Raw genomic sequence first — 57,671 nt, forward strand, 5'->3', positions numbered from 1 at the left:
TCCCCGCGGAAAGCAAGTGCCTGAAGCGGAAAGGAACGGTCATTGATAAGAACACACAGATAGCTTTGAAAAAATGAATTATTTTAATCCACAAAAATATACATTCAATAAGTCGATTTGTCAGAATAATAAAACATTAAAAATCCGCAAAATACTTATTAACTAATTCTCTAAATATGTTATACTATTTTTAGCAAATAAACATATAAGTATAACATTAATATAGAGGGGAGCCGGATTTATGAAGGCGAAAATTGCAATCAATGGTTTTGGACGTATTGGAAGAATGGTTTTCAGAAAAGCAATATTAGAGGAAAACTTAGAGGTTGTAGCCATTAACGCAAGCTACCCGGCTGAAACGCTAGCCCATTTAATAAAGTATGACACAAATCATGGAACATTCCAGGCAGAAGTACAGACTGAAGATGACGCACTGATCGTCAACGGGAAACGTGTCCTACTATTAAGCAATCGTGATCCCAAAGCATTGCCTTGGAACGAATTAGAGATTGATATCGTCATTGAAGCAACAGGAAAATTCAATTCAAAAGACAAAGCGAGCCTGCATTTAGAAGCGGGAGCCAAAAAAGTCATCCTGACGGCCCCGGGTAAAAATGAAGACGTTACGATTGTTATGGGTGTAAATGAAAGCGCATTAAATATTGAAGAACACAGCGTGATTTCAAATGCATCTTGTACAACGAACTGCTTAGCGCCGGTTGCGAAAGTATTAGATGAGCAATTTGGTATTGAAAACGGACTAATGACGACAGTCCACGCTTACACAAATGACCAAAAAAATATTGATAATCCACATAAAGATTTGAGAAGAGCGAGAGCGTGCGGCCAGTCGATCATACCGACGACGACTGGTGCAGCAAAAGCATTATCATTGGTTCTGCCTCAATTAAACGGCAAGCTTCACGGAATGGCATTACGCGTGCCTACACCAAATGTTTCACTAGTGGACCTGGTTGTAGATGTGAAAAGAGACGTAACAGTAGAAGAAATCAACGAAGCATTTATTACAGCATCTCTTGGTTCTTTACATGGAGTGCTGCAATACACAACAGAACCTTTGGTTTCGATCGACTTTAATACAAATCCCCATTCAGCGATCATCGACGGATTATCCACGATGGTAATGGGAGATCGAAAAGTGAAGGTACTGGCCTGGTACGATAACGAGTGGGGCTATTCATGCCGCGTCGTCGATCTGGCCAAATTCGTCGCATCAAAAATGAACGCCAAACAAGAAGTCAACGTTTGAAAGAACCAACATAAACAATAAGCTGCATCCTTAGAACGTACCTTTCCGGGTGCGTTCTTTTTCTTTTATTTCCGCTTTTTATAAATAAGTGGGGCGGACAGCTCTGTTTTGAGGGGGGAGGAGGTCAATGGAAGAAGTCGGTGAAAGGCTATCTTGTCCTTTTCTATTAAATTGTTATAGCTAATAAAAGTGTATTATCACAGAGTGGATTGCAGCGGAAGGCACTTGACTCCTGCGGGAATAGCGGGACAGGTGAGACCCCGCAGGCGAAGCCGAGGAGGCTCACCGCACGCCCCGCGGAAAGCAAGTGCCTGTAGCGGAAAGGAACGGTCAACGTTTAGAATATGGACAAATCAATCGATCATCTGCATATATAAAAAAGTTTATAAAAATTTATTGCAAAACAGTTTTAAACAAAGTATACTATTTTTCGTGAACTTCTTATTAGCAAATGAATACTGATTTAACTACTTAAAGGGTTAGGACCTCTTCGGACTAACTTTCCCCCGTGGTAGTTAAGATTTTGCCAAAGGATTCGTTCATTTTGACGAAAAAAATTATGTCAAAGGGGGAAACACTCAATGGAAACAATGGGTCGTCATGTAATCTCAGAATTATGGGGTTGCGATTTTGAAAAATTAAACGATGTAGTAGGAATTGAAAAAACATTCGTAGATGCTGCACTTAAATCAGGTGCAGAAGTTCGTGAGGTAGCTTTCCATAAATTTGCTCCTCAAGGTGTTAGTGGAGTTGTGATCATTTCAGAATCACATCTGACTATCCACAGCTTTCCTGAACATGGTTATGCCAGTATTGATGTATATACTTGCGGTGATTTAGATCCTAACATCGCTGCTGAATATATTGCAGATGCTCTGGGTGCTGACACACGTGAAACAATCGAATTGCCACGTGGTATGGGTCCGGTACAAGTGAAAAAGTCTCAGGCTCAAGCCCTTTAATCGAAAATAACTCAGAAGAGATGCATGGTTAGATGCATCTCTTTTTTATGCTTTTGTATATGATTAGATTTTGAATTTTCATTCGTATGGTTTTCGTGTAAAATAAGGGTAAATAAAGGGAGGAACTTTATATGAGCGGAATACGTACCCTGTTTAAACGATTTCAATCAGAATGTGAGACATCTGATCAGCACGAAGATAAAGACCTGCAGTCAAGATATTATAAATCCATGCATCAAGGTGCATTTAATGCAGTATTAGAGTTATTCTCATCCTCTGAGTATGATGTGATTTCCCAGTCAAAGGACAGAGGGGAAATTACTGTCCGTAAAAATGGGACTCCCCAACTGTTCATCGTCGCAACCGTCATCACGGTAAGACCTTTTGAAACGGCGGTCGATTTCAAGGTGAGTGCAGAAAAAGGGAAGATCTTTGGTACATATACGGTGTTAAAAGCGCAGATCAGCCATTATTATCAGAAGCTTGATAGCGAATTGACAAAAGTGAAATAACGGTAAATCCCATAGAAGCTTGTGTATGTCGCAGCTTTTTTATATGATGAAAGTAATAGTATGTATAACGGAGCTGATATTATGAAATGCCCGTCTTGCCAGCATAATGGTACCCGAGTGGTCGACTCCCGGCCTGCTGATGAAGGACGTTCGATCAGGAGAAGAAGAGAATGTGAAGAATGCACGTTTCGCTTCACGACCTTCGAGAAGGTTGAAGAGCTTCCTTTAATTGTGGTGAAAAAAGAAGGGGTAAGAGAAGAGTTTAGTCGAGAGAAGATTTTGAGAGGGCTGATCAAGGCCTGTGAGAAGCGCCCGGTGCCTCTTGAAAGATTAGAAAAGATCTCTACGGATATTGAAAAGGAACTCCGGAATCAAGGTGCTTCCGAAGTGGAATCCGTAAAGATCGGGGAGATGGTCATGGACCAACTTGCCAAGGTAGATGAAGTTGCATACGTACGCTTTGCATCTGTATATCGACAATTTAAGGATATTAATGTATTTATAGACGAACTGAAAGAATTAATAAAAAAAGAGTAGAAGAATGAGCTGAAGATGTAATTCTTTAGCTCTTTTCTCTTTATTTCTTTGAAAGGTAGAATCCAACTATGATGAAGAAGCATTGGAATGAAATACAGCCAATCGATCCCTACACGGTAGGGACAAATGGGATGCTTCAGGAATATGATCGGAAAATCATTACATTTCTGTACCAGCCTTTAATTGGTCCGGTTTGCTACAGTCTTTATATGAGTTTATGGGGAGAAGTGGAAGAAAATCGGCTCTGGTCGACTGATTCCACCCATTATCACCTTATGAACGTACTGTCCGTGAATCTTCAGGACGTCTACGAAGCGCGGATGAAGCTTGAGGGGATCGGCTTGTTAAAGGCATATGAAAAAAGGGACAACGGGGATCGCAGCTTTCTTTATGAACTGCAGCCTCCCCTTTCTCCTCAGGAATTCTTTCATGATGGTATGTTGAATGTGTATCTTTACCGGAAAATCGGCAGAACTCATTACTTGCGTTTGAAGAAGTTTTTTACTGACGAAACGGTTGATAAACAGCAGTACTCTAATATCACTCGATCCTTTCAAGATGTTTTTACATCGGAGCAAATTAATTTTCTTCACCATGATGCAAATGTGGATTCCGAAACCAAGTCTGGTGAACAATATATGAAATATGGAAAGAATGAAGGGATTCCATTAGACGAAATCGATTTTGATTTTCAGTTATTGCTGGCAGGGCTATCCGAATCCATGGTTCCGAGAAAAGCCTTTACAGCGACCGTGAAGGAAACGGTCCTAAAGCTGAGTTATTTATATGGGATTGATCCCCTTCAAATGAAAAATATCGTCTTAAGTTCCCTGGATGCAGATGATACCATCGATATAGAATTATTGCGTAAAACCGCACGGGATTGGTATGGGCTTCAAACAGGTGATCAATTGCCCGATTTGACTACCAGAATCGGGGTCAAGAAACCTGCACCAGCGAATAAACCCCTCTCCAAAGAAGAAGAGCTGATTGATTACCTGGAAAACACGTCTCCAAAAGACGTACTATCTGATATTTCGAATGGCGGTTCACCTTCCAAGTCTGACCTGCAGGCCGTGGAAGAAGTGCTCATGTCACAGAAGCTCCCGCTAGGTGTCATGAACGTCCTTATACAGTATGTTCTATTAAAGACAGACATGAAGCTGACAAAGGGATATATGGAAAAAATCGCTTCTCACTGGTCGAGGAAAAAGGTTACGACTGCAAGTGAAGCAATGGATTTAGCCAAGAAAGAACACAAGCAGTACCTTGAGTGGGCTGAAGGGAAAAAGGAAACGAAAACGAATAGACGAAGAAAGCCGATCCGGACAGAAAAACTGCCGGAATGGTTCAAGGAAGAGGAAACGGAGAAAGAAAACGAATCCTCTCAGGAAGGATACGATTTCGAGGCAGAGAAGAAAAAACTCGAAGAAGAGCTTAAAAATTTTCGGAAGTAGGTGAACGTAGCGGTGGAAAGAATAAATAACACCCTGAAAAGGTTGGCGGCTTCTGGTTCGTTTCAACAAAGATATGAACAAATGAAAAAAGAGATTCTAGAAAACAATGATGTGAAAGATTTTATTCGAAGAAATGAAGGCCTCGTAACAGGTGAAATGGTCAATGAAAGTCTGATGAAGTTATATGAATACATTTCTCAAAGTAAGGAGTGCCGTTACTGCCCTTCTTTACAGGAATGTAAGAATATGATGGAGGGGTATGATCCCCACTTAGTGATCAGGGGCAACACCATCGACATCGATTACCATCGCTGCCCTCGAAAAGTCATTCACGATGAAAGAACGAGCGCCCAGCGTCTTATCAAGAGCCTGTATGTGCCGAAGGATATTTTACAGGCCTCCTTCTCAACCTTGGACCTCGATTCGAAAAGCCGATTGGAAGCTGTGCGATTGGCGAAGAATTTTGTAGAGAATTATTCTGAAGGAGAAAAAATGAAAGGACTCTATTTTTACGGGAAGTTCGGAGTTGGTAAGTCCTATTTGTTAGGGGCGATGGCCAACGAACTTGCCCAGAAAAAAATAGCGTCCCTGATTGTTTATGTTCCCGAGTTCTTCAGAGAAATCAAGCAATCGCTGGGAGATAACTCGGTAAATGAAAAGCTGGAAATGGTGAAATCTGCACCGATCCTCATGCTGGATGACATCGGCGCAGAAACCATGTCCAGCTGGGGAAGGGATGAAATCCTGGGGACGATTCTCCAGTACAGAATGCTTGAGAACCTGCCGACATTCTTCACATCCAACTTCAACTTCAACGAGCTGACCCATCACTTGACCTACAGCCAACGAGGAGAAGAAGAAAAACTCAAGGCTGCACGTATCATGGAACGGATCAAATACCTGTCCAAGCCTGTGTTGATCGATGGACGGAATAGAAGAGAATAGCTTTAAAGAGAGGAGAGTCGCATGCGATGCTCCTTTCTTTTTTTTAATTGGAGTTGATTCAGTTATGTGTGAATTAACAATTATTGTAAGATGGCCGGATTTTTAATGGAAACGGCTGGATTATTACTAATTTCGGCTGGATTTTAAAGAGGAACGGCTGGATTTTCGAAAGAAACGGCCGGATTTTCGAAAGAAACGGCCGGATTATCAGAGAAATCGGCCGGATTCAGTCAGCGAGTACGGAAGCGTAAGCATAAGCATCTTCATGGAATCCATCACAAAAGAAAAGAGTCAATTAAATTCACTCATCAACTTCTAATTTATACAAGCCTCCCATATATATAAATCAGGGAATTGGGTTTAAGGAGGCGAGAAAGTTTGATTGAATTTATTTTTAAGCAAAAAAATGATGCGGTAAAGCTTCAAGAATACCTCAATAAAGAGTTCATCCAATCATGGTTTCATGAAACACTATTTCAACATACAACTCACTATAATCTGACGATAGAGGTTTCCCCCTTCTTCAAGGAAAGAGAAAAACTGTTCAATGGGGTTTCCCACTTTGTCTTAAATGATAAATGCATGGACTGGTCCGAATCAGCCCTCAGGGGAAATTACTTCTATGAAGATGTTGATGAAATCAATCAAATATTAGAAATTGTATCAGAAATGAGGATGGGGGAGCGGCCGGAATTGATGGAGCTGATCGGGGAATGGGACGAGTCCAAATACGTCCATGACAGCCTGGAGCTTTTATTGGAAGGGAAGGCACCGATATCATTCGACTCCTTTAGCAAGTTCAGGCTGAAAAAGCTTCAGGAGAGACTGCTTCTCATGGTGGATCTTGCCATCGACGAATATAAGATGGAGCAGGAATATCAAATGTTTGTTCACATGCTGCGGGAGTATCTGGCATCAAGGGAGCAGAAAATGCGCACGATCCATCTGTACTCGACGGGCTACGGCTTTCGTTTCTTTGATGAAGATATGAAAGAGGTGACGAGGCAGGAACTGACAAAGGCGATCGATAAACGCCTTCTGACCAATCACCCGTTATACGTTGATTCGCACACCATTGCCCCGTTACTATCACTTGCCCCGGAAAAGATACTTGTGTATGGAAACGGCGACCATCAATTGATCAGGACGCTTCAGAATATCTTTGAAGAACGGATCGATCTGCTGCCATTGAGTTATTTTCCCGATACGCTCCTTTATCCTTCCTGGGATATCGCGAATGAATAGGTACTTGCTTTTCACAACATAACCAATTATAATACCTACATAATAAGTCAATAAATAAAGGTTATGATGAGGACAACAATATTCCTATTCCATTCACAGAGAGGGAAGTCATTCGGCTGCAAGCTTCCTAATTCGGTAGTGATATTTACCACCTCGGAACTTCAATCATGAACGGAATCCGCTTGGATCCAAAGTATTGGTTGACGGCTAAATGTCGTTATTCGTTTTCAATGAAGTCATTGTCTGTACTTTTGTACACAATGAGAAGTTGGGTGGAACCACGAGTTTACTTATTAACCTTGTCCCTTCAAACGTGAAGGGGCGGGGTTTTTTATGTTTTATAGAGATTATTTAAGGAGTGAAATCACATGTCAGAAGTAGTGAAAATTCAGTTCCCCGATGGAAATGTCAAGGAGTTTCCCAAAGGGACCACAACAGAAGAAATTGCTGCGTCCATCAGTCCCGGACTGAAGAAGAAGGCGCTTGCTGGTAAGATAGATGGAGTATTGATCGACTTGCGTACGGGGATCCAGGAAGATGGAGCGATTGAAATCGTTACACCTCCAGGAGAAGATGCACTGGAAATTCTTCGTCACAGTACAGCCCATTTAATGGCACAGGCGATTAAACGTTTATACCCTGAAACAAAGCTTGGGATCGGGCCGGTCATCGAAGGCGGGTTTTATTATGATATTGATTCCGAGCACACGTTTACACCTGAGGACCTGCCGCTGATCGAGAAAGAAATGAAGAAGATCACTGGTGAAAACCTAGAGGTGGTCCGTAGTGAAGTCAGCCGTGACGAAGCGCAGAAAATGTATGAAGAAATCGGTGACGAGTATAAGCTCGAATTGCTTGAGGCGATTCCTGAGGGCGAGCAAGTCTCTATTTATGAGCAAGGTGAATTCTTCGATTTATGTCGTGGGATCCACATTCCGTCCACTAATAAAATTAAAGAATTCAAACTGTTAAGTATCGCCGGTGCATATTGGCGCGGAAACAGCGATAACAAAATGCTTCAACGGATCTACGGTACAGCTTTCTTCAAGAAAGAAGACCTGGAAGAGCATCTTCGTCTTTTAGAAGAAGCGAAAGAGCGTGATCACCGTAAAATCGGAAAAGAATTAAACCTGTTCATGAACTCACAAAAAGTGGGACAAGGTCTGCCGATGTGGCTTCCTAAAGGTGCGACGATCCGTCGCATCATCGAGCGCTATATCGTGGATAAAGAAGAGCGCCTAGGCTATGATCACGTGTACACTCCTGTAATGGGAAGCGTTGAGCTTTATAAAACAAGCGGTCACTGGGATCACTATCAGGAAAACATGTTCCCTGTCATGGAGATGGATAACGAAGACCTTGTTCTTCGCCCGATGAACTGCCCTCATCATATGATGATTTACAAAAACGGCATTCACAGCTATCGTGAGCTTCCGATCCGTATCGCCGAGCTTGGCACGATGCATCGTTACGAGTTATCAGGTGCCCTGTCAGGACTGCAGCGTGTGCGTGGGATGACGTTGAATGATGCCCATATCTTTGTCCGTCCGGATCAAATCAAGGAAGAATTCAAGCGTGTCGTGCGCCTCGTTCAGGAAGTATACAAAGACTTTGATCTGAATGACTATTCCTTCCGTCTTTCTTATCGTGACCCCGAGGATACTGAGAAGTACTTTGATGACGATGAGATGTGGAACCGTGCACAGGGAATGATCAAGGAAGCCATGGATGAACTGGATGTTGAGTACTTTGAAGCAGAAGGGGAAGCGGCATTCTACGGCCCTAAACTGGACGTTCAAGTGAAAACGGCTCTTGGTAAAGAAGAAACGTTATCGACGGTTCAACTTGACTTCTTACTTCCAGAGCGCTTCGACTTAACGTATGTAGGGGAAGATGGAAAGCAGCATCGCCCGGTTGTCATTCACCGTGGAGTCGTATCCACGATGGAACGCTTCGTGGCATTCCTGATCGAAGAGTACAAAGGGGCATTCCCGACTTGGCTCGCTCCAACACAGGTTCAGGTGATCCCGGTTTCTCCGGATGTTCACTTTGACTATGCGAAAGAAGTGAAGGAAAAGCTGCAAGCTGAAGGATTACGCGTTGAGATCGATGACCGTAATGAAAAGATCGGCTACAAAATCCGCGAAGCACAGATGAGCAAAGTCCCTTACATGCTTGTGGTGGGTGATAATGAAATCAAGGAAACGGCTGTCAACGTCCGTAAATACGGAGAGCAGAAATCAGAAACGATCTCCCTTGAAGAGTTCATTGGCCACATCACAAAAGAAGCAAAACGATAAAACGAGGAAGAGGGACGGACCTTGCATCAAGGTCCGTCCCTCCCATATAAAATTCAAAAAAACTGTTGCACTCTCCTTAGATGTCTGATATTATGAAATACGTTGTGATATTAAATGATTATTTGACAGCGGTTTTGTCATGTGATATAGTATCTAAGGTGAATTGAATACAGTTTGGTACAAGTAGAAGCTACCCGCTTCTCACCTGAATAACGCTTTAAAGCTGTTTACAGGTATGTGATTGACTATTAAAGCCATTTATATATGCTTAATAATCAGGTGCGGGTGTTTCGACACTCGCATCTTTTTTTGTGTGTTGCATGCAAAAGAAGGAAGCGAGTGCGTCGACCAAAGCCGTGTATTCTTTTAATAAACCTTGGAGGTGGCTAATTATTAGCAAAGACATGATCTTAAACGAAACGATTCGTGCCCGTGAAGTACGTCTTATCGATCAAAATGGTGAGCAACTTGGGATTAAAACCAAGAATGAAGCTCTTGAAATTGCTGAACGTGTAAATCTTGATCTTGTTCTTGTTGCTCCAAATGCAAAACCACCCGTTGCTCGTATCATGGACTACGGTAAGTTTAAGTTTGAACAACAGAAGAAAGAAAAAGAAGCGCGTAAGAATCAGAAGATCATCAATCTTAAAGAGGTGCGTTTAAGCCCGACGATTGATGAGCATGATTTCAACACTAAGCTTCGTAACGCTCGTAAGTTCCTTGAAAAAGGAGACAAAGTTAAAGCGTCAATCCGATTTAAAGGTCGTGCGATCACGCACAAAGAAATTGGTCAACGCGTTCTGGATCGCTTCTCAGATGAGTGTAAAGATGTAGCAACCGTTGAATCAAAACCGAAAATGGATGGTCGCAGTATGTTCTTGGTGCTTGCACCAGTTAACGAAAAATAAGAGGACCCGAGGAGGAAAAGCACATGCCAAAAATGAAAACTCACCGCGGCTCAGCTAAGCGTTTCAAGAAAACAGGTTCTGGTAAACTTAAACGTTCACACGCTTACACAAGCCACTTATTCGCAAACAAATCTACTAAAGCAAAGCGTAAGCTACGTAAAGCGGCTGTTGTCTCTAAAGGAGATTTCAAACGCATTCGTCATATGCTTGACAACCTAAAATAAGAAGTAATAGAAACAGGAGGGAATTATTATGCCACGCGTAAAAGGCGGAACAGTAACACGCAGACGTCGTAAAAAAGTTCTTAAATTAGCCAAAGGTTATTTCGGTTCAAAACATACTTTATATAAAGTAGCAAATCAACAAGTCATGAAATCATACATGTATGCTTATCGTGACCGTCGCCAAAAGAAACGTGATTTCCGTAAATTATGGATCACACGTATCAATGCGGCTGCACGTATGAACGGTCTTTCTTACAGCCGTTTAATGCACGGATTGAAGCTTGCTGGTATCGAAGTAAACCGCAAAATGCTTGCTGAGCTTGCGATTTCTGACGAAAAAGCATTCAACCAATTAGCTGACGCTGCTAAAGCTCAACTAAACAAATAATAACCTGCTAAGCTAGCAGACAAAAAAAGGACTGGCCTCTGGCCGGTCCTTTCTTATATAAAAACTCATTGGAAAGCAGGTAAAAATCATGGAGACACTTACAGGTATCTTATATCTATATGCCATTGTCATCAATATCATCGGCTTTATCATCATGGGCAGGGATAAAAGAAAAGCGCAGCGGAATGAATATCGCATCAAGGAGAGTACTTTGTGGCAGGTCGCGATTCTGGGTGGCAGCATCGGCGCCTATATGGGAATGAAGGTATACAGACATAAAACGAAACATAAAGTATTTGCTTTCGGGTTCCCGCTTCTCGTCATGCTTCATAGTGTACTGTTTATTTGGCTGAATACTAAATTGTAGAAATCAAAGTTTTCATTCTTTAACCCGTCTCCTTTACATACTATATAGAGAGTACGTATAAACAACTTAGAAAAGCAGAAGGAGGTCACCTTAGCCATGGACGAACGGTTGGTTGCTGCATTCGCCCTCATGGAAGCTAGCGGGTATTTGGCTCCTGTTCTGTTTATCTTGTTTCATATCCTAAGGCAATTTTTGTTTATTCCGGTAGCCCTTGTATGTATGGCGGGAGGAGTGCTTTTCGGAAGTATATTCGGCACTCTGTACTCATTGATTGGATTAACGCTCTTATCTGTTACTTTTTATTTTGTTATCAAGAGCTTTACATCTTTCTATGAAAAGCTCCTGAGACTGAAGGAGAAATGGTTTGGAAGAAATGCTACTCTCACAACCGGTCAAATCGCCATACTGCGGTTAATTCCTTTTGTCCATTATCAGCTGTTGAACCTATGTTTACTTGAACGGAAGAAAAAGCTTAAGCCTTTCATCCGAGCCTCTGTCATTTCAAATATTCCCCTGGCGTTTTTTTACACGGTTTTCGGTCAATACATCAAACAATTTTCCCCTCCTATACTCGTCATGATTTTCCTGGCACTCATCGTTCTATTTTACCTTCTAAGAGAAAAAGTAAGAGTGATCGAATGGAGAGAGTTCTTTCCGGGTAAATAAAAAACGGCTGGCCAGCCGTTTTTTTACTGCTTTTTTTGAAGGAATTCACGAATGGGACTTTTCCAATCCAGCTTTGCATTCGGGTATCTTTCTCTGATTTCATTTTGTAGGTATTGAAAATCTTCTTGGGTAAAACCCTTTAATGAAGAGATATTCGTTGACCAAACAAAGATGGAAACCACCTCGAAGGATTCTTCTGTTGCCCCTAAATATTTTTCTCCTTCAAAAAGAACTCCTTTATACGTTACGTGAAAATTCTTACGTACATTTTCCTGATCATCGAGAAAGTAAAAGCGTTTCTGCTCCTGGGCAAGTTCCAGTTTTCGCTTTGGGTCCATAATGTATTTCACACTGCGGTATAATAGATAAACAATAAGGGAAAAAATCACTAACCGAATAAGCCAAAGCATTACCATTACCTCCCTAGGCATAAGTATTCTCCTATTATTTACGATAAAAACAGAAAAAGGTTTCATTTTATTTAAAATTTGTTTGAAAATTTGTCATACTAAGAGAGAACATAAAAATATAGACATCATGAGAGGAGAAAACGTCATGAATATTGAAAAGTTATTGGACATGCAGGAGAAGCTGGATCAGCATATCGAAGAAGAACACGGGTTGCAGAATGCAGATTTAATTGAAAAGAAGATCCTTGCCCTGCTTGTCGAAGTTGGGGAACTGGCCAATGAAACGAGAAGCTTTAAGTTTTGGAGTAAGAAATCATCTTCATCAAAGGAAGTGATCCTTGAAGAATTTGTAGACGGAATTCATTTTATTCTCTCCCTGGGGCTTGAAATCGGTATCCAGCAGTTTGATTTAGGGGAAACCAATTTCGGAAATGAAGATGTCACGAAACAATTCCTGGAAGTATTCAAATCGGCGAATCACTTTGCTGAAGAACGTTCGGTCGGGCATTTCCAACAATTGTTCAGGCATTATGTGTATTTGGGTGAGCTGTTAGGGTTCTCCCATGAAGAGGTATTCGAAGCGTATGTAAAGAAGAATGAAGTGAATTATACTCGTCAAAAAGAAGGATATTAATCGGTGACATCCGCTTCCGGACAGTAAAGAAGATTCAGGAAATTTTGATGAATCCGACAGGTTTTAGTATAATGGTAGGGTATCAACATTTAGGGGGTCGAAATAGTGACAAAATTAGATGAAACATTGACAATGCTCAAGGATTTAACCGATGCAAAAGGTGTACCGGGTAATGAACGAGAAGTACGAAACGTAATGAAGAGATACATAGAGCCATTTGCAGATGAAATCACAACAGATAATCTTGGAAGCTTGATCGCTAAAAAAGTTGGCGACGAGAACGGACCTAAGATCATGGTGGCCGGGCATCTTGATGAAGTCGGCTTCATGATCACTCAAATCGACAGCAAAGGGTTCCTGCGTTTTCAAACAGTAGGCGGCTGGTGGTCGCAAGTCATGCTTGCACAGCGTGTGACGATCGTGACGGGTAAAGGGGAAGTAACGGGTATTATCGGTTCGAAACCACCACATATCCTGCCTCCGGAAGCCCGTAAAAAGCCGGTTGATATTAAAGATATGTTTATTGATATCGGTGCTTCAAGCCGTGAGGAAGTACAGGAGTGGGGTGTGAAGCCGGGGGATATGGTTGTCCCTCATTTCGAATTCACAGTGATGAACAACGAAAAAATGCTCCTTGCGAAAGCATGGGATAACCGCATCGGATGTGCGATTGCCATTGATGTATTGAAAAACCTGAAAGATCAAAAACATCCTAACGTGGTGTATGGTGTAGGTACAGTGCAAGAAGAGGTAGGCCTGCGCGGTGCGAGAACCTCCGCAGCTAAAATCCAGCCTGACATTGCCTTTGGTGTAGATGTTGGAATTGCAGGGGATACACCTGGCGTTTCTGACAAGGAAGCATCAAGTAAAATGGGTGAAGGCCCTCAAATCATCCTGTATGATGCATCCATGGTTTCTCACAAAGGGCTTCGTGACTTTGTAACAGATACAGCGGATGAGCATAACATTCCGTATCAATTTGATGCCATCGCCGGCGGTGGTACTGACTCCGGGGCGATTCATCTAACGGCCAACGGTGTTCCTGCTTTGTCGATCACCATTGCGACCCGCTATATTCATTCCCATGCAGCGATGCTTCATCGCGATGATTATGAGAATGCGGTTAAACTGATTACAGAAGTGATCAAGAAGTTAGATAAAGATACAGTGGCGAAAATTACATTTGATTGATGTATTGAAAGAGACCCTATCGGATTAGGGTCTCTTTTTCATGAGATGGTGCAGCTTTCCTTATAAAGTCATTTGATTAGATAGGGTCATGTCGGCGTCAATCGTTTTCTTGATAATGCGAAGGGCACTCTCATTGTCTTCATCTGTTTCTGAAGCCATGCAATCCTTCGGTATCGATAGTTCATACTCTCTCATATAGGCATCATTGGCGGTGTAGAGTACGCAGATGTCCCCTGCGATTCCTGTTAAGATCAGGTGTTTTACATCCAGCTGGTGAAGGAGGATATCAAGCTGCGTCCCAAAAAAACAAGAATGCTTCGGTTTGATGATAAAATAGTCATCTGTATCAGGGTGAAGTATTTCGATTACGGTTTCTCCTTTTTTCTTTTTGCAATGCTCGATGATGTCATTCATATTGTCCTGCCATAGACCGTAATTGTCATTTACATAAATAATCGGCAAGCCTTTTTTCTTCGCTTTTTTCTTCAGCTCATGTATATTTCCTACAATCTTCAACGTGTTTTCGTATAATTCCTCTCCACCTTGAAAATCAAACGTATTAATCATGTCGATGATCACTAATGCGCTATTCTTCTGACTCATACCTTCTTTTCCCCTTCCGTTTCCTTATGTACTTTTTCATTACCACTGAAAGAGATGCAGTAAAACCAATAAGGGGAAGATTTTAAGATGAAGGGTGGAAATAAACAAGGGCAACCCATTTTCAGGGTTACCCAAGTCATTACTGTGGTTGCTGCTGCTGCAATGATTCCTCCAATGTTTCGAGGACCATTTTTTGTTCCTGGGGATCTGCGTTTTGCCAGAAGACTTCAAGAAGTACACCTAGACCTGGAAGGGTTTTTTCTTCTCCTCCCTGGATTGCGTCAACGATGGTATCTCTCAGTTCGTCCTGGTTGTTACCAGATACGTTGTGTATGATCGCTTTTCGTAAGTTAAGATTCATCACACATTTCTCCTTTTTCGATAGGATGAGGAATTCATTGTTATCTTGTCTCAGGATTGAATTTATTATGTAGGAAAGTTAAGGTATAATGAGACCTTGAATAGTAACCTAAAGGAGCGGATACGATTGAAGTATATTCAATCCTCGAAAAACCCTGTTGTGAAGCAGTGGAAAAAATTATTAACCAAAAAAGAACGAGACCTCACTCGTACATACATAGTTGAAGGCTTTCACCTAGTGGAGGAAGCATTAAAGCAGGAGGATACGGTCCTTGAATTGATCCAAGTGGAGGGAATCAATCTGCCGCAGAAATGGACGGTAGACTCTGTTTCCATGACCATGGTTTCAGAAGAAGTCGGTAAAGCTTTGTCTGATACGGAGACCTCTCAAGGTATCTTTGCCGTATGTAAGCAAAAAGAAGATGAGCATGATATTGAAAAGGCAGCAACATTCATGCTTCTCGATGGCCTTCAGGATCCCGGGAATATCGGGACGATCATTCGCACGGCCGATGCAGCGGGCATTGACATGGTCGTATTAGGCAAGGGGACGGTTGACCCATATAACCCTAAGGTATTACGCTCTGCACAAGGAAGTCACTTCCATATTCCGATTGTCAGAAGGGGATTACCTGAGACCATATCAGCGTTGAAAGAGCGTGGGATCCCCGTTTATGGGACGGCTCTTGAAGATGGTGTGGAGTATAGCACGATCAAGCCACAATCCTCTTATGCCCTCATCGTAGGAAACGAAGGGAATGGCATGTCGGAAGAGCTCTTAAGGGAGACCGATCAAAACCTTTATATTCCTATCTACGGAAAGAGTGAATCATTAAATGTAGCGATCGCTGCAGGGGTTTTATTATACTATTTTAAAAATGGGCAGTGAATTTCGTGAAAAGGTTTGAATTATGGCGGGAAATTCACTATAATAATGCACATATAACTTAAAAACGTTGAAAGAGGAAAGTAGCACATGACCTTCTTCAAGGGAGAGGATACCCTGGACTGTAAGTATCCTTAAGAAAACATGATGTGAAGATTTCACCTCTCGAGTTGGCATCGGGACCATTCATTTGATGAATGTAAAGATGCTCCGGCAAAGCCGTTATCCGAATGAAGTGAGTATATCTGCAGTCTATAGATATGCTTATAAGGGTGGTACCGCGATATAAACCTCGTCCCTTTTTGGGATGGGGTTTTTTTATTTGTTTTTAAACCAACCCTGTACGATCATTCGGACGATATACATTAAAGGAGGAAGTATAAATGGAGGACAAATTACGATCCCTTCAGCAAGAAGCAATCGAAAAAGTGAACGTAGCACAGGACTTAAAAGAACTGAACAATATCCGTGTAGCTTATCTCGGGAAAAAAGGACCTGTAACCGAAGCCCTGAAAGGCATGGGGAAACTTTCAGCAGAAGAGCGTCCTAAAATGGGGGCCCTTGCGAATGAAGTTCGTGGAGCGATTACAGAAACGATTGAAGCAAAACAGGCCGTTCTTGAGAAAGAAGCGGTTGAAAAGAAGCTTCAATCTGAAACCATCGATGTCACGTTACCCGGGCGCCCTGTGAAAAAAGGGAATCATCATCCTCTAACGATGATTGTCGAAGAAATCGAAGACCTTTTCATCGGAATGGGCTACACCGTTGCTGAAGGACCGGAAGTGGAAAAGGATTATTATAATTTTGAGGCCCTGAACCTTCCTAAGGGACACCCGGCCAGGGACATGCAGGATTCCTTCTATATTACAGAAGAAACCCTCCTGCGTACTCATACGTCACCGGTACAGGCAAGAACGATGGAAATGGCCAAAGGTAAAGGACCGATTAAAATCATCTGTCCCGGGAAAGTGTATCGCCGTGATACAGATGACGCAACACACTCTCATCAATTCACTCAAATCGAGGGGCTTGTCATCGACGAAGACATCCGCATGAGTGACCTGAAGGGAACACTAAATGTATTTGCGAAGAAAATGTTCGGCGAAGATCGTGAAATCCGCTTGCGCCCGAGCTTCTTCCCATTCACTGAGCCTTCTGTCGAGATGGATATCTCATGTAAAATCTGTGGCGGAAAAGGCTGTCGTGTATGTAAAGGAACCGGCTGGATCGAAATTCTTGGAGCAGGAATGGTTCACCCGAACGTTCTCGAAATGGCAGGGTTCGATTCTAAGAAATACACAGGCTTCGCATTCGGAATGGGACCTGAACGTATTGCCATGCTGAAATACGGAATCGATGATATCCGTCATTTCTACACAAACGACACGCGCTTTGTCACTCAGTTCGGAACTCAAGAGTAAAAGAAAATCGGTAGGAGGTACTAACACATGTTTGTTTCATATAAATGGTTAGAAAATTATGTAGACTTATCGGGTGTCACACCTGAAGAGTTAGCAGAGAAGATTACAAGAAGCGGGATTGAAGTAGAAGGTGTAGAACGGATCGGGGAAGAAATCAAAAATGTGGTCGTCGGCCATGTCCTGCAATGTGAGCCCCATCCCGATGCGGATAAATTAAATAAATGCTTAGTGGATGTAGGGGAGGAAGAACCTGTTCAAATCATTTGCGGAGCACCAAACGTGGCAAAGGGTCAAAAAGTGGCTGTCGCAAAGGTTGGAGCGGTCCTGCCGGGTAACTTCAAAATCAAGAAAGCCAAGCTGCGCGGCGAAGCATCTCACGGAATGATCTGTTCCCTGCAAGAGCTTGGGGTGGAAGGAAAGCTCGTACCGAAAGAACATGCAGAAGGAATTTATGTATTCTCGGATGATGCTGAAGTAGGCAGAGATGCTGTGGAATTATTGAATCTTGATGATGCGATCCTTGAATTGGGCTTAACGCCTAATCGTTCTGATTGCTTAAGCATGCTGGGAGTGGCGTATGAAGTAGCAGCCATTTTGGATCGTGACGTAAAACTTCCTAAAACGGAGCTTTCCGAAGGCAGCGAAAAGGCATCTGATTATGTATCAGTAAAAGTGGAGGCGAAAGAAGATAATCCCCTCTACGGTGCTAAAATCATTAAAAATGTCAAAATAGGACCATCTCCTTTATGGATGCAAAATGCGTTGATCTCAGCCGGGATCCGACCACATAATAATGTAGTCGATATTACGAACTACGTATTATTGGAATATGGTCAGCCGCTTCATGCATTTGACTACGATCGACTTGGTTCAAAGGAAATCCTTGTTCGTCGTGCGACTGATGGGGAGACATTCGTCACACTTGATGATGCAGAAAGAACCCTATCGAGCAGCCAGCTTGTGATCACAAATGGCAGTGAGCCTGTTGCCCTTGCCGGAGTGATGGGTGGAGCGAATTCAGAGGTCCAGAACGATACCACGACTGTCCTTCTTGAAGCGGCTTATTTCACAGGTGCGATCGTCAGGGGAGCTTCGAAAGACCACGGACTGCGAAGTGAAGCGAGCACCCGTTATGAAAAGGGAGTGGACCCTGACCGTGTCCTGAAAGCAGGCGAAAGAGCGGCTCAATTGATGGCTGAATATGCACAGGGGGAAGTGCTTGAAGGCACTGTATTATTCAACGAACTGGACGTTGAACCAGTTAAAGTCGAGATTACATTAGAAAAAATCAATTCTTCACTGGGAACATCCATCTCGGCTGACACAGTCGAAGATATCTTCCGCCGACTTCAATTTGATGTTGCAGTCAATGGAGAAACGTTTGTTGTAACGGCTCCTACAAGAAGAGGGGATATTACCATCCCTGAAGATTTACTTGAAGAAGTGGCACGTCTATTCGGTTATGACAACCTTCCGCTGACTCTTCCAAAGGGAGAATCAACACCTGGCGGATTATCGAATCATCAGTTGAAACGCCGTACGGTGCGCCGTTATTTAGAGGGAGCAGGTCTCCTGCAAGGGATTACCTATTCTCTTACAAACGATAAGAAAGCAACCCAATATGCACTGGACGTAAGAGAGCCTGTCCGCTTATTGATGCCAATGAGTGAAGAGCGAAGCAATCTCCGTTTAAGCATCATTCCACAGCTTCTTGAAGTGCTTTCGTACAATAAAGCACGTCAAAATGACTCACTTGCATTTTATGAAGTGGGATCCGTTTTCTTACAGGAACCAGGAGAAGAGCTTCCTAAGGAAGAGGAGCATATCGCAGGGGCTTTGACGGGCCTATGGCACTTGCATCCTTGGCAGGGAGAGAAGAAACCTGCTGACTTCTACGTTGCGAAAGGTATCCTTGAAGGGCTGTTCGAAGAAATCGGCGTTTCTGAAGCAGTCTCTTACCGCCAGGCAGCTGTAGATGGCATGCACCCGGGAAGAACGGCTGAAATTCTACTGGACAATGAAGTCATCGGTTTTGTAGGAGCGATTCATCCGGAAGCGGAAAAAGAGCTGGACCTGAACGAAACCTATGTGTTCGAGCTGAAGGCATCTCCAATCTTCCATTATGAAAAGCCGGCATTAAGCTACACGCCAATCCCGCGTCATCCATCGATTACAAGAGACATTGCACTTGTAGTGGACGTGGATGTGAAAGCCGGTGAGCTTGGATCGATCATTAAAGACGCTGGAGGCAAGCTTCTGAAGGAAGTGTCCGTCTTCGATCTTTATGAAGGGGAGCATATGGAAGCAGGCAAGAAATCCCTTGCGTTCTCCTTGAAGTACTTCGATCCGGCGAAGACATTGACGGATGAAGAAGTAGTGCAAGTACATGATAAAGTACTGGAAACAGTGAAGGAAAAAGCTGGAGCAGAGTTGAGAGGGTAATACACTCAATTGGAAGGTGTCAGACAATGGTCTGGCACCTTTTTGCTGTTTGGAGAGGGTTTTGCCTGTTGAAAAATGAACGGATTTTAACAGGAGAATATTGGGGTGAATTCAGCAGGAGAATATCCGGGGGATTTTAACAGGAGAATATTGGGGTGAATTCAGCAGGAGAATATCCGGGGGATTTTAACAGGAGAATATTGGGGTGAATTCAGCAGGAGAATATCCGGGGGATTTTAACAGGAGAATATTGGGGTGAATTCAGCAGGAGAATATCCGGGGGATTTTAACAGGAGAATATTGGGGTGAATTCAGCAGGAGAATATCCGGGGGATTTTAACAGGAGAATATTGGGGTGAATTCAGCAGGAGAATATCCGGGGGATTTTAACAGGAGAATATTGGGGTGAATTCAGCAGGAGAATATCCGGGGGATTTTAACAGGAGAATATTGGGGTGAATTCAGCAGGAGAATATCCGGGGGATTTTAACAGGAGAATATTGGGGTGAATTCAGCAGGAGAATATCCGGGGGATTTTAACAGGAGAATATTGGGGTGAATTCAGCAGGAGAATATCCGGGGGATTTTAACAGGAGAATATTGCAGTGAATTCAGCAGGAGAATATTAGGTGGATTTTAACAGGAGAATATTGAGGTGAATTCAGCAGGAGAATATCCGGGGAATTTTAACAGGAGAATATTGCAGTGAATTCAGCAGGAGAATATCGAGGGAATTTTAACAGGTGAATACTGCAGTAAATTCAGCAGGAGAATATCGTTCATAATTCAACTGCTGAACCAAGGTAACTGCTGAACCAAGATAACACTACCATCCAAAGAGAAATCCCCACCGGCACAACCGATGGGGATATTATTTATTTCCTGGCTAACTTCATCGCCTTCTCACTATTCGCAAAATGCCACTTTGTCATGGATTTTAATTCTTCAATCCCTCTGCGTTTGATGATTTTGGCTGCTGCAATATCCACGTGCTTACCGGCTCCTTTCGGGATTTCGACACCCGCTTTGGCACTCAATTTGTCCATTTCCTTTAGGAAGGCATAGCGGGCAATGATCGATGCTGCGGCTACAGCCAGATGGATGCTTTCACCTTTTGTGCTGAAGTACACGCGATCTCTTTGGATTTTCTTTTGTGCAGAAATATGCTTATAGTATGTATTCTTTTCAACAAACTGATCAATCAATATTCCTTCAGGTAATTCCGGGGCCATTTTGTCCAGCAGATTCAGGATAGCCTGATTGTGCAAGAGAGCCTTCATCTTCCCCTGAGTCATTCCTTTTTCTTGCATCGCATTATATTTTGGGTTGTGGAGTATGAGCAGGGAATACGGAATCGCTGCAATTAAATCCCTTGCAATATTGATGATTTGAGGGTCGGATAAATTTTTGGAATCCTTTACCCCGAGCTCCTTCATGAGTGGAATATGCTCCTTTTTCACGTAAGCACTCACGACAGTGATCGGTCCGAAAAAGTCGCCTGTGCCCACTTCATCGGATCCGATGACAGACCAATCGGCAAAGTTTTCAGGCAGTGTCATCGTTCCCTTGGAAGGTGATTTCACCTTTGGTGGTTCACTGGTGCCCCACTGACTTGCTTCTCCTTCTCCATTAGATCCCTGAAACAACACTTTCCCCGATTTATATGCCGTGATTGTACAGCCGGAAGGCTTTGCTACAAAAACAGCACCCGGTGGCAGTTTGTCCGTTAGTACGTTTCCGTAATGGTGCTTCATTTTCTCTATCATTTCTTTGTTTGCTTGAATGACGTTATTAGCCAAGTTTCTCTCTCCTTATGACAAAATTCTTAAGTATTATAAAAAATGTGAGCTGATATGACAAATTCCTTCCAAAATAAAAAGATTTCATGGTATGATTATGTTTAGGATTCTTATGAATGGGGGGCTTTCAGGTTGTCTGAAGAACAAAAAAATCGCACCACTGTAGACATATATGGCCAACAATATACGATTGTTGGGACTGAATCAACAAGTCAGATCCGTTTTGTTTGTTCGAAGGTGGATGACAAAATGAGAGAAATCAACTCCATGAATCCGTCTCTCGACACAGGCAGGCTCGCCGTTTTGACAGCGGTGAACGCCGTGAATGATTACATCAAACTTCAAGAAAGGTTTGAAGATCTAGAGCGAGAAATTAAACGATTAAAGGATTGAAAAAAAGATGTTGGACTTAGCTTTGTTGATCATCCTGGTGATAGGATTTTTAATAGGTTTAAAACGTGGATTCATTTTGCAGGTGATCCACATATTCGGATTTATAGTTTCTTTTATTGTAGCATACATATATTATGATCAGCTTGCACCAAAATTAACTTTATGGATTCCTTATCCTGTACTGGACGAGCAATCCACGTTGAATATGATTTTTGAATCGACGAATCTAGATCAAGCGTATTACCGGGTCATTGCATTCGCCCTGATATTCTTTGCGGTACGGATCATTCTGCAAATCATTGGATCGATGCTGGACTTTGTCGCCCATCTTCCTCTATTAAAGCAGTTGAATGTTCTTGGCGGAGGGATATTAGGCTTCATTGAAGCATACTTAATGATTTTCATTCTATTATTTATCGCCGTATTATTGCCGATCGAGTCGGTTCAAGCATTCATCAATAACTCGTTTATTGCGCAAGCGATGGTAAAACATACCCCAGTTTTCTCTGATATGGTGAAATCCTGGTGGATTGAATATGTAGCCTGAAGAAGGGGCTGACTATAAGTATGGAACTCTGATTCGTTAGGCTGACCTTAACGAAAAAAGTTCATCTTATATGTCAGTCTTTTTTCTTTTTATATCAATTTTGCTACTATATAAATGGAGTCATTTTGCTTTTACTGGGGACTTGGAAGCTTAAAGGATCCTAATCGTTAATTCTAAGATAGTGGGTGAATCTCTTGAATAAAAAAGATATTATAAAATTATTAGAGGAAATTGCGATATATATGGAATTGAAGGGCGAAAACTCTTTTAAAATATCCGCCTATCGAAAAGCGGCGGCTGCACTTGAGAATGATGACCGTAGCTTACATGAAATAAGTGACTTTACGAAGTTGAGCGGAATCGGCAAAGGAACGGCTGGAGTTATCGAGGAATACATAAATGAAGGCACATCTTCTGTCCTTGAAGAGTTAAAGGAAGAAGTTCCAAAGGGATTGATCCCCCTCCTTCAATTACCTGGTTTAGGTGGAAAGAAAATTGCAAAGCTTTACAGTGAACTCGGGGTTGAACGTATCGAAGACTTGGAGGAAGCGTGTAAAGCAAATAAAGTACAAGGTTTAGCAGGCTTCGGTAAGAAAACGGAAGAGAAGATCCTGGCATCGATCGAACAGGTGGGGAAAAGACCGGATCGCCTGCCGATCGCTTTTATGAATGGCATCGCTGAGAAGATTGAAGGTTTTCTTTTCGGGATGGACAGTATCCAGACCTTTTCAAGAGCGGGAAGCTTAAGAAGGATGAGGGAAACGATCAAGGACCTTGATTTCATTCTGGCAACAGAGCATCCCCGAGAGGTAAAGGAAGGATTGTTGAAGCTGCCCAATATCGTTGAAACCATCGCGGCAGGGGATACGAAAGTTTCACTTACTCTCTCCTACAATTGGGATGTAAGCATTGACTTCCGGATCGTGAAACCTGAAGAATTTGCTACAGCCCTTCACCATTTCACAGGGTCAAAGGATCATAATGTCCGCATGCGCCAGCTGGCCAAAGAACGCGGGGAAAAGATCAGTGAATATGGCGTCGAGAATACTGAAACCGGTGAAACAAAGACATTTAAAACCGAAGAAGAGTTTTATCACCATTTTGATCTGCCCTTCATCCCACCTGAGCTGAGGGAAGATGGGAAAGAAGTGGAAGAGTTCCATGAAGATTATTCCCTCATCACTTTAGAAGACATAAAAGGGGATCTTCATATGCACTCCACCTGGTCGGATGGTGCATTTTCAATCGAAGAAATGGTTGAGGCTTGCCGTGCCAAAGGATATCAATATATGGCCATCACAGATCACTCTCAGTACTTACGTGTGGCAAACGGGCTTACTACGGAACGATTACTTAAGCAAATCGATGAAATTAAAGAGATCAACAAGAAGTATGATGACATAGAAGTTCTTTCTGGAATCGAAATGGATATACTCCCTGATGGTACGTTGGATTATGAGGATGACATCCTTGAAAAAGTGGATCTTGTGATTGCCTCGATTCACTCGAGCTTTTCACAATCCAAGGAAAAGATCATGGAAAGACTGACAACGGCCCTGAAGAGTGCCCATGTGGATATCATCGCTCATCCTACAGGGAGAATCATTGGTCGAAGAGAAGGCTATGACGTAGATATGGATCTTCTTATCCAGCTGGCGAAAGAAACCGGTACGGCATTGGAGCTTAATGCAAATCCGAATCGTCTCGATCTTTCTGCCGAAAATATCCGAAAAGCCCAGGAGCAGAATGTGAAATTGGTGATTAACACAGATGCTCACAGCACTGATCACCTGGAATTTATGAAGATAGGGATCGGAACGGCGCGCAAAGGCTGGATCCAAAAAGAATCCGTGATCAATACATGGGATAAGAAAGAGTTAATCGAATTTATTAAGCGAAACTGATAAAGGTGGAATACATTCCGTGAATTCTAAAGTATTAAAGACGTTAGAGTTTGATAAGATCAAAGAATTATTAAAGCAATATGCTGCATCCGCACTTGGGCATGCAAGGGTAGCCTCTCTCATGCCGTCCTTGGAGTATGAGGAAATTACAGCTCTTCATGAAGAGACGGATGAAGCCATGACCATCCTCAGGTTGAAAGGTCATGCCCCTTTAGGCGGGATTTTCGATATACGTCCACACGTCAAGCGTGCACAGATAGGAGGGATGCTTTCTCCCTCAGAGTTTGTTCAGGTGGCCAGTACGATCCGGGCAAGCAGGAAGCTTACTCTTTTTGTAGAAGAGTTACTGGAGGAAGAGGTGGACATTCCCCTGCTTCAAGGGAAAATGGGCACGGTCATCCCCCTTCCCCATTTAGAACAGGATATTAGGAAAGTCGTGGATGATAACGGAGAAATCCTGGATACAGCCAGTGAAGCCCTCCGCACCATCCGTACTCAGCTCCGGGCCAATGAAGGGCGGATCCGTGAAAAACTTGAACGAATGATCCGCTCATCCAACGCTCAAAAGATGTTATCAGATGCGATCATCACGATACGAAATGACCGATATGTGATTCCGGTAAAACAGGAGTACAGAGGACAATATGGGGGCATCATCCATGATCAATCATCATCGGGGCAGACCCTGTTCATCGAACCGGAAGCCATCGTTCAGCTGAATAATCAACTGCGTGAGCTTCGATTAAAAGAACAAACAGAAATCGAAAAGATTCTCCAGGAACTCTCTGAAAGCGTACAGGAATCCGGAGAAGAACTGCTCTTGATCGTCAGTGTTTTATCAGACATCGATTTTATGTTCACAAAAGCAAAGTTCGGACGATCCATCAAAGGATCTAAACCAACAATCAACAATGAACGACGAATAAAGTTAAATAAAGCCCGGCATCCTCTTCTCCCTATAGATGAGGCTGTGGCGAATGATATTGAGTTAGGGAATGACTTTTCTTCCATTGTCATTACGGGTCCAAATACCGGGGGGAAAACCGTTACCCTGAAAACATTGGGATTAACAAGTTTGATGGCGCAGGCCGGTCTCCCCATCCCGGCCCTTGATGGATCTGAAGTGGGCGTCTTCCGTACCATTTACGCTGATATCGGGGATGAGCAATCGATTGAACAAAGCTTAAGTACCTTCTCTTCCCATATGGTGAATATAGTCGACATCCTAAAAAAAGTAGATCATGAGAGCTTAGTGTTGTTTGATGAGTTAGGTGCAGGAACAGACCCTCAAGAAGGTGCGGCCCTGGCCATTTCCATTCTGGATGAAGTGCATGGGACGGGAGCAAGAGTCGTGGCTACCACCCACTATCCCGAGTTGAAAGCGTACGGATATAATCGTGAAGGGGTCGTGAATGCGAGTGTGGAATTTAATGTAGAAACATTAAGTCCTACCTATAAGCTCTTGCTCGGGGTTCCGGGAAGAAGTAATGCATTTGAGATTTCGAAGCGTTTGGGGCTATCCGATCATGTCATTCATAGAGCGAAGTCCCATATCGGAACGGATAGCAAAGAAGTGGAGAATATGATTGCCTCCCTCGAAGACAGCAGACGTCAGGGTGAACGGGAGCTTGAGGAAGCCCATGAACTTTTAAGACAAGCAGAGAAAATGCATAAAGATATGCAAAAGCAAATGATGGAGTATTACGAGAAAAAAGATACACTGTACGAAAAAGCTCAACAAAAAGCGACTGAAGTGGTTGAAAAAGCAAAGGCAGAAGCTGAACAAGTGATTAAAGATTTACGAAAAATGCAGCAGGAAAAATCAGCTCAAATCAAAGAGCATGAACTGATCCATGCGAAAAAACAATTGGAAGAAGCTACACCGAAATTGAAAACGTCCGGTCAAAAGAAAAAAGTCAACCAAACGAAGCATGAGTTAAAACCAGGGGACGAAGTCAAAGTCTTGAGCTTTGATCAAAAAGGCCACTTAATTGAACGAGTGTCTGCGAAAGAATGGCAAGTACAGATGGGCATCATGAAAATGAAGGTGAAGGAATCAGATCTTGAATTCATTCAATCTCAACAAAAGGTTGAAACCAAGCCACTCGCCACAGTGAAAGGAAAAGACTTTCATGTCAGCCTTGAACTGGATTTACGTGGTGAGCGTTTCGAAAATGCGTTATCTAGAGTGGAGAAGTACATCGATGATGCACTCCTCGCAGGGTATCCACGCGTTTCCATTATTCATGGGAAAGGTACGGGAGCTTTAAGACAGGGAGTTCAGGAGTACTTGAAAAATCACCGGTCGGTTAAAAACATTCGTTTCGGAGATGCAGGCGAAGGTGGTACGGGTGTCACAGTCGTTCAATTTAAATAAGACTCTGCCCCATGTGGGAATTCTAAAAAACGGCTTAATTAAAGCGTTAAAGGGAGCTTTGCAATGGAGAACTTTTGGGAAAATGAATTTGTTCAGACGGCTGGTAATTACAGCGTGGTCATTTTATGTTTGATTCTGTTCCTGGCCATTTTCGAACTCGTGACAAAGTATAGAAATTGGGAAGAAATTAAAAAAGGTAATCTGGCCGTGGCGATGGCAACTGGAGGGAAAATATTTGGGATTGCGAATATTTTCCGCCATTCCATCAGCCACAATGATACCATCCTGACCACGATCGGATGGGGTGTGTTCGGATTTTTCCTTTTACTGATCGGCTATTTCATTTATGAATTTCTGACGCCTAAATTTAAGATTGACGAAGAAATTGCAAATGATAACCGGGCAGTGGGCTTCATTTCATTAGTTATTTCAGTTGGTTTATCCTATGTCATAGGGGCAGGTATATCGTAAGGAGAGGAAATATGGAAACATTGGCGAAGGTTTTGCTCACTCTATGTGGGGGCTTTTTACTCGTTGGAATCATTTATATGTTGTTCTTTACGTAGCGGTAGAACGTATAACGATGGTTAACACAATCGATTCACTCTGTGAAAAGAGCTTGGAGATTGAAACAATGCTAAAATAATAATAATGTACGAGCAGACTGTCATATGGTTGAATAGGCAGTCTTTTTTCTTTGTGAAAATCATCTGTGGGGAAGGTCAAGCCTGAAGAGTAGGAAAAAAGTATCGAGTGGATTGAATTCAAATTGTAACTGAAGTCCCCTTATATTATAATAGTGAATAGAAGAAATTTTCTAAATATTCAAAGGGAGGGATTACAATGAACAAACCATGGTTTGCTGAATATCCAGCAGAAATTCCAACGGAGCTCGATCTGATTGAAAAACCACTGCAGTCTTATTTAACCGAGGCAGCTACCCTTTATGGCAGTAAAGTGGCCATTCAATTTATGGGCAAGGAGTTGACCTACACAGAATTACATGAATCGGCACTCAAATTCGCCCATTATCTTAAAACGCTTGGAATCAAGAAAGATGACCGGGTGGCGATCATGCTGCCGAATACTCCTCAATCCGTCATCGCGTACTATGGCATTCTCTACGCAGGTGGAATTGTCGTACAAACCAATCCATTATATATGGAGAGGGAAATTGAATACCAAATGAAGGACTCAGGTGCCAAGGTGATACTGACATTGGATATTTTGTATCCAAGAGTATCAAAAGCAATGAAGGATACCGAACTTGAGCACATCATTGTAACCGCTATCAAAGACTACCTTCCATTTCCTAAGAATCTCATCTACCCATTCATCCAGAAGAAACAATACGGCATTGTGGTAAAAGTGAACCATTCAGGACAGAATCATCTTTTTACGGAGATTATGAAAACAGCCAAACCGGAAAGCACGCAACATGAATTTGATTTTGAAAACGATGTGGCCCTCCTTCAATACACAGGCGGTACGACAGGTTTTCCAAAAGGGGTCATGCTTACCCATAAGAATCTTGTAGCCAATGCTTCCATGTGTGATGCGTGGCTTTATAAATGTAAAAAAGGCGAAGAGCGGGTTCTTGGAATACTTCCATTCTTTCATGTGTACGGAATGACAGCGGTTATGATCTTATCCGTCATGCAGGGATACAAAATGATCCTACTCCCTAAATTTGATCCCGAAACAACCTTGAAAACCATTCAAAAGCAGAAACCGACCCTGTTTCCCGGTGCACCCACCATCTATATCGGCCTGTTGAATCATCCCGACCTGAAGGATTATGACTTATCCTCCATCGACTCATGCCTTAGTGGAAGCGCCCCATTGCCGGTTGAAGTGCAGCAGCAATTCGAAGACGTCACCGGAGGGAAACTGGTTGAAGGCTATGGATTGACAGAATCTTCACCTGTCACGCATTCCAATTTTCTTTGGGATAAAGAAAGAATAAAGGGAAGCGTAGGAGTTCCTTGGCCAAGCACGGATGCAGCCATCTTTTCACTTGAAACAGGGGAACCGCTTCCGCCGAATGAAATGGGTGAAATCGTCGTGAAAGGTCCCCAAGTGATGAAGGGTTACTGGAATCGTCCGGAGGAAACCGAACAAACGTTAAAGGATGGCTGGCTATTGACGGGAGATTTGGGGTATATGGATGAGAGAGGCTACTTCTATGTCGTTGATCGCAAGAAGGATATGATCATTGCCGGAGGCTTTAATATTTACCCTCGTGAAATCGAAGAGGTCCTTTATGAACATCCTGCGATTCAAGAGGTTGTAGCTGCAGGCGTTCCAGATGAATACAGGGGAGAAACCGTAAAGGCGTATGTGGTCCTGAAAGAAGGGGAGTCCCTGACAGAGGATGAACTCAATGAATTTGCCCGTAAATTCCTGGCAGCCTACAAGGTACCCCGGATTTATGAATTTAGAAAAGAGCTTCCAAAGACGGCTGTAGGAAAAATATTACGGAGGGCACTTGTAGACGAAGAGCGTCAAAAGATAGAGGAAGAACAGAAAACAAGTTAAATGAATACCATTAGGCTTTTTCTTTTTATTGTATAATTGGACAAGGCATCTCTTCTTGACAAGTAAAGAGAAACCTTTTAATATAAAAATATGAATGAACAGTCATTCATATTTTCTTAAGGCAGGTCAAGAACCCATGAAACGAAATAAACCTAAATACAAACAAATTATCGATGCTGCTGTTATCGTTATAGCTGAAAATGGTTACCATCAGGCACAAGTGTCCAAGATCGCGAAACAGGCCGGAGTCGCTGATGGAACGATTTATCTCTATTTTAAAAATAAAGAAGATATCCTGATTTCGTTGTTTAAAGAAAAAATGGTACTCTTTGTCGAAAAAATTGAGGAAGTTATTGCAGGAAAACAGACAGTTTCAGAGAAATTATTAGTGATGATTGAAAATCATTGTAAAATTCTGTCGGATGATCACCATCTAGCGATTGTGACACAATTGGAGCTTAGGCAGTCCAATAAGGATATCCGCTTAAAGATCAATGATGTGTTAAAGGGATATCTGCAATTAGTCGATAAAATCCTTATGAGCGGAGTAGAAACCGGAGAGTTTTCCCGTGATCTGGACGTCCGGCTTGCCCGGCAGATGATCTTCGGCACTCTGGATGAAATGGTGACAACGTGGGTGATGAACGATCAGAAGTATGACTTAGTTGCTCAAGTCCCTGCTATTCACAAACTATTACTTCATGGATGTGGCGGCAGGAACTAAATTAGTTTAGGGGGATGAGAGATGGAAAGTTTATCATGGTCATTAGAGGGAAAGGTAGCAACGGTTCTGATCCAAAGGCCTCCTGCTAATGCATTAGCCAGTGGACTTATTAAAGAAATCGATGCAGTTCTGGATGAGCTTGAAGAAAACGCTGACGTCAGAGTGATCTTACTGAAAGGTGAGGGCCGCTTCTTCTCTGCGGGTGCGGACATTAAAGAATTCACGACGATTGAAAGTGGTGAAGAATTCTCTCAACTGGCGAAAAAAGGCCAGGACGTTTTCGAACGGATGGAGAACTTTTCAAAGCCGATCATTGCAGCCATTCACGGTGCCGCTTTAGGCGGGGGATTGGAGCTTGCAATGGGATGTCACATCCGATTGGTCAGCGAGAATGCAAAGCTTGGTTTACCAGAACTTCAGTTAGGGCTTGTTCCTGGATTTGCCGGCTCCCAGCGCTTACCTAAATTGGTAGGCAGGGCAAAAGCGGCAGAAATGCTACTAACGAGTGAACCAATCAGCGGAACTGAAGCTGTACAGTGGGGACTTGCCAATAAGGCATACCCTGAAGATCAGCTCTTCGATAAAGCGAAGGAAATGGCCGATAAGATTGCGAAGAAAAGCCCTGGAGCGATGAAAGCTGCCATTGAGCTATTGAGTTATACAAAAGATGACCGTTTCTATGAAGGCGTAATGAGAGAATCGGATCTTTTCGGTGAAATATTTGTATCTGCTGATGCCAAAGAGGGTATTTCAGCTTTTGTCGAAAAGCGTGAACCACACTTTAAAGGCTAGAATACATTCTTGTAATATAGTAAACTCTTATTGAGGGGCAGTCTTGAATGGAAGTTTCCGTTCAAGCTGCCCATTCAAAGGGGTTAAATTGTCGAAATCTTTTTAAGGGAAAGAATGTTTACATTATTAGGAGGGACTTACGGATGAACATCTATGTACTTTTGAAAAGAACGTTTGATACTGAGGAGAAAATTTCGATCCAAAACGGTCAAATTGCTGAAGATGGAGCTGAATTTATCATAAATCCTTACGATGAATATGCAGTGGAAGAAGCAATTCAAGTTCGCGATGCACATGGTGGAGAAGTGACGGTCGTATCGGTTGGCGGAGAAGAAAGCGAGAAGCAGCTGAGAACAGCATTGGCGATGGGGGCAGACAAAGCAGTCCTGATCAACACAGAGGACGATCTTGATTATGGAGACCAATTCACTACAGCGAAAGTGTTGGCTCACTATTTAAAAGAGCAGGAAGTTGACTTGATTCTTGCGGGTAATGTTGCGATTGATGGTGGATCTGGACAAGTTGGTCCCCGTGTAGCCGAGCAACTTGATATCCCTTATGTAACAACAATCACAAAGTTGGAAATCGATGGTGGAACCGTAACGGTCACTCGTGATGTAGAAGGGGATTCTGAGGTGATTGAAACATCTCTGCCACTATTAGTAACGGCACAACAAGGTTTGAATGAGCCTCGTTATCCATCACTGCCAGGAATCATGAAGGCAAAGAAAAAGCCTCTTGATGAATTGGAATTGGATGATTTGGATTTAGATGAAGATGAAGTAGAAGCGAAAACAAAAACAATTGAAATCTACCTTCCACCGAAGAAGGAAGCAGGTAAAGTGTTAGAAGGCGAATTGGATTCTCAAGTATCAGAGCTTGTTTCACTTCTTCGTAATGAAGCGAAAGTTATATAAGGCAAGGTCACAGGAATAACTAACATTCAGGGGGTATTTAACATGGCGAGAAAAGTATTGGTACTTGGAGAAGTTCGGGACGGATCATTACGTAATGTTTCCTTTGAAGCAATTGCGGCAGGTAAAACAGTAGCTGAAGGCGGAGAAGTGGTAGCCGTTTTAATTGGTAAAAGTGTAAGCGCTTTAGGAGAAGAAATGATTCAGTATGGAGCAGACAAAGTAGTGGTTGTCGAAAACGATAAGCTGGAACAATATACTTCGGACGGTTATTCACAAGCGATTCTTTCTGTGATTGAGGAAGAGAAACCAGAAGGGATCATCTTTGGACATACTGCCCTTGGGAAAGACTTATCTCCTAAAGTGGCAAGCAAATTAAGTTCAGGTTTGATCTCGGATGCGACAGATCTTGAGGAAGCTGGCGGAAACCTCGTTTTCACAAGACCGATTTATTCAGGAAAAGCGTTTGAAAAGAAAATCGTGACTGACGGATTGATCTTTGCGACGATTCGCCCTAATAACATCGAACCATTAGCGAAAGATGAGTCACGTACAGGAGAAGTCACTTCCCTTTCCGTTGACATCAAGGACTTACGTACGATCATTAAAGAAGTCGTTCGTAAAGCAAGCGAAGGTGTAGACTTATCTGAAGCGAAAGTCATTATTGCCGGCGGACGCGGAGTGAAAAGTGAAGATGGATTCAATCCTCTTAAGGAACTGGCGGATGTACTTGGCGGGGCTGTAGGGGCATCCCGTGGAGCATGTGATGCAGATTACTGTGACTATTCCTTACAGATTGGCCAAACAGGTAAAGTGGTAACGCCTGACCTCTATATTGCATGTGGTATTTCCGGAGCAATCCAGCATTTAGCAGGGATGTCGAATTCAAAAGTAATCGTTGCGATTAACAAAGATCCAGAAGCGAACATCTTTAACGTAGCGGATTACGGAATCGTTGGTGACCTATTCGAAGTGGTACCGATGCTTACAGAAGAATTTAAAAAGCTTAAAGTATCTTCTTCTTAATCCACACCGACGTTTTACAGTGGCGTTATGAGGGTATGAACATAATATGTAGTACCAATAAGGATGCAGCCAGATGGCTGCTCCTTATTTTTGCATTCCTTGTATATTCCGTTTTATGAAGGGAATATTACCTACGAGCAGATTAATAGCATCCCCAAAAAAACGGTGATATACTTACGTTACATTCAAAGATTTAGGAGGCGCATATAAATGGCAATTACAAATGCAACTGATCAATCATTCTCAACTGAAACAAATTCTGGACTGGTATTAGCGGATTTCTGGGCACCTTGGTGTGGACCTTGTAAAATGATCGCTCCAGTACTGGAAGAGTTAGATAGCGAAATGGGCGACAAAGTGAAAATCGTCAAAGTTGACGTTGATGAAAATCAGGAAACAGCAGGTAAATACGGTGTTATGAGTATCCCGACATTAGTTGTCCTCAAAGACGGCGAAGTTGTAGATAAAGTGATCGGTTTCCAACCTAAGGAAGCACTTGCTGAACTATTAAACAAACATGCATAAGAAATTCTTTGGAAATGCCGGGGCTTCATAGTAGCCCCGGTGTTTTTTTGTTGTGGATTGTGTGGATCGGTACATACTTTTGATGGTATTTTGGTGCCGGTGTTCACAATTTGCCACAACAAACCCCGGAAGTGGCACAACAAACTCTGAAAGTGGCACAACAAACCCCGAAAGTGGCACAACAAACTCTGAAAGTGGCACGACAAACCTCGAATTCGGCACAACAACTACGTTGCATCCCTATTTTCGACTAAAACTATCCCCAGCCAACTTCAATATCTTCATGAAACTTTTCCTTATCATTCATTTTCACGCACATCATCCTAAAAATCACGATTTCTTTTGATAGTGGTCGCCTCAGAACAAACCCTTTTGCATTTATTTGAACAAAATTTTCAAAAAACGTTGACTATGAGAATCATTCTCGATATAATTTTAAACGGAAATGAAAATCATTATCATTTATATATTCAATACATTCTGGGGGTACATACATATGAAAAAGAGAGACTTATCCAAAATTTTTGCAGCATTTCTATTAACCGGTTCTGTATTAGCAGGTTGCGGCAGTGCATCTGAGGAACCAAAAGAAGCAGATCAATCGTCAGAAGAGAAGAAAGAAGAACCAAAAGAAGAAGCAAAAGATGAAATGACACTTAATGCGGAATCACAAGTTAAAGCGTATTCAGATATGAAAGCTGAATTAGAGAAGATGAAAGAAGACAAAGAAGTAAATTGGGATACTGTCAATGACATTTATACTTCTGAGTTGCAAGCATCAGTAAATGAAGTGAATGGTGAATTTTCTCAAGGGATTGAAGCCGCTATTTCCGGCGGTAAATCAGGCGAGCTTGAGAAAAACGTTGCGCGTCAAATCATTGATAAATTAACACAATCGTATTTCTATCAAGTTCAAAAAGGATTACAAGGTCAAGCGGGGGAAGATCTCGAGGCTGATAAAGCAGATGATGCAAAAGCAAAGTTTGCTGAGGTCAAGTATTTAGCTGAAAATGTATTCATCCCTACAGCAGAAAAACGTGATGGCTTATATGAGTTATCAGGTGAATCCAGCATGGTAGAAAACATCAACAACGGTCTGTCTCTACAGGAAGAGGCGTTGGCTGATTCAAATGCGGAAGACTTCGCTGTTTATAAGCAAGTGACAGATAAATCCATCTATCAAAGCTATTACCTTGCTTCCAAATCGTATGCTGAAAAAATCAGCAAAGCGGTTGAAGAAGGAAATACGGAAGAGTTAGCGATTATGCAAGCAGAAGGATATGGTTTCCTTCAAGCGATTAAAGGATCTTTAGCTGGTGGAGACGAAGCTAGTGCGAATGAATTGGATTCTATCTTCTCGCTGGAAAATGATCCATCTACGATTGATGCTGAGAAAGTCAATTCACTTTATACAAAAGCAATCAAAGGGAAAGCAGCAGGGTATCACGAAGAAGCGGCAGCAGCTGTAGAGTCCGGTGATGTTGCGACAGCCAAGGTAGAAGCAATGGAAGGAAATATGTTTGTTAAAATGCTAGAGGTGAACGTGATGAACCAACTTGGAGAAGAGAAATCACAAGAGCTGTTTGATCTTTCTCAAAAATGGTTTGAAGCGATCTCTTCTGAAAAAGCAGATGAAGCGAAGCAGCATAGTGAAGCTATCCTTAACATCCTGAATCAATTATAATCTAGTATATAGAGGCTGGCCCGTTATATGGGGTCAGTCTCTATTTTTAAGTAATTTTTATTCTCCAGCGGGAATTGTGCTAAACTAGACCTATTGTCTAAAAGTCAAGAGAGTGTGATGAAAGTGAAAATAGTGATTACAGGCGGTGCGGGATTTATCGGGATGCACCTTACCCAAAGTCTTATGAATAAGGGTTATCAGGTGTCAATCATTGATTGTTTCCATACCTATTATTCAACCGATCGGAAGAAACAGCATTTGAAAGAGATTCAATTCCCTGCAAGGGATTTATATGAGGTGGATTTGATAGATCGTGAGAAGACCAAAGCCATCATCCATAAATTAAAGCCCGACGCGGTCATACATTTAGCTGCATTGCCGGGGGTGGCCTATTCATTGGAAGAGCCGCTGAAGTATGTTGATTATGATATTAAAGCAACGATTAATATTATAGAAGCTTGTGGAGAAGCGGGAGTCAAGCGCTTATTGTTCGCTTCATCATCCTCTGTTTATGGAGATAAACCGGGAAGGGCGTTAAAGGAAGAAGATGCAGATGGGATGACCATTTCTCCATATGCAGCTTCCAAATGGAGTGCAGAAAGCTTCTGCCATATGTATGCTCATATGTTTGATATGCATGTGAACATTCTTCGTTTCTTTACGGTGTATGGTCCCTGGGGAAGACCGGATATGGCGATCCCTAAATTCATATCGAAACTTTTAAAGAACGAGTCCATCTCCATTTTTGGCAGTGATAGCGGACGGGACTATACGTATATCGATGATATCGTCCATGGAATACAATTGACCTTACAAAAGGGGAAAAGGGGAGAAACCTATAATCTGGGAAGTGGCCGGGTTGTGAAAATGACTTCATTATTAGAGATTCTTCGTCCCCATTTTCCTGAAATGAACGTACACTACGACACGTACCGTATGGGAGATGTTATTTCTACACATTCAGATATTTCCAAGGCTGAATTGCATTTGGGATATTCTCCAACCACCACCATTGAAGACGGAATAGGGAATACCATTCTGTGGGCAAAGCAAAATGAAAAGCATTTATAAATATTTTACGTACTTAATCGGAATCGGAATCGTTTGCTACTTCATATGGTTCATTGCAACTGGCTGGGACCATATGCAGTTTAAACGGCTTTTATCCCAACTGATTCTTCATCCCGTCCTGGTGATGTCTGGGTTGTTCATTTATGGTTCTTCATTTTATTTAAAAGGCATGGCCACGAAAAAACTATTGGGTGATAACATCAAGCTTGCCAGTGCCATGTATGGGCTTTGGTACAGCTTGGCACTTAATCATCTCCTGCCAATCAAAGGCGGCGATGTGATTCGTTCGTATATTCTATATGAAAGAGAAGGATTGTCTAAATCAGCTTCGGCACAATCTGTTATTATAGTAAGGTTGATGGATATTCTCTCACTTTGTCTATTGGTTTCTTTGGGGATATCGTTTGTAGCTTTGGAAAATCCATTATCACAAGAAATTATTTTAGTTGTCGGAGGAGTTACCCTGGCGATAGGAGTGATCTCTTATTACAAACGTCAATTTCTCCATCATCAATGGAAAGTGATGCTCTCCCTCATAAAGGGGAGGGGATTTTTCTATGCGTTTTTCCTTGTTTTTATTAGTTGGACATTGGAAGCGGCCCTTTTACTGTCTGTTTGTATCGCAACAAGCACAGGAATATCCACTTTTCAAGGGATATGGGTGAATAGTCTGACCATACTCGGGCAGGTTTTTCAAATTACTCCCGGCGGGCTTGCGAATTATGAAACGATCATGGCTTTTGGTCTCAGCCAATTCTCCATCCCGTTTGAAACAGGAATTGCCATCGCGGTTTTGACACATGGAATAAAATTCGTATTCTCATATTCTGTCGGTCTATATGCCTTATTGAAGTATCCCATTTCACCAACTCTCATAAAAAAATTAAGAAAAAGAAAAGGAGGGGCATGAAGTGAAAAGCGCCTCTAAGTTTGAAAAGGTAGCAGCACGCTGCTGGAATTTATTAAATGAAGGTAAGCCCTTCACACCCATTTTTACGGTAGGGACGATGCTTCTCTTTCATCTTGGTGATGTTGCATCGTTATCATTCTGGTTGAATTTCACGATTAGTTTAGCGATCACCCTGCCACTTTTTATATTGTTTTTTGTTTATGATTTTCCATTATTTCTGAGAAACTACCTATGGATACCGATTGTTGCTTACCTGGTCATTGGATGGGATTGGAATCTTGGGTTATCCCTGTTAGGGGTCGGTCTTTACTTTTTCTTCACGATTTTGTTCTGGGGAACATTATATTACCATTTACGTATCGGAACGTCGTGGCTCAACTTCACGAGGTTCTGGAAGCTCGTACTGAAGAACAGTGACTCTACAAGCGGGAATGCTCAGGAGCAGCTTCCTAAAGTTCTTTTATTACTTGCTTATTGGCAATACACGTATTCGCTCCTGGCTACAGGCCAGCAGCTGCCAATCGTCCAGTTCTTGAGCTTTTTTGGAGGTCTCTTGGTTTTCACATTCATTCTTCACCGTTATTTATTCGATTGGAAGCCAAAGGTGTATGAAGAGTATGCAAAGGAAGCGGAAGACTGGAAAGAGGATCGGGCAGATCGTGTAGTGGTCATTGTGGTGGACGGTATGAGGAAGGAACGTTTCCAAGAAGCGGAAACCCCGTTTTTGGATTCTCTTAAGGCAGAGGGAACAGAATTCTCTAACATGGAAACGGTATATCCTGCCCGTACGGTTGTGTGTTTTTCATCCATGTTCACCGGTACGTATCCGTTTGAACACGGAATCACCTCCAATATGGTTTGGAAGCTGGGGATTAAAGTCGAAAGCATTTTTGACTCTTTACGAAAAGTAGGAAAGAAGGGAAGGCTTCTAGGTGTTGCCCATCTGGTCGATTCCATGGGGTCTGACGTTGATACGTTCACAGCCGTCATGCATAACGATAAAGCGGATCCGACGATTATGAGAAAAGCGAAACATATTATGAAAGAACAGGATCCCGATTTGTTCATCGTTCAAATGATCGCGACGGATCAAACGGGGCACAGCCGCGGGGTCTTATACGATGAATATTTACAAAAGATAAAAGAAGCAGACAGCTTGATTGAAGATTTTGTCCAATGGATGAAAGAGGAAGGCAAGATGGAAAATACAACTTTATTTATCTGTGCCGATCATGGGCAGGCTGATGGAATCGGGGGACATGGGCATCTTGATGAAGGAGAACGATTCGTTCCATTTATCATGCATGGACCTAATATCCATAAGGGACGCAAGATAGAGACAAAGCATAGTCTTGTTTCCATGGCCAGTACCATCGCTCATATCCTGGGAGCACCATTCCCAAGCCATGCACGTGGACCTGTTTTAGAAGAAGCATTCAGAAGAAAGGAAGAGCATCGTGAATAAACAGAAGGTTGTTGTTTTTTTGCCTGCTTATAACGAAGAGGAAACCATCGGGGATGTCATACGTGACATTCCCAGAGGGTTCCATCCTCACGTTAAAGTGGAAGTATTGGTTGTAAATGATGGATCGACCGATGACACCGTTAAAGTAGCGAAAGAAGCAGGAGCAGACTATATCGTACATATGGAGCGCAATTCAGGATTAGGGGCAGCTGTAAGAAGGGGGTTAAAGGAATCGTTACGGAAGGGAGCTGACATTGGCGTCATGATTGATGCGGATGGAGAGTATCCCGCTTCTCAAATTCCCGAGCTATTAGAGCCTATTTTCAAGAATCAAGCAGACTATACGATGGGATCCCGCTTTAAAGGAACCATCGAAGGGATGAGAATTCATCGCCGTCTCGGCAATTATTGTTTTACATTCCTACAATGCGTGTTACTTAGAACGTGGATCCATGATGGTCAATCAGGGATGAGGGCATTCTCGAAACAAGTAATGGAGCATGCAGAAATCATTCATGACTATAACTATGCTCAAGTGGTGACTCTAAATATCATGCGTAAAGGCTTCAGAATGACGGAAGTCCCGATTGAATATAGAGTCCGTACGAAGGGTCAATCCTTCATCAAGTTCAAAGCCTATATGTTTAATGTGTTACCGGCGATTATGAAAGAAATGAAACGGCCTGTAGAAAAGGTAGATATTCAACATAATGTTCACAAAATTTCTGAAACATCACTTGAAAGCCTTTAAAATCGTATTGACAAGTATAATGATAATCATTATCATTGAAAATGTAGGAGGATTTCCATATGAAAAAAAGCCTTTTTTTTAGCCTTACATTGATATTTATTCTCAATTACATATTTATCCCTTCACAGGCATCTGCTTATTCTTATGGGGATCCAGGAGAAGAGAAAATCGCAGAAGCGTATAAAGAGCTGGAAAACAGCTTAGCGAATGATGACTGGGATAACGCAAAGAAAATATATGATTCGTATGAAAAGGATTTTGAACTGTATTTTTCAAAGGTGCAGCCCGACATAAACAAGGCCTTCGAGGAAAAAGACAAGGATCTTTTATTAGAAAGCTGGAGAGCAGCATTGATGCTGAATATCGAAAGAAGATTGCATTTTGCCCAAGAGCAGTTTGATGACTATGGGCAGGCAAAGCTTCTCCTTGCAAAGGCAAGAGGGACCTTTAACGTTCTAGAGCCACATATGGTGGAAGAAAAGAGTCAGGAAGATGCGGATAAAATTTATGCTTCATTCGATTCTGCATTAAATTCTTTGGGCAATCCGGGATTGTTCGGGATCGGAAGCAAGGATAATGATCCCGAGGCTTTCGATAAAGAAGTAGATTCAATCATCAAGAGCTTGAGACCGTTATTTCCGATTCCTTCTGAAAAAGCGGATGAAAGTCATTTGAATGAGGAGAATCTTGGGTTTTTAGATGGGATAGGTGAAGGAGGAAGTTCAAGCTTCTGGCTTTACTTCTCACTTGCACTTATTTTGATTCTCATTGTTCTGATTACCATCAATAAACGTAAAAATAAACAGTAGCACTGAGGTAACAAAGGGGGAAACAAAGTGGATTTCCAAGCATTTTTGATCACACTGAGAGAGTCATTGGAAGCTATTCTGATTGTAGGGCTGATTCTTTCTTATCTTACAAGGCTGAAAGCAGACAAATATAAGAAATGGGTATACGTGGGAGTATTGCTTGCTCTTGTATCCAGCTTTTTAGTCGCTTTACTGTTCCAAGTCGTCCTGACAGGCTTTGCAAGCTTTGGAGCGGAAGTATATTTGAAGGTCGGAATCATGTTTGCCTCTGTACTCCTCTTAACTCATATGGTTGGCTGGATGAGGAAACAGTCTAAAGGGATCAACACGGAGATGGAGAAGAAAATCAATGCGGCCCTGACGGCAGGAAGTGTATCCGCCATGATTATCCACTCTTATCTCATCGTTCTTCGTGAAGGTGTCGAAACCGTGTTTTTCTTCGCTGCCATCAGTGGAGGGGACGTAACGAAGGTATTCACAAGCTACGGAGCGCTTAGTGGATTGTTACTTGCCATGGTTCTTGGATATGCGTTCTTCTCAGGTGCCATGAAATTCAAATTGAAAACGTTCTTTAATGTGACAGGTTTGCTGATCATGTTCATCGCAGCGGGCTTACTTGTTCAAGGTGTAGGAATCCTTCAGGATCTTGGGATCATGGGCTCTTTATATACAACGGCAGAAGGAAAACCTGCGGAAGTATATAATCTTGTGGAGATCATGCCAGAACACTTTCAAGATGAGCTTCACTATGAGAGAGACACAGGTAATGATGTTCTGATCAGCGGTCAAGTCGGTCTGTTCATGGCGGCGATGTTCGGCTACAGCCACAACCCGACGATTGAACAGGTTCTTGCCTACTGGTTCTACTTCGGATTCGTATTCTTATGGATATACTTGATCCGAACGGATAAACTCATTAACCCTTTTAAACGAAAGTCCGTACCTGCCGGGATGGAACAACAGAAAAAGTCGATCAAGAAATCAGAAGATGTGAATTCAATAAATGCTTAAATCCCCCTGAACCAACTCATGATTGGAAACCATTCTTAGAAAGCCTTACAATAGGCTAAGAAGGTTTTCAAACAGAGTTGGTTTTTATTTGGAGAGAAACAGGAGAAAAACAATGATCGATAAACATTTGAACAAATGGATGATAAGTATTCTGGCTGTATTCAGCCTGTACTTCATATATAGACTTATATTGCTTCCGCCCTATGCTTCCAGCTGGGACGAAGTCGATTATGCTCTGGGAGTCCTCGAATTTGATTTATTGAAGATGCAGCCTCATTTTCCGGGGTACCCTTTTTTCATTTTCGGGGGAATGATGGTTCACACCTTTATCGATGACGCGGTTCTATCCCTTCAGCTTTTTAATACGATTTTGCTGGTCAGTTCGATTCTTCCTGTTTATTGGCTGTTTGGACATTACCTTGCGGGCAAGAAAGCGATCATTGCGACGCTTTTCCTATTTTCCCTTTCTTACCCAAGTGCGATGACCGTTCAAGCCATGAGTGAAGGTGCGGCTATCCCGGTATTATGGTGGTATCTATGGAGTCTGCACCGGGCTGTCATACTGAAAACGAAGGATGCGGCTGTTCTTCCCATTCTACTATTTTCCATTTTGATGGGTATACGATTATCCTACATCGGTTTTGGTGCGGGGATCCTATACTATTGGTTTGTGTTTTGGAAGGAGAGTGGAAATGGTTCAGAAAAAGTGAAAGCCATCGCGTTTCATCTCACTCTCCTCCTACTTTCTCAAGGAGTATGGCTTTCGGCTTTGGCGGCCAATGCAGGAAGTCTAAAGACCCTGCTGCAGATTGCCTTTGGGTTTACAGACGGACACTTTACTGAATGGGGAGGAACAGTAGAACCCGATACAGGATTTTTTGAAAGATTAGGGAACTATATATTTATCAATATAGGTTGGAACGGATTATTTACTCAATCACTTTCTATCATGGTCATCACGCTGCTTCTCTTTTTAGTAACTGTCAAAAATGGAGGAAGGTGGACGAAACCTGGTACAGGCGTTACTTTGCTTCTGATTGCATTCAGCTCCTATTTTTTCTGGGGCCTATTTGCTCAAAACATCGATAAGCCGAGACATATTCTGCCTTTGTCCTTATTACTCGGTTTTTTCTTATTAACGGGATGGATGAAAAAACTTAGTATCTTGAAGATGATTGTGCTGAGCCTGTGGTTCATTTTGCATATAGGAACAAGTGTGAGTTTGTTGTCAGGCTACCACTCTTCTCCTCCTGCCGTATATCAGACTGCGGCATTTTTCGAGGAGAAGAATGATGAAAGCCCCATTATGGTGTACACATGGGAAGAAACAAGAGTATACTCGTATCTTGATGCACCGTACTCACATAACCGTGTGTTAACGTATGCTCAATTTCTTCAAGACATCGAGCATACACAAAAAGAGATCTATCTGACCGATGCAGTGGTTAATGGATTTAAACAACAGGGTATTGAAGACCTTAATGGAAAAATAGAAAAAGTCCAATCATTTCATTCACAGGAGTTATTCGATCCTGTTTATTCAACCATCACGGTCTATAAATGGGTGGACAAGAAGGGAGAGAGACAATGAACCCTACCATAACCAATAAATTAGCTTTATTACCAGATCAGCCCGGATGTTATTTGATGAAGGACAGGCAAGGCACGATTATTTACGTGGGAAAAGCAAAAGTATTGAAAAATCGTGTGCGCTCCTATTTTACGGGTTCTCATGATGCAAAGACTCAACGATTGGTAGGAGAAATAGAGGACTTTGAATATATCATGACCTCATCTGATCTGGAAGCCCTTGTACTCGAAATGAATCTAATCAAGAAATATGATCCTAAGTACAATGTCATGTTAAAGGATGATAAAAGCTATCCCTTTATTAAGTTAACGAATGAAAGGCACCCAAGGCTCATCACTACCCGTAAAGTTCAAAGGGGGAAAGGGCGGTACTTTGGTCCGTATCCAAACGTAGGGGCCGCTAATGAAACCAAAAAGCTGCTGGATCGTCTGTATCCGTTACGGAAATGTTCCACCCTTCCCGATCGGGCGTGTTTGTACTATCACATGGGCCAATGTCTTGCTCCTTGTATTAAAGAAGTAAGCAAAGATACGTACCGTGAAATGACTGACGAAATTTCCCGCTTCTTAAATGGAGGTTACAAGGACATTGAGAATCAACTTACGGTGAAAATGAATGAAGCATCTGAAAATCTGGAATTTGAAAGAGCGAAGGAATTCCGCGATCAGATTCTTCATATTGAAGCGACGATGGAAAAACAGAAAATGACCATGACCGATTTCACCGATCGAGATGTTTTTGGCTATTCCGTCGATAAAGGCTGGATGTGTGTTCAAGTATTCTTCGTACGACAAGGTAAGCTCATTGAACGGGATGTGTCACTGTTCCCTCTATACAATGAACCCGAGGATGAATTCCTTACGTTCTTAGGACAGTTTTATTCTAAATCAAATCACTTTAAGCCAAAGGAAATATTTTTGCCGGAAGTGATCGATGAGGAACTGGCTGCTAAGCTGTTAGACGTGAAAATCACCCAGCCAAAGCGGGGGAAGAAGAGGGAGCTTGTGAAACTTGCCGAGAAAAATGCGAAGCAGGCCCTGGAAGAAAAGTTCGCCCTGATCGAAAGAGATGAGGAAAGAACGATTAAGGCAATTGAGCGCCTTGGGGAACATATGGGCATTTATACTCCCTTCCGGATCGAAGCATTTGATAACTCGAATATCCAAGGTTCCGATCCCGTGTCTGCCATGATTGTGTTTCTTGACGGGAAACCCGCGAAGAAAGAATATCGAAAGTACAAAATCAAAACCGTGAAGGGTCCTGATGATTATGATTCCATGCGTGAGGTTGTTCGCAGACGGTATACGAGAGTCTTGAAGGATGGTCTCCCCTTACCGGATCTCATCATCATCGATGGTGGGAAAGGGCAGATTGAAGCGGCGAGGGATGTCATCGAGAATGAATTGGGGTTGGATATCCCACTGGGCGGCCTTGCAAAAGACGATAAGCACCAGACATCGGAACTGCTGTATGGAAATCCTTTGGAAATCATTCCTCTTGAAAAGAGAAGCCAGGAATTTTACTTGCTTCAGCGGATCCAGGATGAAGTCCACCGATTCGCCATCACCTTCCACCGACAACTCAGAGGGAAAAGCGCATTTCAATCAACTCTTGATGAAATTGATGGCATCGGACCAAAGCGGAAGAAGCAACTTCTAAAGCACTTTGGTTCTATGAAGAAAATGAAAGAAGCCAGTGTGGAAGAATTTGTCGAAATAGGAATTCCTGAAGCTGTTGCTAAGGAATTGGTGCAGAAATTAAAATAGGGAATGTTAGGAATCAATAAAATGCTATTGATTAAGTCATTATCAGGTATGTGATGTTTGTGTTTGGTGTAGAAGTAATTCCTTGAATTAGCAGAGTTGATTGGAGCGGAAGGTGCTCGACTCCTGCGGGAAACGCGTGGAAGTTGAGACCCCACAGGGCTTTAGCCCGAGGAGGCTCAACCCACGCCCCGCGGAAAGCGAGCACCTGCAGCGGAAATCAACCACCGCATGCTCATACAAGGCTGCTCACCAATGAATAATAAAAAAATTGTTTCAATTAGACATTGAATCAATTTTTCCCCTATGCTATAATTAACGAAAATTTATAACATTATCACTTTTTAAAGTGGTGATAGAGGTGCGAGCTTCAAGAGTACAGGCAAAGAGGAGTATGAGCTCTGTCGAGATGCCTGGAAAGGGGAGATTCGCCGAAGTGGTTTCAGACTCATGCTGATTCCGCTGGTTCTACGTTTAAGAAATGTAGGATTGTCAAGATGATTCAATCTTGGAGAGCTATCTCACAATGCCGATGAACCTATTTTGTCTGTTCTGCTGTATGTTCATAAAGCAATGAGATACTATTCTCATTGCTTTTTTTATTATCCAGCACAGGAGCTTTTCCTTGGAAAAGAGCCTGTTCCATGAACGTTTAGGATGATTGTGATTGTACTCTTCACCATCAAAAAATGAGTCGTAAAATTGCACTCAATTAGAAAGAGGGAGAAGCTGTGAGTATTATTGTTCAAAAATTCGGTGGGACTTCAGTAGGTTCTGTAGAAAGAATTCAAAATGTTGCGTCAAGAATTGCAGAAGAAAAAGAAAGAGGAAATGATGTAGTGGTGGTGGTATCCGCTATGGGTAAAACGACGGATACCCTCGTTGGACTGGCGAGGGAAATTACATCACAACCGAGTAAAAGAGAAATGGATATGCTGCTCTCAACAGGGGAACAGGTGACCATTTCACTCCTTACGATGGCTCTGATCCAAGCAGGACATGATGCCATTTCATTCACTGGCTGGCAGGCCGGGATTGAAACAGAATCCGTTCATAGCAATGCGAGGATTACCAATATTCATACTGAAAAGATGATGCATCACCTTCAGTCCGGGAGATTTGTGATTGTAGCAGGATTCCAGGGTATGACAGAAACGGGTGAAATCACAACGCTCGGCCGCGGCGGATCGGATACCACTGCCGTTGCGATTGCGGCTGCTTTGAAAGCTGAGCGCTGTGACATTTATACAGACGTAGACGGGGTGTACACAACAGACCCGCGTTATATTCAAGGAGCAAGGAAGTTACCGTCCATTTCCTATGATGAAATGCTGGAACTGGCTAATTTAGGGGCTGGAGTCCTGCATCCACGGGCAGTGGAATTTGCCAAGAATTATCAAATCCCGTTAGAAGTCAGGTCCAGTATTGAAAAAGTTGAAGGAACGTATATTGAGGAGGAAGCAAGCATGGAACAAAACCTGATTGTGAGAGGCGTAGCCTTTGAAAGTGAAATTACACGTGTAACTGTATTTGGACTTGGAAACGCATTGACGGGATTATCTTCGGTGTTTACCACTTTAGCCAAAAATCATCTGAATGTAGACATCATTATTCAAAGCCAGACCGATCAGAATACAACCAATTTATCATTTTCGATTAAAGAACAAGATCTGGAGGAGACCCTTGCTGTTCTGGAACGGAACAAAGAGCAATTAGGCTTCACTCATGTTGAGCATGAAAGTGAGCTTTCCAAAGTATCGATCGTAGGCTCTGGTATGATCTCAAATCCGGGTGTGGCAGCGGAGATGTTCGAAGTATTAGCCCAAAATGACATCGTGGTGAAAATGGTCAGCACGTCTGAAATCAAAGTATCTGCAGTGGTAGACGAGAAAAATATGCAAAAAGCAGCAGGCGTCCTACATACTGCATTTAACCTGGACGCGGTGAAAATGGAAGAAGTCACGTTATAACAGCCACAATAAGAGAACGGGACAAGTGAAAAAGGGTTGCCCCATCAATTGGTGGGGCAACCCTTTATTAGAGTATTAATAGTATGTTGTGTAAAGACTATTCCACTTTATCTTTCTCGTCCCATCTTACAATCACTTTAACTGAATGACTCCGTTTATGTAGTTCTTCAGCGGCTTCTGCCACACACTTTTTTTGTAACTGTACTTGTTCGGCAAGAAAGCCTGTTTCCAGTTTAAATGTGACATCCGATTTTAAGGCAAGGCGCCGCTCAATCACCGGTCCGCTTATTTCAAAGGTCATCTCATTCTTTTTTTGTTCCAGCAGTGTAAGAGTTCCCCAGCCGGCTTCATCGAAAAACGATATCATTTCTTCTGATGACTGAAGGGGGAATTTCCGAGAGAGCTGTTTTCCACCCCAGTATAAAATATCGGGTGTATGCTTTCCTAAAATGTCTGGAATCAACATGTCACGTAAAATTTCATATCCGAAGATTGGAACGGACGGTTGATGTACTTCTTCTTTTTTCTGTTCCAAGTAAATCCCCTCTTTCTATAAAACTATTATATACATGAAAAGGGGAATTATCATCCCATACCTCGAAAAAATGACCATGGGATATTTTGGTGGTATAACTTTTATTTGATATTTATTTGAATTTTCGAACATTTAACAGGGTAATGCCTCATCTTTTTTGTTATCATTATATTAAAAATATTTTTGCGATATTGTCGAATTTATGTATACGTTTTCTTGACGCTTCCACTCCTTGGGAGTAAAATGAACATGTCACATAATTGTTACAATATAAAATATGTATCGTCGTCTAGTCATTCTTAGAAAATGCATTAGAAAGCGAATTCATATTTTATCATTAAGGGGGGTAAATCATGGCTGGAAATCGAGAATTTAATTATCGCAGGCTTCATTCATTGCTAGGTGTTATTCCAGTTGGATTATTTTTAACACAACATTTAGTCGTGAACCATTTTGCCACTGGTGGGGAAGAATCATTTAACCAAGCGGCACACTTTATGGAAAGTCTTCCTTTCCGTTATTTCCTTGAAATTTTTATCATCTTCCTTCCATTGTATTTCCATGCAATCTACGGAATTTACATTGCATTCACTTCTAAGAACAATGCAAGTAAGTTTGGCTATTTCCGTAACTGGATGTTCTTACTTCAACGTGTTTCCGGAGTAATCACATTTATTTTCGTTACATGGCATGTATGGGAAACGAGAGTTGCGGCAGCATTCGGAGCTGAAGTGAACTTTCAAATGATGGAAAACATCTTATCAAATCCATTCATGCTAGGATTTTATGTGCTGGGTGTTCTTTCAACAATCTTCCACTTTGCGAATGGTTTATGGTCATTCTGCGTAAGCTGGGGAATTACTGTTTCACCTCGTTCTCAATTAATTGCTACATATGTTACGATCGGAATTTTTGTAGCATTATCGGTTGTCGGTATGCGTGCAATTTTTGCTTTCGTATAAGAAGAAATAGATACAAGTCTAATAGATTAAGTAAGTGCTCTCGAAGTATGGTAGGAAAAGGAGTGAGTCACGATGAGTAAAGGGAAAATCATCGTTGTCGGTGGCGGTTTAGCCGGCCTGATGGCCACAATTAAAGCAGCAGAAAAAGGAACGCAAGTAGATTTATTCTCACTGGTACCCGTTAAGCGTTCTCACTCTGTATGTGCACAAGGTGGTATTAACGGAGCCGTTAATACGAAGGGAGAAGGAGATTCTCCTTGGGAACATTTTGATGATACAGTGTATGGTGGGGATTTCTTAGCGAATCAACCACCGGTTAAAGCAATGACTGAAGCTGCACCGGGAATTATTCATTTACTCGATCGTATGGGAGTAATGTTTAATCGTACACCGGAAGGGTTACTGGACTTCCGTCGTTTCGGTGGAACACAGCATCATAGAACCGCTTTTGCCGGTGCAACGACTGGGCAGCAATTATTATATGCTCTGGACGAGCAGGTTCGTCGTCATGAAGTAGCCGGACTAGTGGATAAATTCGAAGGTTGGGAATTCCTTGGCGTAGTGGTGGATGACGAAGGAGTGGCAAGAGGAATCGTTGCTCAAAACCTTCAAACAATGGAAATTAAATCGTTCGCAGCTGATGCCGTGATCATGGCAACTGGGGGCCCTGGAATTATCTTTGGTAAATCCACGAACTCTGTCATTAATACAGGTTCAGCTGCATCGATCGTATATCAACAAGGTGCTTACTATGCAAATGGTGAGTTCATTCAAATTCACCCGACGGCCATTCCAGGGGACGATAAGCTTCGCCTCATGAGTGAATCGGCCCGTGGTGAAGGTGGACGAGTCTGGACATATAAAGATGGTAAGCCGTGGTACTTCCTTGAAGAGAAGTATCCCGCATATGGAAACCTTGTACCACGTGATATCGCAACACGTGAAATCTTCGATGTGTGCGTAAACCAAAAGCTCGGTATTAACGGTGAAAACATGGTTTATCTTGATCTATCTCATAAAGATTCGAAAGAGCTTGATATCAAGCTTGGCGGAATCATTGAAATCTATGAGAAGTTCATGGGTGACGATCCGCGTAAAGTGCCAATGAAGATCTTCCCTGCCGTTCACTATTCTATGGGTGGACTATGGGTGGACTATGATCAAATGACAAATATCCCTGGATTATTCGCTGCTGGTGAGTGTGATTATTCTCAGCACGGGGGTAACCGCTTAGGAGCAAACTCATTACTATCCGCTATTTATGGTGGTATGGTTGCAGGTCCTAATGCCATTAAATATATCGAAGGCTTAGAAAAAACGGTTGAATCTGTACCTTCTTCTTTATTCGACCGCTATGTGAAACAGGAAGAAGAAAAATGGAACACGATCATGTCAATGAATGGTACTGAGAACGCCTATGTCATCCATAAAGAGCTTGGTGAGTGGATGACGGATAACGTAACCGTTGTACGTCATAACGATAAGCTTAAACAAACCGATGAAAAGATTCAGGAATTGATGGAACGTTACCAAAACATCAATATCAATGATACGGCTAAATGGAGCAACCAGGGGGCAACATTCACCCGTCAACTGTGGAACATGCTGCAGCTTGCACGTGTCATTACGATCGGTGCATTGAATCGTAACGAGAGCCGTGGAGCTCACTACAAACCTGACTTCCCTGAACGTAATGATGAAGAATTCCTGAAAACGACGATGGCAAAATACAATGCTGCGACGAATTCACCGGAATTCCACTACGAAGAAGTAGATACTTCGCTGATTGCACCACGTAAGCGTGACTATTCTAAGAAAAAAGGGGGAAATAAATGATGAGTGAAAACAAGAGAGTCCGTTTTATCATTACTCGTCAAGAAAGTCCGGAAGCAGCCCCTTTCCAAGAAGAGTTCGAGCTTGATTATCGTCCGAATATGAACGTCATTTCTGCATTGATGGAAATTCGTCGTAATCCGGTCAATGCAAAAGGGGAACAAACTACTCCGATCAACTGGGATATGAACTGTCTGGAAGAAGTATGTGGAGCATGTTCAATGGTGATCAACGGGAAACCAAGACAGTCTTGTACCGCTTTAGTTGATCAATTGGAACAGCCGATCCGCTTGGAGCCTATGCGCACTTTCCCTGTTGTCCGTGACCTGCAGGTAGACCGCAGTCGCATGTTCGACAGCTTGAAGAAAGTAAAAGCCTGGATTCCGATTGATGGAACATACGATCTTGGACCAGGACCTCGTATGCCTGAGAAGAAACGTCAATGGGCGTATGAATTATCGAAATGTATGACATGTGGTGTATGTTTGGAAGCATGTCCGAATGTAAACAGTAAATCGGACTTCATCGGTCCTGCTCCATTATCACAGGTTCGCTTGTTCAATGCCCATCCGACGGGTGCTATGAATCAGGATGAGCGACTTGAATCGATCATGGGCGACGGTGGCCTTGCAAATTGCGGGAACTCTCAAAACTGTGTTCAATCCTGTCCGAAGGGTATTCCTTTGACGACTTCGATCGCAGCACTGAACAGAGAGACAACTTTCCAAATGTTTAAAAACTTCTTCGGAAGCGACCATATGGTTGATTAATCTTAAAAGTCAAAAAGCACTTTCCTCATGGGGAGTGCTTTTTTTGTTCTTTATAGGTTTCTTATTTTTCAGAAAAAGCTTATAATAAATAATGAATGGTGATTCATTTTCTTATTCTATATTCATTTCCCAAAAGGAGGAGCCAACTTGAAACATTTTACATACATTGAAGATATAGAAACATGGCAAAAAGAATTTTCATTTTCAATCCATATTAACGTTCGATTTTCCGAGACTGATATGTTTGGACATATGAACAATACGATTCCATTCACTTATTTCGAAGAAGCTAGAATCGAATTTTTTAAACACAAAGGGTTTATGCAAAATTGGGTAAAACCTGATCATGAGACGATTCCTGTCGTCGCAGATTTACAATGTGATTTTCTAAAACAAGTATTCTTCGACGAACAGCTGAAGGTATGTGTGAAGGCAAATAGTGTGGGGAATTCTTCAGTAGATTTACACTATATGGGTCTGAATGAAAAAGAAGAGGTTTGCTTTACAGGTAGAGGAACCATGGTCCAAATATCGAAGCTGACTGGAAAAGGTGTCCCCTGGACGGAAGAAATGAAGGCAAAGCTTGACTGCAAAAGGGCGGTTTCTAGCCCTTCGTAGTGTGTGAATGAATCCATTGCCTATTTTTCATTTAACTTCCTCCTCTATGTCACTCTAAACCCTCCCTTCACATATGATATTCTGACGACCGACAATACCCATCCCCGCGGTTTAAAGCTGGCGAAGGCAAGGAGGGTTACCATAATTGAAGGACAATGATTTTACACACAAACCGTTGCTCACCAAAAGAGAAAAAGAAGTATTCGAACTGTTAGTTCAAGACAAAACAACTAAAGAAATAGCTAGTGATCTATTTATTAGCGAAAAAACAGTTCGAAATCATATTTCCAACGCCATGCAAAAGCTTGGAGTGAAGGGGCGATCTCAAGCTGTTGTAGAGCTTCTTCGCATGGGGGAACTCAAGCTTTAAAAGTAAGGGACTGATTCTGATGGCAAACAATTAACGGGTCTTCCGCGGATGCCTTTTAATGTTTGAATGAGATTCAGTCTCTTTTAGTTATGGGACATTCGAGAACTTGTCTTGAAATTTTATAACAAAAGAGCGAAAATGCTAGTAGGGGAAGTACAGGCTGTAAGCAATGTCACTTTTGTCCCATAATATAATAGAAGCTAAAACAGGAAGGTCTTATTGGATCGATTCCCGTTTTTAATAAGGAGTACATGTCTAGTTTCTGATTTAAAAAGGAGAGTAATCATGACGAATTCTAAAGAAGCCAAAGGAGATTTACAAGTTGTTGCAGATATTGAGAAAGACCTGCGATACATATCCTCTATCATCAAGCAAAAAGGAAGAGAAATCTTAAGTCAGTACACCATCACCCCTCCTCAGTTCATAGCCCTGCAGTGGTTATTTGAATATGGAGATATGACCATTGGTGATCTTTCCAATAAAATGTACCTGGCATGCAGCACCACAACGGATCTGGTTGATAGAATGGAGAAAAATCAGTTAGTGGAACGCGTGAAGGATGAGAATGATCGCCGGGTAGTCCGCATTCATATGTTAAAAGAGGGCGAAAGGATCATTGAAGAAGTCATCAATAAAAGGCAAGATTACTTACAGAGTGTCCTGACGGATTTCTCTGAACAGGAAGTGCTATTATTAAAAGGTAATTTAGCAAAACTTCATCAAGAAATGAAACCAGAATGAGGGAATAATGTGATTCAACCAATTGGCATCATTGATTCAGGGGTAGGGGGGCTGACCGTCGCTAAAGAAGTGATGAGGCAGTTACCTAAAGAGACCATCTATTATCTAGGAGACACAGCCCGTTGTCCCTACGGACCCAGAACAGCTCAAGAAGTGAAAACATTCACATGGGAAATGACCGAATATCTACTTCAATATGATATGAAAATGTTGATTATTGCTTGCAATACGGCCACTGCGGTCGTGTTAGATGAAATTCAAACCCATTTGGACATCCCGGTAATTGGCGTCATTCACCCCGGGGCGAGAGCGGCAATAAAGCACACTCATAATAAGAGGATCGGTGTGTTGGGGACAGTGGGAACGATTAATAGCGGCGCCTATGTAGAAGCTCTTCACTCCCTGCACGGCAGCCTGGATGTCACGTCACTTGCCTGTCCGAAATTCGTCCCCTTAGTAGAGAGTGGGGAATACAATAGCTCCATGGCGGCAGACATAGTGGAAGAGACTCTTCAACCCATTAAATATTCGGGTATTGATACGCTGATATTAGGGTGCACCCACTATCCGCTCTTACAGCCCAAGATCAAAGCCTACATGGGTCCGGAGATCAGTGTGATAAGCTCCGGGGATGAAACGGCACGGGAAGTGAGTACGATTCTTGATTATTACAATCTCCTATACAGGGGAGTGCAGCACCCACAGCATCGCTTTTTCACCACGGGGTCATCGGCCATTTTTTCAAGCATTGCCTCCGATTGGCTGACAGTGGGGGAAGTAAAAGCAGAAACCATTCGATTGCAGGATTAGTATCTTGTGGTCGGATGTTTTTTTGTCTCAAAAGGTTTTTATATCGTTTGTGCCTTAGTATAAAAGTTTAGGTCTATTTTTTTGACCAGGCTCGTATATATGTTAGTACAAACTGTCTTTTAGGAGGTTTCCCAATGGCGAAAAAAGCAAAGGTGTCAATAGCTGTAACGGTTTTAGCTTCTTCAGTGTATCTTTCAGGTTGTGGATTACTCAGTTTCGGTGATGATAAAGAAAAGATCGATCCTCCTCAAGATCTATCCTACTTAAAAGAAGGGGAAAAAGTGGATACGGCTAAAGGAGAAGACACAGAGAAAGAAGTGAGCAAGGAAGAAGCCAATGCCGAAACGGTCATGACCGAGCTTTATTTAATCGATAAAAACGGATATGTTGTCTCTCAATCATTGCCGCTTCCGGGTGAAGAAAGTGTGGCTAAGCAAGCTCTTGAATACCTGGTCGTGAACGGGCCGGTTCAAAACGTGCTGCCGAATGGGTTCAGAGCCGTTCTTCCCGCTGATACGCAAGTGACGGTGGATATTAAAGACGGGACGGCCATTGCAGATTTCTCTCCGGAATTCAATAACTACCAGCCTGAAGATGAGCAGAAAATTCTTCAATCCGTCACGTGGACGCTTACTCAATTTGAATCTGTGGAGAAAGTAGAGCTTAGGGTGAACGGTTATCCCCTGACTGAAATGCCTGTTAACGGAACACCGATCGATGAGAAAGGATTAACGAGAAAAGTAGGAATCAACGTGGATACTTCTGGTGTTGTGGATCCCACCTCCACTAAACCACTCACTGTTTATTACGTATCTCAAAGTGATGATAAAACGTATTACGTACCTGTCACCAAGCGCGTGAACTCAAATGCAGTGGATGAAGTCACGGCAGTGGTGAATGAATTAATTGATGGACCAGGATATTCATCTTCACTTGCAAGTGATTTTACAGGTGCAAAACTATTGGATGATCCGAAACTTGAGGATGGGACCGTTACACTGAATTTCAACGAAGCGGTTTATGGAAGCCTTGAAGAAAAAATGGTTTCTGAACATATGCTGAATTCCCTGGTTCTTTCTTTAACGGAGCAAAAAGGAATTAAAGGGGTCTCAGTACTGGTGAATGGTGAAGCGACGGCAGTGTCCAAAGACGGAAAAACCATCACAGAACCAGTGACAAGACCAGAAAATGTGAATGCAATTAGTTTTTAAATAACAATTTTTTGATATACTATAATAGAATCACACGAAAAGAGGTTGGCAGAATGCCGCCTCTTCTATTTTTGATTAGAACGATTTTACATAACGCACGAAAATACAGGAGGTAATGATATGAGAACAGATGGTAGAGAAAAGAATCAATTGCGTAATATTGAAATCGAGACGGATTATGTGAAGCATCCGGAAGGCTCAGTCTTAATAACGGTTGGAGAAACGAAGGTCATATGTAATGCCAGTATCGAAGAACGGGTGCCTCCTTTTATGAGAAACAGCGGAAAAGGGTGGATCACAGCTGAATATTCCATGCTGCCAAGAGCAACGGAAACAAGAAACATCCGAGAATCTTCCAAAGGGAAGGTTTCAGGAAGAACAATGGAAATTCAACGTCTTATCGGAAGGGCGTTAAGATCCGTTGTCGATCTGGACGCATTAGGGGAACGTACAATCTGGATTGATTGTGATGTCATTCAAGCAGACGGCGGGACAAGGACAGCTTCGATCACGGGAGCTTTCGTTGCCACAGCAATCGCAGTGGCAAAACTTCAAGACAGCAAAAAAATCTCTTCTTTCCCACTGAAAAGTTTCTTAGCAGCTACAAGCGTGGGGATTGTTGAAGAGCATGGAGCGGTTCTTGACTTGAATTACATTGAAGATAGCAGTGCATTAGTGGATATGAACATCATCATGACGGGTGAAGGTGAATTTGTAGAGCTGCAGGGAACAGGAGAAGAAGCAACCTTCACGATGGACCAACTGCACCAACTGTTAAAGCTTGGACAAGAAGGAATCCACGAGCTATTCCAAATTCAGCAACAATCATTAGGAGATATAGTAAAAAGATTTCAATAAAGGGATGGGACTTCAATGACAAAACGAGTGATCATAGCCACGAAAAACAGGGGAAAAGCAAAAGAATTTCAACATATGTTTGCTCCATACGGGTATGAGGTACAAACATTACTAGACCTTCCTCACATTGAGGATGTTGAAGAAACTGGAGAAACGTTTGAGGAAAATGCCATACTAAAGGCTGAAACGGTTGCAGAGGAATTAGGTGAACTGGTGATCGCCGATGATTCAGGTTTGGCCATTGATGCCCTTGAAGGTCGCCCGGGGGTGTATTCCGCACGTTATGCCGGTGAAGAAAAGAGTGACGAAGCGAATATGGAGAAGGTCTTACGTGAACTTGAAGCTGTAAAGGCCACCGACCGTACCGCTCGTTTCCACTGCGTTTTAGCGATTGCCGGCCCAGATATGGAAACCAGGACCGTTACAGGAACATGCGAAGGATTGATTTTGGAAGAGAAGACGGGAACGAATGGGTTTGGGTACGATCCCATTTTCTACGTTCCGACTCTTCAAAGATCCATGGCTGAATTAACTCCGGACGAGAAGAGTCAAATCAGCCATCGTGGAAATGCCTTGAAAAAACTAAAGGACATAATCTCAGACTTTATTTAAAGGGTGAGCGAAATGAAACTATTGGTTGTAAGTGATAGTCACGGTTCAAAAGAAGAGCTATTGGAACTAACGGAGAAATATCATTCTTCCGTAGATGCCATGGTACACTGCGGAGATTCTGAATTAAGTGCAGATGATCCGGCATTAGCCCCCTACCTTGTAGTGAGGGGGAACTGTGATATGGATGCGAGGCTACCCGACGACCTTATAGAGAAGGTAGATGGCCATCCAATCATGGTGACTCACGGTCATCTGTATGGCATTAAAATGTCACTCATGAAGCTGCGTTATAAAGCTGAAGAAGTAGGAGCACAATTTGTTTTCTTTGGACACTCCCATACGTTAGGCGCAGAATTAAATAATGGCATATTGTTTTTAAATCCGGGCAGCATTCTTTTACCACGGGGAAGAAGAGAGCGCACCTACGCCTTAGTAGAGGCAAGGGATCAAGAGATAAAGGTAACATTCCTGACTCATGATCATGTGGCACTGGACGGATTGACCCAAACATTTCAACTGTAAAACCATTGTTTAGAACCTGCTCCGGCGGGTTCTTTACATATGGATATTACATGACAAAACGATAGCTGAAAATAAAATAAAACTTTTTTTGAAAATCTGTTGACTTATTGATGCTATGTGAATATAATAAATATTGTCCTTGATAAACAAATCAAGAAAAAACAAATCACGTCCCAGTAGCTCAGCAGGATAGAGCAACGGCCTTCTAAGCCGTCGGTCGGGAGTTCGAATCTCTCCTGGGACGCCATAAATCCTACATATACAAAGCTTGCCTGCATTGGGTGAGCTTTTTTTGTTATCTAAAAGATATCGTGCTAAACTAATACAAACTAACAGTATAGGCAGGTACGTTTTATGACTAAGGGAAACCAAGAAGGAAAAGGAAAGATTGTACAGTTTCCAGGATTGAAGGAACGGCTGCTGGAAAAAGGGGTGCAGGCTTTGGAAAAAGGGGAGGCTCATGAATCCTCTCAGCTCCTCACTCAAGCCTATGAATTAGAACCGGATAACCCGGATATCAATACAGCGCTCGTATTATCACTCTATGAAAGCAAGCAGTACGACAAGGCAAGATACATATGCAAAGAGATGCTCCTTGAAGGAATCGGCGATTATTTCGAGGTCGTTGATATGTATTTGATGATACTCATCCAGCTTCATCAGCACAGAGAAGTGGTCGATACGATCAATGCCCTGTTTGACGAAAAAGAAGTACCCTTTGAAAAGGAAGAACATTTCAGGAAGCTTCTCCAGTTCAGTGAGAAGGTAGTGAACGGGAAAGCGGCTGTTCCTGAAAAAGAAGCATCGGAAGAAGAGCAAACCTCTATCTTGACAGGGAAGAGCCTGGAGGAACAGACGTTGATCGTGGCACAGCTCGTTCATCGTAATATTCAGCCCTTCGCAGGTGAGCTGCAAGCGGTTTTAATGGATCCTGCTGCACATCCATTTTTACAAACGATGATCTTAAATGTTTTAAGAGAGCATGGAATGGATAAAGAAGTAGTTGTGGCGAAGTTTGGGATGGAAGAGCGGGTTTCTCCTTCCGCTTTGGAAGATGTGTTTGAGTCTGATTTCTTCACCAAGGTCACAGAATCCCTGGATGATCTCTTGGCGCAGACGAATCCTACGCTATTTCAGCACGCACAAGAATTATTGAAACGACATGCCTTTCTACTCTATCCTTTTACATTGGAGGAGGAGCCGAGCGAAGTCGCTTCGATGTATGCATACTACACAGCGGGGATGTTTTCGGATGCGATCCTTGAAGAAGAGTTAAAAGATCAGGTTGAAAACACAAAATCTAAAGGGATTCTATCAAGACTTGCGGAACTAGAGGAAATTTCCTCTCCTAATATTTAAATGCTCTCTGTTGAAAGACAGTGGCTGTATGTTATAATGTAATGGTTGTAATGTAAAAGTTTTTCATATATTTACGATGATAGTGCTAGATTCATACGGGACTATCTACTACTATGCGTAAAAAATTCAAGATCAATTATAGATTGTTGGAGGGAACAGTATGTCTGCAAAATGGGAA

General features: G+C 42.4%; 57 protein-coding genes, 1 tRNA gene, 1 riboswitch and 2 other annotated features (1 of these 61 running past the window's edge). Of the genes, 53 read left to right on the forward strand and 5 right to left on the reverse strand.

Annotated features, from left to right (window positions below):
* Window positions 1-241: 241 nt before the first annotated feature.
* From TV75_RS19350 to TV75_RS19410, 13 genes are all read left to right on the forward strand, one after another.
* Window positions 242-1,270: a glyceraldehyde-3-phosphate dehydrogenase gene (locus TV75_RS19350; protein ID WP_044340443.1), complete on the forward strand. Its 1,029-nt coding sequence runs from the start codon at window positions 242-244 to the stop codon at window positions 1,268-1,270.
* Between the two features lie 581 nt (window positions 1,271-1,851).
* A complete protein-coding gene (gene speD / locus TV75_RS19355; RefSeq protein ID WP_034756998.1) occupies window positions 1,852-2,232 on the forward strand; it encodes an adenosylmethionine decarboxylase in 381 nt (126 codons plus the stop codon).
* A 131-nt stretch (window positions 2,233-2,363) separates the two neighbouring features.
* On the forward strand, window positions 2,364-2,744 hold the full coding sequence (locus TV75_RS19360; RefSeq protein ID WP_044340444.1) for a hypothetical protein: 381 nt from the start codon (window positions 2,364-2,366) through the stop codon (window positions 2,742-2,744).
* Between the two features lie 81 nt (window positions 2,745-2,825).
* Window positions 2,826-3,281, forward strand: coding sequence for a transcriptional regulator NrdR (gene nrdR, locus TV75_RS19365; protein ID WP_044340490.1), 456 nt, complete (start codon window positions 2,826-2,828; stop codon window positions 3,279-3,281).
* A 71-nt stretch (window positions 3,282-3,352) separates the two neighbouring features.
* Complete coding sequence (locus TV75_RS19370; protein WP_044340491.1) at window positions 3,353-4,738, forward strand: replication initiation and membrane attachment family protein; 1,386 nt, start codon at window positions 3,353-3,355, stop codon at window positions 4,736-4,738.
* A gap of 12 nt (window positions 4,739-4,750) precedes the next feature.
* Complete coding sequence (gene dnaI / locus TV75_RS19375) at window positions 4,751-5,683, forward strand: primosomal protein DnaI (protein ID WP_044340445.1); 933 nt, start codon at window positions 4,751-4,753, stop codon at window positions 5,681-5,683.
* Window positions 5,684-6,061: 378 nt separating this feature from the next.
* A complete protein-coding gene (gene ytxC, locus TV75_RS19380; RefSeq protein ID WP_052504627.1) occupies window positions 6,062-6,928 on the forward strand; it encodes a sporulation protein YtxC in 867 nt (288 codons plus the stop codon).
* A gap of 368 nt (window positions 6,929-7,296) precedes the next feature.
* Entirely contained in the window at window positions 7,297-9,228 is a 1,932-nt protein-coding gene (gene thrS / locus TV75_RS19385) for a threonine--tRNA ligase (protein WP_044340446.1), read from the forward strand.
* Between the two features lie 175 nt (window positions 9,229-9,403).
* Window positions 9,404-9,543 (forward strand) — a sequence feature (ribosomal protein L20 leader region).
* 89 nt (window positions 9,544-9,632) lie between these two features.
* Entirely contained in the window at window positions 9,633-10,136 is a 504-nt protein-coding gene (infC, locus tag TV75_RS19390) for a translation initiation factor IF-3 (RefSeq protein ID WP_044340447.1), read from the forward strand.
* Window positions 10,137-10,159: 23 nt separating this feature from the next.
* Window positions 10,160-10,360: a 50S ribosomal protein L35 gene (rpmI, locus tag TV75_RS19395; RefSeq protein ID WP_032087387.1), complete on the forward strand. Its 201-nt coding sequence runs from the start codon at window positions 10,160-10,162 to the stop codon at window positions 10,358-10,360.
* Window positions 10,361-10,388: 28 nt separating this feature from the next.
* On the forward strand, window positions 10,389-10,748 hold the full coding sequence (gene rplT, locus TV75_RS19400; protein ID WP_034757014.1) for a 50S ribosomal protein L20: 360 nt from the start codon (window positions 10,389-10,391) through the stop codon (window positions 10,746-10,748).
* Window positions 10,749-10,836: 88 nt separating this feature from the next.
* On the forward strand, window positions 10,837-11,115 hold the full coding sequence (locus tag TV75_RS19405; RefSeq protein ID WP_044340448.1) for a DUF1294 domain-containing protein: 279 nt from the start codon (window positions 10,837-10,839) through the stop codon (window positions 11,113-11,115).
* A gap of 96 nt (window positions 11,116-11,211) precedes the next feature.
* Window positions 11,212-11,781: a TVP38/TMEM64 family protein gene (locus TV75_RS19410; RefSeq protein ID WP_044340449.1), complete on the forward strand. Its 570-nt coding sequence runs from the start codon at window positions 11,212-11,214 to the stop codon at window positions 11,779-11,781.
* Between the two features lie 23 nt (window positions 11,782-11,804).
* On the opposite strand, the gene TV75_RS19415 is transcribed toward TV75_RS19410, so the two are convergent.
* Window positions 11,805-12,191 carry a hypothetical protein gene (locus tag TV75_RS19415; protein WP_044340450.1) on the reverse strand — a complete coding sequence of 129 codons (387 nt, stop codon included), beginning with the start codon at window positions 12,189-12,191 and terminating at the stop codon, window positions 11,805-11,807.
* A gap of 145 nt (window positions 12,192-12,336) precedes the next feature.
* Between TV75_RS19415 and TV75_RS19420 the strand changes: the two genes are divergently transcribed.
* Both TV75_RS19420 and TV75_RS19425 read left to right on the forward strand, forming a co-directional pair.
* Window positions 12,337-12,825, forward strand: coding sequence for a dUTP diphosphatase (locus TV75_RS19420; RefSeq protein ID WP_044340451.1), 489 nt, complete (start codon window positions 12,337-12,339; stop codon window positions 12,823-12,825).
* A 105-nt stretch (window positions 12,826-12,930) separates the two neighbouring features.
* Entirely contained in the window at window positions 12,931-14,016 is a 1,086-nt protein-coding gene (locus TV75_RS19425) for a M42 family metallopeptidase (protein WP_044340452.1), read from the forward strand.
* Window positions 14,017-14,076: 60 nt separating this feature from the next.
* Here TV75_RS19425 and TV75_RS19430 read toward each other — a convergent pair whose 3' ends face one another.
* Both TV75_RS19430 and sspI read right to left on the reverse strand, forming a co-directional pair.
* The gene (locus TV75_RS19430) at window positions 14,077-14,619 is read right to left on the reverse strand and encodes a cysteine hydrolase family protein (protein WP_044340453.1); all 543 of its coding nucleotides are present in this window, start codon (window positions 14,617-14,619) and stop codon (window positions 14,077-14,079) included.
* 139 nt (window positions 14,620-14,758) lie between these two features.
* Complete coding sequence (gene sspI / locus TV75_RS19435) at window positions 14,759-14,980, reverse strand: small acid-soluble spore protein SspI (RefSeq protein ID WP_044340454.1); 222 nt, start codon at window positions 14,978-14,980, stop codon at window positions 14,759-14,761.
* Window positions 14,981-15,106: 126 nt separating this feature from the next.
* Between sspI and TV75_RS19440 the strand changes: the two genes are divergently transcribed.
* From TV75_RS19440 to pheT, 3 genes are all read left to right on the forward strand, one after another.
* Complete coding sequence (locus TV75_RS19440) at window positions 15,107-15,868, forward strand: TrmH family RNA methyltransferase (RefSeq protein ID WP_044340455.1); 762 nt, start codon at window positions 15,107-15,109, stop codon at window positions 15,866-15,868.
* Between the two features lie 58 nt (window positions 15,869-15,926).
* Window positions 15,927-16,168, forward strand: a binding site (T-box leader).
* A gap of 80 nt (window positions 16,169-16,248) precedes the next feature.
* On the forward strand, window positions 16,249-17,286 hold the full coding sequence (gene pheS / locus TV75_RS19445; RefSeq protein WP_044340456.1) for a phenylalanine--tRNA ligase subunit alpha: 1,038 nt from the start codon (window positions 16,249-16,251) through the stop codon (window positions 17,284-17,286).
* Window positions 17,287-17,313: 27 nt separating this feature from the next.
* The gene (gene pheT / locus TV75_RS19450) at window positions 17,314-19,728 is read left to right on the forward strand and encodes a phenylalanine--tRNA ligase subunit beta (RefSeq protein ID WP_044340457.1); all 2,415 of its coding nucleotides are present in this window, start codon (window positions 17,314-17,316) and stop codon (window positions 19,726-19,728) included.
* A gap of 875 nt (window positions 19,729-20,603) precedes the next feature.
* On the opposite strand, the gene rnhC is transcribed toward pheT, so the two are convergent.
* Complete coding sequence (gene rnhC, locus TV75_RS19455; RefSeq protein ID WP_044340458.1) at window positions 20,604-21,527, reverse strand: ribonuclease HIII; 924 nt, start codon at window positions 21,525-21,527, stop codon at window positions 20,604-20,606.
* A 132-nt stretch (window positions 21,528-21,659) separates the two neighbouring features.
* On the opposite strand from rnhC, the gene zapA reads away from it, so the two are divergent.
* The 21 genes from zapA (at window position 21,660) to TV75_RS19560 (ending at window position 46,292) form a co-directional block, all read left to right on the forward strand.
* Window positions 21,660-21,920, forward strand: coding sequence for a cell division protein ZapA (gene zapA, locus TV75_RS19460; RefSeq protein ID WP_044340459.1), 261 nt, complete (start codon window positions 21,660-21,662; stop codon window positions 21,918-21,920).
* A 7-nt stretch (window positions 21,921-21,927) separates the two neighbouring features.
* Complete coding sequence (locus TV75_RS19465) at window positions 21,928-22,467, forward strand: CvpA family protein (RefSeq protein ID WP_044340460.1); 540 nt, start codon at window positions 21,928-21,930, stop codon at window positions 22,465-22,467.
* A 194-nt stretch (window positions 22,468-22,661) separates the two neighbouring features.
* Window positions 22,662-24,371 carry a DNA polymerase/3'-5' exonuclease PolX gene (gene polX / locus TV75_RS19470; RefSeq protein WP_082051369.1) on the forward strand — a complete coding sequence of 570 codons (1,710 nt, stop codon included), beginning with the start codon at window positions 22,662-22,664 and terminating at the stop codon, window positions 24,369-24,371.
* Between the two features lie 19 nt (window positions 24,372-24,390).
* Window positions 24,391-26,748 (forward strand): endonuclease MutS2, encoded by a 2,358-nt coding sequence (locus tag TV75_RS19475; RefSeq protein WP_044340461.1) that lies wholly within the window; start codon window positions 24,391-24,393, stop codon window positions 26,746-26,748.
* Window positions 26,749-26,811: 63 nt separating this feature from the next.
* A complete protein-coding gene (locus TV75_RS19480) occupies window positions 26,812-27,219 on the forward strand; it encodes a DUF350 domain-containing protein (protein ID WP_044340462.1) in 408 nt (135 codons plus the stop codon).
* A 372-nt stretch (window positions 27,220-27,591) separates the two neighbouring features.
* Window positions 27,592-29,286 (forward strand): long-chain-fatty-acid--CoA ligase, encoded by a 1,695-nt coding sequence (locus TV75_RS19485; protein ID WP_044340463.1) that lies wholly within the window; start codon window positions 27,592-27,594, stop codon window positions 29,284-29,286.
* Window positions 29,287-29,422: 136 nt separating this feature from the next.
* Complete coding sequence (locus tag TV75_RS19490) at window positions 29,423-30,010, forward strand: TetR/AcrR family transcriptional regulator (RefSeq protein ID WP_044340494.1); 588 nt, start codon at window positions 29,423-29,425, stop codon at window positions 30,008-30,010.
* A 21-nt stretch (window positions 30,011-30,031) separates the two neighbouring features.
* On the forward strand, window positions 30,032-30,802 hold the full coding sequence (locus TV75_RS19495; protein ID WP_044340464.1) for an enoyl-CoA hydratase: 771 nt from the start codon (window positions 30,032-30,034) through the stop codon (window positions 30,800-30,802).
* Between the two features lie 143 nt (window positions 30,803-30,945).
* A complete protein-coding gene (locus tag TV75_RS19500) occupies window positions 30,946-31,719 on the forward strand; it encodes an electron transfer flavoprotein subunit beta/FixA family protein (RefSeq protein WP_044340465.1) in 774 nt (257 codons plus the stop codon).
* 42 nt (window positions 31,720-31,761) lie between these two features.
* Entirely contained in the window at window positions 31,762-32,742 is a 981-nt protein-coding gene (locus TV75_RS19505; protein ID WP_044340466.1) for an electron transfer flavoprotein subunit alpha/FixB family protein, read from the forward strand.
* Window positions 32,743-32,952: 210 nt separating this feature from the next.
* A complete protein-coding gene (gene trxA, locus TV75_RS19510; RefSeq protein WP_044340467.1) occupies window positions 32,953-33,267 on the forward strand; it encodes a thioredoxin in 315 nt (104 codons plus the stop codon).
* Between the two features lie 496 nt (window positions 33,268-33,763).
* A complete protein-coding gene (locus TV75_RS19515) occupies window positions 33,764-34,951 on the forward strand; it encodes a hypothetical protein (protein WP_044340468.1) in 1,188 nt (395 codons plus the stop codon).
* Window positions 34,952-35,074: 123 nt separating this feature from the next.
* Window positions 35,075-36,022 carry an NAD-dependent epimerase/dehydratase family protein gene (locus TV75_RS19520; RefSeq protein ID WP_172655803.1) on the forward strand — a complete coding sequence of 316 codons (948 nt, stop codon included), beginning with the start codon at window positions 35,075-35,077 and terminating at the stop codon, window positions 36,020-36,022.
* Entirely contained in the window at window positions 36,006-36,932 is a 927-nt protein-coding gene (locus tag TV75_RS19525) for a lysylphosphatidylglycerol synthase transmembrane domain-containing protein (protein ID WP_044340470.1), read from the forward strand. The genes TV75_RS19520 and TV75_RS19525 overlap by 17 nt, the downstream gene beginning before the upstream one ends.
* A gap of 1 nt (window position 36,933) precedes the next feature.
* Entirely contained in the window at window positions 36,934-38,397 is a 1,464-nt protein-coding gene (locus tag TV75_RS19530) for an alkaline phosphatase family protein (protein ID WP_044340471.1), read from the forward strand.
* Window positions 38,390-39,148: a glycosyltransferase family 2 protein gene (locus TV75_RS19535; RefSeq protein ID WP_044340472.1), complete on the forward strand. Its 759-nt coding sequence runs from the start codon at window positions 38,390-38,392 to the stop codon at window positions 39,146-39,148. Before TV75_RS19530 ends, TV75_RS19535 begins: the two co-directional genes overlap by 8 nt.
* A gap of 59 nt (window positions 39,149-39,207) precedes the next feature.
* Window positions 39,208-39,957 (forward strand): hypothetical protein, encoded by a 750-nt coding sequence (locus tag TV75_RS19540; RefSeq protein WP_044340473.1) that lies wholly within the window; start codon window positions 39,208-39,210, stop codon window positions 39,955-39,957.
* A 27-nt stretch (window positions 39,958-39,984) separates the two neighbouring features.
* Window positions 39,985-40,968, forward strand: a complete 984-nt coding sequence (locus TV75_RS19545; protein WP_044340474.1) for an FTR1 family iron permease — start codon at window positions 39,985-39,987, stop codon at window positions 40,966-40,968.
* Between the two features lie 112 nt (window positions 40,969-41,080).
* Complete coding sequence (locus tag TV75_RS19550) at window positions 41,081-42,559, forward strand: hypothetical protein (RefSeq protein WP_052504628.1); 1,479 nt, start codon at window positions 41,081-41,083, stop codon at window positions 42,557-42,559.
* Complete coding sequence (uvrC, locus tag TV75_RS19555) at window positions 42,556-44,325, forward strand: excinuclease ABC subunit UvrC (RefSeq protein WP_044340475.1); 1,770 nt, start codon at window positions 42,556-42,558, stop codon at window positions 44,323-44,325. Before TV75_RS19550 ends, uvrC begins: the two co-directional genes overlap by 4 nt.
* 345 nt (window positions 44,326-44,670) lie before the next feature.
* A riboswitch (Lysine riboswitch) is annotated at window positions 44,671-44,849 on the forward strand.
* A 204-nt stretch (window positions 44,850-45,053) separates the two neighbouring features.
* Window positions 45,054-46,292 carry an aspartate kinase gene (locus TV75_RS19560; RefSeq protein ID WP_044340476.1) on the forward strand — a complete coding sequence of 413 codons (1,239 nt, stop codon included), beginning with the start codon at window positions 45,054-45,056 and terminating at the stop codon, window positions 46,290-46,292.
* Window positions 46,293-46,389: 97 nt separating this feature from the next.
* On the opposite strand, the gene TV75_RS19565 is transcribed toward TV75_RS19560, so the two are convergent.
* Window positions 46,390-46,827 carry a YslB family protein gene (locus tag TV75_RS19565; protein ID WP_044340477.1) on the reverse strand — a complete coding sequence of 146 codons (438 nt, stop codon included), beginning with the start codon at window positions 46,825-46,827 and terminating at the stop codon, window positions 46,390-46,392.
* 353 nt (window positions 46,828-47,180) lie between these two features.
* Between TV75_RS19565 and TV75_RS19570 the strand changes: the two genes are divergently transcribed.
* From TV75_RS19570 to tig, 14 genes are all read left to right on the forward strand, one after another.
* Entirely contained in the window at window positions 47,181-47,789 is a 609-nt protein-coding gene (locus TV75_RS19570) for a succinate dehydrogenase cytochrome b558 subunit (RefSeq protein WP_044340478.1), read from the forward strand.
* Between the two features lie 72 nt (window positions 47,790-47,861).
* Window positions 47,862-49,625 carry a succinate dehydrogenase flavoprotein subunit gene (gene sdhA / locus TV75_RS19575; RefSeq protein WP_044340479.1) on the forward strand — a complete coding sequence of 588 codons (1,764 nt, stop codon included), beginning with the start codon at window positions 47,862-47,864 and terminating at the stop codon, window positions 49,623-49,625.
* Window positions 49,625-50,392 (forward strand): succinate dehydrogenase iron-sulfur subunit, encoded by a 768-nt coding sequence (gene sdhB / locus TV75_RS19580; RefSeq protein ID WP_044340496.1) that lies wholly within the window; start codon window positions 49,625-49,627, stop codon window positions 50,390-50,392. Before sdhA ends, sdhB begins: the two co-directional genes overlap by 1 nt.
* Window positions 50,393-50,539: 147 nt before the next feature.
* The gene (locus tag TV75_RS19585; RefSeq protein WP_044340480.1) at window positions 50,540-51,010 is read left to right on the forward strand and encodes an acyl-CoA thioesterase; all 471 of its coding nucleotides are present in this window, start codon (window positions 50,540-50,542) and stop codon (window positions 51,008-51,010) included.
* A 145-nt stretch (window positions 51,011-51,155) separates the two neighbouring features.
* Window positions 51,156-51,380 (forward strand): helix-turn-helix domain-containing protein, encoded by a 225-nt coding sequence (locus TV75_RS19590; protein WP_032087424.1) that lies wholly within the window; start codon window positions 51,156-51,158, stop codon window positions 51,378-51,380.
* A 285-nt stretch (window positions 51,381-51,665) separates the two neighbouring features.
* Window positions 51,666-52,121, forward strand: coding sequence for a MarR family winged helix-turn-helix transcriptional regulator (locus TV75_RS19595; protein ID WP_044340481.1), 456 nt, complete (start codon window positions 51,666-51,668; stop codon window positions 52,119-52,121).
* A 9-nt stretch (window positions 52,122-52,130) separates the two neighbouring features.
* Window positions 52,131-52,931 (forward strand): glutamate racemase, encoded by an 801-nt coding sequence (racE, locus tag TV75_RS19600; protein WP_044340482.1) that lies wholly within the window; start codon window positions 52,131-52,133, stop codon window positions 52,929-52,931.
* Window positions 52,932-53,065: 134 nt separating this feature from the next.
* Window positions 53,066-54,142 (forward strand): GerMN domain-containing protein, encoded by a 1,077-nt coding sequence (locus TV75_RS19605; protein ID WP_044340483.1) that lies wholly within the window; start codon window positions 53,066-53,068, stop codon window positions 54,140-54,142.
* 120 nt (window positions 54,143-54,262) lie between these two features.
* Window positions 54,263-55,000: a ribonuclease PH gene (gene rph, locus TV75_RS19610; protein WP_044340484.1), complete on the forward strand. Its 738-nt coding sequence runs from the start codon at window positions 54,263-54,265 to the stop codon at window positions 54,998-55,000.
* A 15-nt stretch (window positions 55,001-55,015) separates the two neighbouring features.
* On the forward strand, window positions 55,016-55,612 hold the full coding sequence (locus TV75_RS19615; RefSeq protein ID WP_044340485.1) for an XTP/dITP diphosphatase: 597 nt from the start codon (window positions 55,016-55,018) through the stop codon (window positions 55,610-55,612).
* A gap of 12 nt (window positions 55,613-55,624) precedes the next feature.
* Window positions 55,625-56,134, forward strand: coding sequence for a metallophosphoesterase (locus TV75_RS19620; protein ID WP_044340486.1), 510 nt, complete (start codon window positions 55,625-55,627; stop codon window positions 56,132-56,134).
* 170 nt (window positions 56,135-56,304) lie between these two features.
* Window positions 56,305-56,381, forward strand: a tRNA-Arg gene (locus tag TV75_RS19625).
* Between the two features lie 107 nt (window positions 56,382-56,488).
* Window positions 56,489-57,493, forward strand: a complete 1,005-nt coding sequence (locus tag TV75_RS19630) for a tetratricopeptide repeat protein (protein WP_044340487.1) — start codon at window positions 56,489-56,491, stop codon at window positions 57,491-57,493.
* Window positions 57,494-57,653: 160 nt separating this feature from the next.
* Window positions 57,654-57,671, forward strand: partial view of a trigger factor gene (gene tig / locus TV75_RS19635; protein ID WP_044340488.1) — the beginning only. The gene runs 1,269 nt beyond the window's last position; only the first 18 of its 1,287 coding nucleotides appear in the window; the start codon lies at window positions 57,654-57,656; its stop codon lies off the right edge, out of view.

Source organism: Rossellomorea aquimaris (genome assembly GCF_000935355.1).
Lineage (GTDB): Bacteria > Bacillota > Bacilli > Bacillales > Bacillaceae_B > Rossellomorea > Rossellomorea aquimaris_B.

Excerpts from the sequence above, each read along its gene's own strand:
- TV75_RS19500 (WP_044340465.1), top strand. The coding sequence starts at position 30,946 with ATGAACATCTATGTACTTTTGAAAAGAACGTTTGATACTGAGGAGAAA.
- TV75_RS19505 (WP_044340466.1), top strand. The coding sequence starts at position 31,762 with ATGGCGAGAAAAGTATTGGTACTTGGAGAAGTTCGGGACGGATCATTA.
- rph (WP_044340484.1), top strand. The coding sequence starts at position 54,263 with ATGAGAACAGATGGTAGAGAAAAGAATCAATTGCGTAATATTGAAATC.
- TV75_RS19485 (WP_044340463.1), top strand. The coding sequence starts at position 27,592 with ATGAACAAACCATGGTTTGCTGAATATCCAGCAGAAATTCCAACGGAG.
- TV75_RS19615 (WP_044340485.1), top strand. The coding sequence starts at position 55,016 with ATGACAAAACGAGTGATCATAGCCACGAAAAACAGGGGAAAAGCAAAA.
- TV75_RS19370 (WP_044340491.1), top strand. The coding sequence starts at position 3,353 with ATGAAGAAGCATTGGAATGAAATACAGCCAATCGATCCCTACACGGTA.
- TV75_RS19630 (WP_044340487.1), top strand. The coding sequence starts at position 56,489 with ATGACTAAGGGAAACCAAGAAGGAAAAGGAAAGATTGTACAGTTTCCA.
- TV75_RS19415 (WP_044340450.1), bottom strand. The coding sequence starts at position 12,191 with ATGCTTTGGCTTATTCGGTTAGTGATTTTTTCCCTTATTGTTTATCTA.
- thrS (WP_044340446.1), top strand. The coding sequence starts at position 7,297 with ATGTCAGAAGTAGTGAAAATTCAGTTCCCCGATGGAAATGTCAAGGAG.
- TV75_RS19420 (WP_044340451.1), top strand. The coding sequence starts at position 12,337 with ATGAATATTGAAAAGTTATTGGACATGCAGGAGAAGCTGGATCAGCAT.
- TV75_RS19480 (WP_044340462.1), top strand. The coding sequence starts at position 26,812 with ATGGAGAACTTTTGGGAAAATGAATTTGTTCAGACGGCTGGTAATTAC.
- sdhB (WP_044340496.1), top strand. The coding sequence starts at position 49,625 with ATGAGTGAAAACAAGAGAGTCCGTTTTATCATTACTCGTCAAGAAAGT.
- TV75_RS19605 (WP_044340483.1), top strand. The coding sequence starts at position 53,066 with ATGGCGAAAAAAGCAAAGGTGTCAATAGCTGTAACGGTTTTAGCTTCT.
- uvrC (WP_044340475.1), top strand. The coding sequence starts at position 42,556 with ATGAACCCTACCATAACCAATAAATTAGCTTTATTACCAGATCAGCCC.
- TV75_RS19430 (WP_044340453.1), bottom strand. The coding sequence starts at position 14,619 with ATGAGTCAGAAGAATAGCGCATTAGTGATCATCGACATGATTAATACG.
- TV75_RS19550 (WP_052504628.1), top strand. The coding sequence starts at position 41,081 with ATGATCGATAAACATTTGAACAAATGGATGATAAGTATTCTGGCTGTA.
- TV75_RS19515 (WP_044340468.1), top strand. The coding sequence starts at position 33,764 with ATGAAAAAGAGAGACTTATCCAAAATTTTTGCAGCATTTCTATTAACC.
- TV75_RS19540 (WP_044340473.1), top strand. The coding sequence starts at position 39,208 with ATGAAAAAAAGCCTTTTTTTTAGCCTTACATTGATATTTATTCTCAAT.
- TV75_RS19620 (WP_044340486.1), top strand. The coding sequence starts at position 55,625 with ATGAAACTATTGGTTGTAAGTGATAGTCACGGTTCAAAAGAAGAGCTA.
- TV75_RS19360 (WP_044340444.1), top strand. The coding sequence starts at position 2,364 with ATGAGCGGAATACGTACCCTGTTTAAACGATTTCAATCAGAATGTGAG.
- pheT (WP_044340457.1), top strand. The coding sequence starts at position 17,314 with ATGTTTGTTTCATATAAATGGTTAGAAAATTATGTAGACTTATCGGGT.
- TV75_RS19410 (WP_044340449.1), top strand. The coding sequence starts at position 11,212 with ATGGACGAACGGTTGGTTGCTGCATTCGCCCTCATGGAAGCTAGCGGG.
- TV75_RS19490 (WP_044340494.1), top strand. The coding sequence starts at position 29,423 with ATGAAACGAAATAAACCTAAATACAAACAAATTATCGATGCTGCTGTT.
- rplT (WP_034757014.1), top strand. The coding sequence starts at position 10,389 with ATGCCACGCGTAAAAGGCGGAACAGTAACACGCAGACGTCGTAAAAAA.
- speD (WP_034756998.1), top strand. The coding sequence starts at position 1,852 with ATGGAAACAATGGGTCGTCATGTAATCTCAGAATTATGGGGTTGCGAT.
- TV75_RS19595 (WP_044340481.1), top strand. The coding sequence starts at position 51,666 with ATGACGAATTCTAAAGAAGCCAAAGGAGATTTACAAGTTGTTGCAGAT.
- TV75_RS19570 (WP_044340478.1), top strand. The coding sequence starts at position 47,181 with ATGGCTGGAAATCGAGAATTTAATTATCGCAGGCTTCATTCATTGCTA.
- infC (WP_044340447.1), top strand. The coding sequence starts at position 9,633 with ATGATCTTAAACGAAACGATTCGTGCCCGTGAAGTACGTCTTATCGAT.
- nrdR (WP_044340490.1), top strand. The coding sequence starts at position 2,826 with ATGAAATGCCCGTCTTGCCAGCATAATGGTACCCGAGTGGTCGACTCC.
- TV75_RS19495 (WP_044340464.1), top strand. The coding sequence starts at position 30,032 with ATGGAAAGTTTATCATGGTCATTAGAGGGAAAGGTAGCAACGGTTCTG.
- sspI (WP_044340454.1), bottom strand. The coding sequence starts at position 14,980 with ATGAATCTTAACTTACGAAAAGCGATCATACACAACGTATCTGGTAAC.
- rpmI (WP_032087387.1), top strand. The coding sequence starts at position 10,160 with ATGCCAAAAATGAAAACTCACCGCGGCTCAGCTAAGCGTTTCAAGAAA.
- trxA (WP_044340467.1), top strand. The coding sequence starts at position 32,953 with ATGGCAATTACAAATGCAACTGATCAATCATTCTCAACTGAAACAAAT.
- sdhA (WP_044340479.1), top strand. The coding sequence starts at position 47,862 with ATGAGTAAAGGGAAAATCATCGTTGTCGGTGGCGGTTTAGCCGGCCTG.
- pheS (WP_044340456.1), top strand. The coding sequence starts at position 16,249 with ATGGAGGACAAATTACGATCCCTTCAGCAAGAAGCAATCGAAAAAGTG.
- TV75_RS19350 (WP_044340443.1), top strand. The coding sequence starts at position 242 with ATGAAGGCGAAAATTGCAATCAATGGTTTTGGACGTATTGGAAGAATG.
- TV75_RS19525 (WP_044340470.1), top strand. The coding sequence starts at position 36,006 with ATGAAAAGCATTTATAAATATTTTACGTACTTAATCGGAATCGGAATC.
- TV75_RS19405 (WP_044340448.1), top strand. The coding sequence starts at position 10,837 with ATGGAGACACTTACAGGTATCTTATATCTATATGCCATTGTCATCAAT.
- TV75_RS19465 (WP_044340460.1), top strand. The coding sequence starts at position 21,928 with ATGTTGGACTTAGCTTTGTTGATCATCCTGGTGATAGGATTTTTAATA.